Source organism: Streptomonospora sediminis (genome assembly GCF_054778995.1).
Window position 1 is genome coordinate 1 of the sequence record NZ_BAAGYZ010000059.1, and the last position, 44227, is coordinate 44227.

A 44227-nucleotide genomic window follows, 5' to 3' on the forward strand; every position below is an offset into this window, starting at 1 on the left:
CTGCGCCGGAGCGGACCCGGCGCCGCCCGGGGCGGCGGACGGCTCGGCGGCGGTGCTGAGCGCGGTGCTGCTCGGGTGCGGCGTGCCGTGGCGGGCCGCGGCCCGGTCCTCGTCGGTGCTATAGGCGGCGGTGCCGACCATGCCGGTGGGGGTGCACGCCACCACTGCGATGCTCAGCGCCAGCGCGGCGCCGCCGCACCACCCGGGCTTGCCGACGGCCCGGCAACGGCGATCGGTGGTGCATCCGTTCCGCGATTCCCCCATGACAAATAGCTATCATGTGAACACGGAGTGCCACATGGAGGCACAAACCTCGGCGCGCCGCATCAACGGAAAAGTCCGACACCGGCAGCGCACACCGCCTTGCCCCGCAGCGGGCAGGCCGTACCGGAGCCGGTCCGGCCGCAGCCGCACCCTCAGTAGCCGAACCGCGGTCGACTGGCAAAGGTCAGCGCCGATACCGTCCGCCGCGCGCCCGGCACCAACCCGCCGCGCCACGCGGAATCGGCGCGCACCCGCACCGGGCCGGAGTCGAACCGCATCGGGTTTCCCGAGACGGTGTGGGCCGCCGACAGTTGCGCGGTGCCCGCGGCGTCCAACGGCAGTTCCCCGTCGTGGCCGGCAAAGGCCGCCAGCGCCCGGAACTGGCCTGCGGGGTCGGCCGTGAAGTCCTCGTAGCGCACCCGCCGGGTGGGCACGCCCAGTCGGGTCAGCCGCGCCAGGATCTCGTTCTGCGCCGTCCACTGCACCGCTGCGCGGCCGGCCGAGTAGCGCGCCATCTCCTGTTCGGGACTGGTCGCGGTGGCGTCGGGCCGCAGCACCCGTTTCCGCCAGGCGTGGGCAACCGCCCGGGGATCGCGCAGTACGTGGATCAGGTGCAGGCGGCGCCCGTAGCGGTGGCGCAGGCACGCCGCCAGCGAGGCGTGCTTGCTGGAATCGACGATCACCCGGCAGTTGCTCACGTGGGCGGCTGCGGCGTAGAGCCGGTCGTAGAAGCCGGTGTAGCGCGCCAGCCGACCGGCCAGGGCGGCCGGCGGCCGACCGCCGAGCAGGGCGGGCACGAAGCGGGTGCGGTCGACCGACCGCTGCAGCCCGAGGACATCGCGGGGTTCGACCCGGTCCCAACCGCCGAACGCGGCTGCGCCCACGGCCGCCCAGAACGCGCACTCGCGGAACGGTGCCCCGCAACCGCAGGCCTCGCCGTCGACCAAGGCCCGGCGCCACATGTGCACCACCTCGCCGAGTGAACACACCCCGGGCAATTCGCCCAGCAGGCGCTCGATCAGGGTGGACCCGGACCGGCCCATGCCGCCGACGAATAGCAGTTGGAAATCGTCCACAGGCGCACCCTAGTACGGTGCGCATTCAGTCGGTCGCACTGCGCAAGGACCGTGCCCCGGACCACTGCCTGCGCCTGCCGGCCGCCGCTGTTCGAAATGGCGGCGGCCGGCTTCGGCCTGATTTGCGCGGGCCCTCGGCGCAGGTGTGCATCCGGCGGTGCCGGGCGGTCGCCGTGGTCGCGGCGGCCCGCTCCGGGTTGGCGCATACGGACCGTGCTCACTCGGCCCGGACGATCATCCCTGCGCCGACCGTGGTGTTGCTGCCTTCTTCGATCAGGATGAACCCGCCGGTCAGCCGGTTGTTCTTGTACTCATCGGCGAACAGCGGCTGCGTGGCGCGCAGGCTGACCCGGCCGATCTCGTTCAGGGAGAGATCGTCGGCGTCCTCGTCGCGGTGCAGCGTGTTGACGTCCAGCCGGTAGCGCACGTCGCGCACCACGACCTTGGCAGTGCGGGTGGTGTGCTTGATGATCAGCCGCGAACGGGGCGTGAGCTTGCGGCTCTCGGCCATCCAGCAGACCATCGCGTCGATGTCCTGGGAGGCATCGGGCTGGTTGTTGGGCCGGCACAGCATGTCGCCGCGCGAGATGTCGATGTCGTCCTCAAGGAGCATGGTCACCGACATGGGCGGGAACGCTTCGTCCAGCTCGCCGTCAGGGGTAAGGATCTTTGCGATGCGGCTGGTCAGCCCGGACGGCAGGTGCATGATCTCGTCGCCGGCCTTGAACACCCCGCCGGCGATCGTGCCCGCGTAGCCCCGGTAGTCGTGCAGTTCGGGGTCGGCGGCGCGCTGCGGCCGGATCACGTACTGCACCGGGAACCGCGCGTCGATCAGGTTGCGGTCGGAGGCGATGTGCACGTGCTCCAGGTGGTGCAGCAGCGACGGCCCGTCGTACCACTGCATGTTGATGGAGCGGTCGACCACGTTGTCGCCGTTGAGCGCCGACATCGGGATGAAGGTGAGGTCGTTGACGTCCAGCTTCGTGGCGAATGCCGTGAACTCCTGCTTGATCTCCTCGAACCGCTCCTGGGAGTAGTCGACGAGGTCCATCTTGTTGATGGCCACCACGACGTGCGGCACCTGCAGCAAGGTGGTCAGGAAGGCGTGGCGGCGGCTCTGCTCCTGCAGGCCCTTGCGCGCGTCGACCAGGATGACCGCCAGGTCGGAGGTCGACGCCCCGGTGACCATGTTGCGGGTGTACTGGATGTGGCCGGGAGTGTCGGCGATGATGAAGGTGCGCCGCGGTGTCGCGAAGTAGCGGTAGGCGACGTCGATGGTGATGCCCTGCTCGCGCTCGGCGCGCAGGCCGTCCGTGAGCAGCGCCAGGTTGGTGTGCTCTTCGCCGCGTCCGCGGCTTGTGCGCTCCACGGCGTCGAGCTGGTCCTCGAAGATCGACTTGGAGTCGAACAGGAGGCGGCCGATCAACGTGGATTTGCCGTCGTCGACCGAACCGGCTGTGGCGAACCGCAGAATGTCAGTACTCATATGCACGCGTTCCAAAAGGGTGGGGAGGGGCGCCGGAATCTAGAAGTAGCCCTCGCGCTTGCGGTCTTCCATGGCCGCCTCGCTGGAGCGATCGTCGGCGCGGGTCTGCCCGCGCTCGGTGATCCGGGTGGCGGCGATCTCCGCCATGATCTCCTCCAGGCCCTCGGCAGAGGAGCGCACGGCACCGGTGCAGGTCATGTCGCCGACCGTGCGGTAGCGGACCGTGGCCTCGAACAGTTCCTCGTCCTCACCGCGGGTGATGAACGGGTTGTCGGAGAGCAGGATGCCGTCGCGCTCGAAGACCGTACGCGTGTGCGGGTAGTAGATGGGCGGCAGCTCAAGGTTCTCGCGCGAGATGTAGCCCCAGATGTCCAGCTCGGTCCAGTTGGACAGCGGGAACACCCGGATGTGCTCGCCCCTGTTGATCCGCGTGTTGTAAACGTTCCACAGCTCGGGGCGCTGGGCCTTGGGGTCCCACTGACCGAACTCGTCGCGGAAGGAGAACACGCGCTCCTTGGCGCGGGCCTTCTCTTCGTCGCGGCGGGCCCCGCCGAATGCGGCGTCGAACCCGTGCTCTTCGAGCGCCTCGAGCAGCGCCGCTGTCTGCAGCCGGTTCCGGCTGGCCCAGCGGCCCGTGGGCTCGACGACCTTGCCCGCGTCGATCTGCTCCTGCACCGAGGCGACGACGAGCCTGACGCCCGCATCCGCGACACGGCGGTCGCGGAACTCCATCACCTCGGGGAAGTTGTGCCCGGTGTCGACGTGCATCACCGGGAAGGGGACCGCGCCCGGCCAGAATGCCTTCTCGGCGAGCCGCAGCATGACGAGGGAGTCCTTACCGCCCGAGAAGAGCAGCACCGGCCGCTCGAACTCAGCGGCAACCTCGCGCATGATGTAGATCGCCTCGGCCTCCAGGAAGTCCAGCTGCGAGAGCTGGTACCTGCCGAGCGGCGCCGTATTGGCCTGAATCATGAACCCGCCTCACGCTCCTCTGACGCACCCGGGGGGTGGTTGTGCACTCATCCCGCCGCGTGTGGGTCCGCGCCGTCGCGCTCGGCGACACCGCGGATACTAGCCAACAACATATTCGACAATTCCGGTCGACAGACAAGGATATCCGGCAGTGACGGATCGGTCCTGTTATAGGACAGTTCGGCACCGTCGATGCGCGACGCGTGCAGTCCGGCCGCATGCGCCACCGCCACCGGGGCTGCGCTGTCCCACTCGTACTGGCCGCCCGCGTGCACGTAGATGTCGGCGATCCCGAGCATCACGGCGCAGATCTTGGCGCCGGCCGATCCCATCGGCACGATTTCCGCGCCGAGCTGGGTGGCCAGGCGCTGCACGAACTCCGGCGGCCGGGTGCGGCTGCTGGTAATGCGCAGCCGCTGCTCGGTGGGGCGCTCGTCGGGCAGCCACGGGGGGTCGACGGTCGAGACGGTGCTGCCCTGTGCGGGCAGTGCCACCGCACCGGCGACGAGTTCGCCGTTCTCCCAGAGCGCCACGTGCACGGCCCAGTCGGTGCGGCCGGACTCGGAAAACTCCCGGGTGCCGTCGAGCGGGTCGATGATCCATACCCGCCGGGCGTTCAGCCGCGCCTTGTCGTCGACTCCCTCCTCGGAGAGGACGGCATCGCTGGGGCGCAGTCGGCCCAAGCTGGAGAAGAGGAACTCATGCGACGCGCGGTCGCCGAGTGTGCGCAGGACCTCGGGCTCGTCAAAGCCCTGCCGGGCCCGCAGCCGGAGCAACTGCTGCCCCGCTTCGGTCGCCAGGTCTCGCGCCACTTCATGATCGTTTCGGATGCTGCTCACCGGCCTTAGTACGCTCCCGCTCCGCGGACAACTGCTGACCATGTCTTCCACAGGATCTGGACGTCCAGGGTCAACGACCAGTTTTCCACGTATCGCAGGTCCAGACGGACGGATTCCTCCCAGGAGAGATCCGACCGGCCGCTGACCTGCCACAGTCCTGTCATGCCCGGTTTGACCACCAGGCGCCGACGAACATCGCGGCCGTAGCGCGCCACCTCCTCGGGCAGCGGCGGCCGCGGTCCCACGAGTGACATATCTCCCCGCACAACGTTGATCAGTTGGGGGAGTTCGTCCAGCGAGTACCGGCGCAGCCAGCCGCCGAACGCAGTGACCCGCGGGTCGCGGCGCATCTTGAAGAGTACGCCGTCGTGCTCGTTGGCGAGGCGCAGAACCTCTTTGAGCCCCTCCGCCCCGACCACCATGGTACGGAACTTGTAGACCGTGAATTCGCCGCCGTCCTTGCCGACCCGGGTCTGGCGGAACAGCGCCGGCCCGCGGTCGAGCGCCCGGATCGCCACCGCCGGCCCCAGCAGGAAAGGCGCCAGCGCCACCAAGGCCAGCGCGGCGGCCGCTCGGTCGAACAGGCCCTTTACCACCCGCCGGGCGCCGTGGAGCTCGGGGTGTTCCACGTGCAGCAGCGGCAGCCCCGCCACCGGGCGGATGGTGGTGCGCGGGCCGGCCACGTCCATCAGCGCCGGGGCGACGGTCAGGTCGGTGCCGCTTTTCTCCAACCGCCAGGCCAGCCGGCGCAGCTCCGCACCGTCCATCTCCGGGCAGGACAGCACCGCGACCGTGTCGGCGCCGACCCGCTCGGCCGCCTCGGCCGCGGCGCCGAAACCGCCCAGCACCGGGCAGCCGTCGACGGCGCCGCGCGCCGCGCCGAGCTGCTGGACGGGCAGGCACACGCCTATGACGCGCATCCCGTGGTAGGGCTCGCGGCGGAACTGGCGGACGAGGTCGCGAGCGGCGTCCAGGTGGCCCACCGCGACAACACCGCGCATGCACCGGCCGCGGACGCGCAGCCGGTGCAGCCGCTTGCGCCAGGCGTAGCGCATGACCAGGTCGGCCAGCATGACCGCGGGCAGCGCCAGTAGGACGTAGCCGCGGGCGACGTCGACCTTGGCGGCGTAGGCCGAAACGGCGACCGCGGCGGTCAGCAGCACGCCGCTGCTGAGGACGCGGCGGAACTCCTCGGTGCCCTGCCCGATGAACCGGCGGGCATAGCCGCCCGATACCGCGACGGCCAGGATCCACAGCAGTGGCAGCGCGAGGGAGAACGCCAGATACCAGGGGCCGGCGGCAGTGGCCAGCGGGTCGGGAAAGCGGATCCGCAGCGCCGATAAGCCGGCGAGGCCGCCCGCGCCGGCGTCGATCCACAGCAGCCCGCCGATGTAGGAACGCATCCACGCCGGCCACGCGCGGACGGCCGGTGCACCGGCGGCCTGCTCCGGGATCCGTTCGGTGACGACCATAATCCCCAACCTCGGCACGGCCCCCTGTGTCCGCAACGCGGCACAGCCCGGCCGCCCCGGACGCGGCGCTATGGCGCGGCGGCACGACCGGCCGCAGACGGCGGCAAGGGGTGCGGAACGTGAACTGTCACGACAGATCATATCCATTTACGCACACGCAGTCACGGACCGTGACGAATGGCAGCAAGGAACGGCGTGCAACAGGCAGGGGGGAATCCGCATGCGCACTACGCGGCGGGCCGCCGCGGGAAGGCTCGCCCTTCAGCGGGCGCAGCCGGTTTCACACAGCCGTATGGAACGTATTCTGCGCCTTCTCCAGACCTTCGGTGAGGACCGCCTCAACGGCGTCGGCGGCGCGTTCGACCACGGCGCCGAGATCTTTGCGCTCGGCGGCGGAGAAATCCTTGAGGACATAGGCCGCCGGGTCCATCCGCCCGGGCGGGCGGCCCACACCCACGCGTACCCGCAGGTAGCCGGGGTCGGTCAGCGACTGGGTGAGCGAACGCAGCCCGTTGTGGCCGCCTGCGCCGCCGCCGCGCTTGAGCCGCAGCACGCCGAAGGGGATGTCCAACTCGTCGTGGATGACGAGGATGCGCTCCAGGGGAACCTTGTAGAAGCGGCTGAGCCCGGATACCGGGCCTCCGGAGAGGTTCATGTACGACCGCGGCTTGGCCAGGACGGCGGGGACGCCCTGGATGCGGGCCTCGGCGGTCTCGGCACGGGTCTTGTGCGCCTTGAACCGCTGCCCTGCGCGTCCGGCCAGGGTCTCGGCCACCATGAATCCGACGTTGTGCCGGTTGCCGGCGTAGCCGGGCCCGGGGTTGCCCAGGCCCACGACCAGCCAGCGTTCAGTCTCGACCGGGGCCACTTCACCGCTCCGCTCTTCGGCCGGAGCGGCCGAGCCGCCCGCGGCCGTGCCCGGGGACGCCGGTGCGCGGGGGTTCAGCACCCGTCGCAGGAGACCGCGCATGAGCCGTCCGCCGTCCGTTCCATCCGACATACGAATGCGCTCCCGGACGGGTGCCGCAAGCACCGGGGTCGCGGGAGCGGGACCGACCGGCCGGAACCGCCCGCGGTGTGCGGTGCGCAGCCCCGGCCAGTCGCCGCGCGCTTACTCCGAGGAGGACTCGCCCTTGGCGGCCTCTTCGGCGGCTTCGGCGGCCACGTCGGCCTCAGCGGTCTCCAGGGCCTCGACCTCGGCGTCACTGCGCTCGCCGGCGATGGTGAGCACGGTGGTCTCGGAGTCGGTGACCAGCGCGGTGCCCGCAGGCAGGACGAGGTCGCCGGCGGTGACCGTGCTGCCGACCTCCAGGCCCTCGACGCTGTGCTCGACGTTCTCGGGGATGTGGGTGGCCTCGGTCTCGACCTCGACGGTCACGAGCTCCTGGTAGAGCACGCCGCCGGACGCGATCTCGCCGGTAAGCACCACCGAGATCTCGACGTTGACCTTCTCGCCCTTCTTCACCACCAGCAGGTCGACGTGCTCCAGGAAGCCCTTGATGGGGTCGCGCTGGACGCTCTTGGGCAGAGCGAGGTTGTCGGAGCCGGTAAGACCGTCGACGCGCAGCAGCACGTTCGGGGTCTTCAGGGCCAGCATCAGGTCATGGCCCGGCAGGGTGATGTGGCGAGGGTCGGTGCCGTGGCCGTAGAGGACGGCCGGCACCTTACCCGCGCGGCGGACGCGCCGTGCGGCGCCCTTGCCGAATTCCGTGCGCGGCTCGGCAGCGATGCGTACCTCGGACACGACAAAACTCCTCGGGATCGTCCCCGCGAAGCCACGGGGAACACGACTTCTGTAAAAAACGGCTCCCGCGTAGACGGCGAGGTCCTCAGGGGAGCTGCGCGCGTCCGCAGGAATGGAACCACTGGAACCACACCGTGTGCAGAGCACCCGCCAAAGGCGCGAACGCTCGCCGACGGCGCCGCACCGGCCGCGGCGGCGCGGCCATAATGTCCAACGTGTCCCAGCGGGAGCTGGGGACACCCGATCCAGTCTAATGGCTGTGCCGGGGCGTTGGGACACATCACGCATCCGGCGGGCACAACGTCGGCGCCCGCCGGAGCACTGATCACCCCTCGAACAGGCTGGTGACCGAGCCGTCGCTGAAGACCTCGCTGACCGCGCGCGCCAGCAGCGGAGCGATCGACAACTGGGTGAGCTTGTCGAACTGGCGGTCCTTGGGCACCGGCAGCGAGTTGGTGATCACGACCTCGGAAATGCGCGAGTTCTGCAGCCGCTCGGCCGCGGGACCGGAGAGCACGCCGTGGGTGGCCGCGGCGATGATCTCGTGGGCCCCTTGCTCGAACAGCGCGTCGGCCGCCTTGACGATGGTGCCGGCGGTGTCGATCATGTCGTCGACCAGCACACAGGTGCGCCCGCTGACCTGGCCGACGACCTCGTGCACCTTGACCTGGTTGGCTTCGTCGGGGTCGCGCCGCTTGTGGATGATCGCCAGCGGCGCGCCCATGCGGTCGGCCCAGCGGTCGGCGGTACGCACGCGGCCCGCGTCGGGCGAGACGATGGTCGCCTCGGTCCCGCTCACCCGCGACTGGACGTAGTCGGCCAGCAGCGGCAGCGCGAACAGGTGGTCGACCGGGCCGTCGAAGAAGCCCTGGATCTGGTCGGTGTGCAGGTCGACCGACATCAGCCGGTTCGCGCCCGCAGTACGGAACAGGTCGGTCATCAGCCGCGCCGATATCGGCTCGCGGCCGCGGTGCTTCTTGTCCTGGCGGGCGTAGCCCAGGAACGGTGTCACAACGGTGATGCGCTTGGCCGAAGCCCGCTTGAGAGCGTCGATCATGATCAGCTGCTCCATGATCGACTCGTTGATCGGGTCGGAGTGGCACTGCAGCACGAACGCGTCGCACCCGCGCACAGACTCCAGGTAGCGCACAAAGATCTCGCCGTTGGCGAAGTCCTGGAACCTCGTCGGCGCGACCTCGATACCGAGCTGCTCGGCTACCTGCTCAGCCAGGTCCGGGTGTGTACGGCCCCCGAACAGCATGAGCTTCTTCTGACCCGCGGCCTTCATGCCGGTCACTTTACAGATCCCCCACAGACACTGACGCAGTCACTCTTCATCGCGGCGCTCGGCGGATCCGGCGGACCCACCGGCCCTTTCGGCCGCCTCGGCGGCGGCCGTATCCGGACGCTTGCGCCGCACCCAGCCCTCGATGTTGCGCTGCTTGCCGGCCGAAACCGCCAGCGCTCCGGGCGGGACGTCTTCGCGGACCACCGTGCCTGCGCCGGTGTAAGCGCCGTCGCCCACGTGCACGGGCGCGACAAAGGTGTTGTCGCTGCCGGGGCGGGCGTGGTCGCCGATGGTGGTGCGGTTCTTGTTGACACCGTTGTAGTTGACGAACACCGAGGAGGCGCCGATGTTGACACCGACGCCGATGTCGGCGTCGCCGACGTAGGTCAGATGCGGAACCTTGGAGCCCTCGCCGACGGTGGAGTTCTTCACCTCGACGAACGTGCCGATCTTGGCCGCGGGCTCGACGACGGTTCCCGGACGCAGGTAGGCGTAGGGCCCGATGGTGGTCCTGGCGCCGATTTCGGCGTCGTCGGCCACGACGTGGCGCACGACCGCGTCGGCACCGACCCGGGTGGCGCTGAGCCGGCAGCCGGGCCCGACGACGGCGCCCTCGTCGATCAGGGTACGGCCCGCAAGCTGGGTCTGCGGCTCGACGACGGTGTCGGCGCCGATCTCGACGTCGGCGTCGACCCAGGTGGAGGCGGGGTCGACAATGGTCACGCCGGCGCGCATGTGCTCGGCCAGCAGCCGGTCGTTGAGCAGCCGCCGCGCCTCGGCGAGCTGGACGCGGTCGTTGACGCCCTGGATCTCGGTCCACTCGCCGGCCACGGACACGCCGACCGGGTGGCCGTCGCCGCGCAGGATCGCCGCGGCGTCGGTGATGTACTCCTCGCCTTTGGCGTTGTCGGTGGACAGGCGCTGCACGACCGAGGCCAGGTGCGCGCCGTCGAAGGCGTACATGCCGGAGTTGATCTCGCTGAGGGCGCGCTGTTCGGCGGTGGCGTCGGCGTGCTCGACGATCGAGTCGAACGCACCGGCGGAGTCGCGCACGACCCGGCCGTACCCGGCGGGGTCGGGGACCTCGGCGGAGAGGACGGTCACGGCGTTGCCTGCGGACTCGTGGGCCTCAACGAGGTCGGAGAGTGTGCGCCCGCGCAGCAGCGGGGTGTCGCCGTAGGCCAGCACGACCGTGCCCGACAGGGCGACGCCCTGGGCGGCCAGTTCCTCGACCGCCATGCGCACGGCGTGGCCGGTTCCGTTCTGCTGCTCCTGCACTGCGGTGGACACGGCCGGGGCGGTGTCCTTGAGGTGCTGGACCACCCGTTCGCGCGCATGGCCGACCACGACCACGGTGCGTTCCGGGTCGAGTTCGTCGGCGGCGGCCAGCACATGGCCGAGCATGCTGCGGCCGCAGATCTCGTGCAGGACCTTGGGAAGCCTGGACTTCATTCGGGTGCCCTCGCCCGCCGCGAGGACGATGACGGCAGCCGGACGGCTCACGCTCACTGGCGGAGACTCCTCATGTCGCTGGCGGATGCTGAATGGTCCCCGCGAGTCGCGGCGGGGTTCGCGGCCACGGCGCGGCGCGGGCTCCCCGGGGTTGCCCGCAGGGTCGACGCGACGTGACCGTTCGGATGACGGCGCCTGGCGGGAACGCGAACAGAGTCCACCCGGGCCGACATGGGCAGGATACATGTGGCCTTTGCGAAGCGCGGTTGCGGCCGCGCCCGGTCGCCCCGTGTACCGCCGGTTCTCCGCGGGCGTGCAACCGGCGTGTGCAGGGGGTGCGGCCGCGGGAATTCCCGGGCCGAACACCCTGATTCGCCCGGCTTAGGATGGTTCTTCCGATTCCGTGATCGGACCGCCGGATCCGTCCGGCCGCGCGTTCCGCCGCCCCCTGGCGTACCCCGGCGGCGCGACTGCCGGATGTGACATTCCCGATGGGCGTTGCAGGCGGGTACTGCGGGACCTCGTCCCGATCGGCCGCGCCGCAGCCGCCCCCAACGCACCCGCCCGCGCCGCGGCGAACCTGCGGCGCGGATCCGGCCGCGGACCCCACTGGGCTCCCGGGGAAGGATTCGAACCCTCACCTCAAGGCACCAAAAGCCTGTGTCCTGCCCTTAGACCACCCGGGAAAGAACGGTGGCGCCTCCCGCGGACGGGGGCGCGTTCCGCACGCCAACGATAGCGGCTCTGCCCGGTATCGGCACATCAGCGCTTCGTACTGGCGGCCGCACTTGGAACTTACGTGGCCGTAGGTTACGGTTGCGTAGGTACAGCTTCCGGCGATCGGCCGCGGTCGGACGGCCGGAGCGGTGCTCCATGCCGCACCCCAGCCACGCCAACGACCGAGGTGAACACATGACCGCAACACCCGAGATCGCGCCGCAACAGGCCGCCAAGCGCACACCCGAACCCGAACTCGACCCCGAGGGCCGGGGCAAGGCGGAGCGCTACACGGTCTTCGCGTTCGTTTTCGTCCCGCTGCTGGCCGTTGCGGCCGCCGTGCCGCTCGCCTGGGGGTGGGGGCTGTCCATCACCGACATCGTCATCGGCGCGGTGTTCTATCTCGTCAGCGGCCTGGGCATCACGGTCGGCTACCACCGGCACTTCACCCACGGCTCGTTCAAGGCCAGCCGCCCGCTGCGCATCGCGCTCGCGGTGGCCGGCAGCCTGGCCATCCAGGGCTCCGTCATCAAGTGGGTCGCCGACCACCGCCGGCACCACAAGTACGCCGATGCCGACGGCGACCCGCACTCGCCGTGGCGGTTCGGCGACGACTGGCGCTCGGTGGCCAAGGGCCTGTACTACGCGCACATGGCCTGGCTCTACCTCGACGAAGAGAAGACCTCGCCCAAGCGGTTCACGCCGGACCTGCTCAAGGACACCGACATCCGCCGCGTCGACCGCCTGTTCGGCCCGATCGTGCTGTTCTCCCTGCTGGGCCCCGCGCTGATCGGCGGCCTGGTCACCATGTCCTGGTGGGGCGCGCTGACCGCGTTCTTCTGGGCCGGCCTGGTGCGGGTCGCGCTGCTGCACCACGTCACCTGGTCGATCAACTCCATCTGCCACACCATCGGCGAGGAGAACTTCGAGGTCCGCGACCGCTCCCGGAACGTTTGGTGGCTGGCCATCCCGTCCTTCGGCGAGTCCTGGCACAACCTCCACCACGCCGACCCCACCTGCGCACGCCACGGTGTACTCAAGGGGCAGATCGACATTTCCGCCCGCGTCATCTGGATCTTTGAGAAACTCGGATGGGCGAGTAAAGTCCGGTGGCCCAATGCCGAACGCCTTGCCGCAAAGCGCGTGAGCGCAGAGAGCTGAAGTGAGTCTCACTATGCGAGCGGTCAGCGAAAGCGATAGCGAGCAGCCGACACGGTCGCGCCGCAGGCGCATGACCGGCAAACAGCGCCGAGAACAGCTTCTGGACATCGGCCGCGAACTCTTCGCCGAACGCGGCTTCGACGCCACCTCGGTCGAAGAGATCGCCGCCCGGGCGGGCGTGTCCAAACCCGTCGTCTACGAGCACTTCGGCGGCAAGGAGGGCGTCTACGCGGTCGTTGTCGACCGCGAGATGCAGACACTGCTGGGCATGGTCGGCGACTCGCTGACCGCCGACACCCCCCGCGGCAAGGTCGAGAACGCGGCGCTGGCGCTGCTGCGCTACGTCGAGGAATACAGCCAGGGGTTCCGCATCCTGGCACGCGACTCCCACGCGGCCTCGGGCACCGGCAGCTTCGCCAGCCTCATCAGCGACATCGCCACCCAGGTCGAGCACATCCTGGGCGAGGAGTTCCGCAGCCGGGGCTACGACCCCAAGCTCGCGCCGATGTACGCGCAGTCGCTGGTGGGCATGGTGGCGCTGACCGGCCAGTGGTGGCTGGAGGTCCGCAAACCCAAGCGCGAGGTCGTCGCCGCCCATCTGGTCAACCTGGCCTGGAACGGGCTGTCGAACCTGGAGTCCCGGCCGCAACTGGACCACGTCCAGCGCAAGCGCGGCGAGTAACCCGCGCTCCGCCGCTGCCGACCGGCGGAGCGCGGGGATTCCCGCCGATCACTGCCGCGCCGGCGGAACACCGCGCCCGAACAACACTATCTTGATATCAAGAGATAAGCTGGGCGTATGCGCGATGAGGTCGACGGCCTGGTCGAGGCGTGGCGCACCGAGCGCCCCGACCTCGACATCGAACCACTGCAGGTGCTGAGCCGGGTCTCCCGGCTCGCCCGGCACCTGGACCGCGCGCGGCGCGCCGTCTTCACCGAACACGGCCTGGAGCCCTGGGAGTTCGACGTCCTGGCCGAACTGCGGCGCTCCGGCCCGCCCTACGAACTCAGCCCCGGGCGGCTGCTGCGCGCCACCCTGGTCACCTCCGGAACCATGACCAACCGCATCGACCGGTTGGCCGCCGCCGGGCTCGTACTGCGCGGCCCCGATCCAGCCGACAAGCGCGGCGTGCTGGTGCGGCTGACCGCCGAGGGGCGCGAGCGCGTCGACACCGCACTGGCCGACCTGCTCAGCTACGAGGAGTCGCTGCTGGCCGGCGTGTCCCGCTCGGACCGCACCGCGCTGGCATCGCTGCTGAGGTCGGTGCTCTCTCCGCTCGACGAGTAAGCCGCCTCCGCCTCCGCCTGCGGCCGAGCGGCGGGCGGCGGGCCGGTTCACGCCTGCGCGGCGCTCTCGCGGCGGCGTGCAACCGGCAGCAGCCGCAGGTAGGTCAGGCACCGCCACAACCATTCCGCCGGCCCGTACCGGAAGAACCGCAGCCACAGCGGGCAGAGCACCCCCGCGGCGAGCACGTAGCCCGCGGCGATCCCCAGCTGCACCGCCGTGGAGGCGGCGTCGTTGCCGCTCACGGTGATCAGGAACAGGGCCGTGCTGCCGAGGTAGACCGTCAGGCTCATCCGGCCGATCGGCGCGAGCACCGCCAGCGCGCGTGCCGCCTTCCCACCGCGGTCCGCCAGCCACCAGATCAGCCCGAAGTACAGCAGTGCGCCTCCCACGAGCAGCACGTCGTTGCCCAGACTCATCGAGGCCTCGGCGACCGCGGGCTGGGGCTCCGGTACCCCGTCGGGGCCGAACCGCCGCGGAAAGGCCAATGTGGCTCCCCCGGCCGCCGCACCGCCCGCGGCGAACACGACCGCGCCCAGGCCGGCGAGGCGCCCGCCTCCCAGGGGGCGGCGGGCAGTGTGTGCCGCGTCGGTCGCGTCGGTCGCTTCTCCGGCCAACCGCGGCAGGCGGGCCAGCCACACGCCGACGGCGAACGCCGCCAGCGTCGACAGGCCGAACTGCGCGTCGAACGGCAGCGGCGGCAGGAACGGATGCAGCCCCGCGCTGATCGGCAGCAGCGCCGCGGCAACGGCGACCGGCCGCCACCGGGCGCCGCCGAGCAGGAACGGCAGCAAGGGCACGAGGACCAGGGCCGTCAGCGAATAAAGGGTGAGGATATCGCCGTCGAACACGTAGCGGTGCGCGAGCCCGAACACGGCGAACAGGGCCGCATAGCGCCGCACCAGCAGCCACACCGGCCGCTCGCCGCGCCGGGTCGCCGACCGCCAGGTCAACGCCGCGCCGATCCCGAACAGCAGCATCAGCAGTTCGCGGCTGCGCCCCGAAAAGAGCAACGACGCAGCGGCGTTGGCGCCCTCGGCGAACAGGCCGCCGCCCGAGCCCTCCATCGCCGCAACCGTGGTGACGAAGGAGCCCGCATTGATCAGGACCACCCCGATCATCGCCCAGCCGCGCGCGGCGTCGAGGAACGGGATGCGCGGCCGGTCAGCTGCGGCGGGCGGCGGTGCGTCGTGTGTCGGGGCGGCGGTGTCGGCCGCTGTGCCGGCGGCGAGGTTCACGTTGGTTTCCTTCCGTGTAGCCGCAGAACATAGGCAAAGGACGAGCATGTCCGTCTGCTGCCGGCCGGCGCATCGGCCGCACGGCCGGTTTGGTCCGCCGCCCCCATCGGCCGATCGGCCGAGTCGGAACAGGCGATCGGCCGTCTAGCCTTGGCGCATGCGATGGTTGGCCGCCTTCGGGACGAGAATGAACCAGGAAACCCCGGACAGGCTGCTGTTCACGGGGATGGTGGCCGGCGCCGCGCTCGTGCTCGGCTTCCTGTGGACCACCGACCTGGCGGGATGGCTGTCCGCGCCGGCGTTCCCGGACGTCGAGTGGGGAGGCCCCCCTCGCACGGTCTTTTCCCTGCTGCCGTTCGCCTCGGGCGCGATCGTGGCCGCGGCCGCAGTGGGGCTGCTGGCCCTGCGGCCGGGGAACAGGGTGACGGCTGCCTGCGCGACCGCCGCGGCGGCAGTGCCGCTGGCGGCATCGGCCGCGCTGGCGCCGCTGCCCAATGGGGAGTTCTTCGGCTACCCCTTCACGGCGTCTGAGGCGGCGGGACTGCTTCTGATCCTCTCGGTCACCGCCTTCCGCTGCCCTCCGCTGCCGGTAGCCGGGGTCGCCGGCGTCACCGCAGCGTCGTTCGTGTCGGATCGGCTGCGCGCGACCAACCTGCCCGAGGCCGCTGATGGGCAGCTGAGTGCAACGGTCCTGGGGGTGGTGGCAGGGCTCGCAGCAGGGTTCTACCTGCGGTGGCGCGCGGAGCAGCGCCGGTCCCACGTGGCGCGGGCACGCCAGGAGGAACGCCTCGCGGTTGCGCGCGACCTGCACGACGAGGTCGCACACCAGATCACCGGGATCGTGGTGCAGGTCCAAGCGCTCCAGCACATCTCCGATTCGGCACCCGGCCGCGCTCAGAGTGCGCTGCCCGAGATCGAGCGGTCGGCGGCGCAGGCACTCGCATCGATGCGGCGCCTCGTCTCCGCGCTGCGCGTGCCCGACGCGGCCGCCCCGGTCGACGGGAACGACGCCGCCACTGCGCTGCAGAACCTGCAACAGACCTCAGCGCCGGGGCGGCCGCGCGTCGACGTGGTCCTGGCTGGCCCGGTGGCCGACCTGCCCACCGACGTCGGTGCCGCGCTGGTGCGCATCTCCCAGGAGGCGGTGACCAACGCGGTGCGCCACGCGCGCGATGCCACCCGGATCGCCGTGGATGTGGCAGCGGGGCCCGGGCAGGTCAGCCTGGAAGTGCGCGACAATGGCCGGGGCGGCGCGTCGTCGTTCCGCGGCGGCGGCGGACACGGCCTGGTCGGCATGGCCGAGCGGGCCCGGTTGGTCGGCGGCGAGGCCACAGCGGGGCCCGCACGCGAAGGCGCCGGCTGGCGGGTACGCGCGGAGCTGCCCGTGCCTGGCACCCACTTGGCGGGAACCCGAGAGTGACGATCCGAGTACTGCTGGCCGACGACCAGAGCATGGTCCGCACCGGCTTCCGGCTGATGCTGGACGCCGAGCCCGACATCGAGGTGGTCGCCGAGGCAGGCGACGGGATCACGGCGCTGCAACTGGCCCGCGAGCTGCGTCCCGACGTCAGCCTGCTGGACATCCGGATGCCCGGCCTGGACGGTCTGGAGGTCACCGCCCGGCTGGCGGGCGGGCAGGTGCCCGACCCGCTGCGCGTCGTGGTGGTGACAACGTTCGACCTGGACGAGTACGTGCACGCCGCGCTCGGCAACGGCGCGGTCGGATTCATCCTCAAGGACGCGGGAGCCGCGCTGCTCATCGAGGCGGTGCGGGCGGCGGCCCGCGGCGACGCGATGGTGTCGCCGCAGGTGACCGTGCGGTTGCTGAGGCACTTTGCCGACGGTGCCCGCCACCGGCCCCAGGACCCGCGCCGCCACGACCTCACCGGGCGCGAGACCGACATAGTCCGCGCGGTCGCACTGGGCCTGACCAACGCCGAGGTGGCCGAGCGGCTGTACGTCTCGCTCAGCACGGTCAAGACCCACCTGGGCAGTGTCCAGACCAAGCTCCAGGCCCGCAACCGCGTGGAGATCGCTGCGTGGGCCTACACCAACGGCCTGATGGCCGCGGAGCAGTAGCGGGCGCACTAGTGCTCTGATCGGTTGGTTCGTTCTGGCGGGCGGCGCGCCGACCCTGCGGAAATGCCCAGATTTCAAGGCTGAGACGGGCATTCCAGCATGATCGTCGCCGGAAATTAGTCGCCGATTTTCTCGGATTCGGTGAGCCAGAGTTCTTCCAGCTCCTCCTTTTCGGCCTGCAGGGTCTTCAGTTCGGAGTCGAGGTCGGCCAGGCGGGCGTAGTCGTCGGCGGCCTGGGCCATCTGCTCGTGGAGTTCGCCCTCGCGGGTGGTGATGCGGTCCAGGCGGCGGTCGATCCGCTGGATCTCCTTCTGCACGCTGCGGCGTTCGGCCGCCGACAGCGACGGGGCCGCGGCCTGCGGTTCGGCGCCGGCGCCCGCACCGGTACCCGAGGCGGCCGGAGCCCCGGGGCGGTGGCCGGGGACCGCCGCGGTGTTCTCGGTCTGCTGGGCGCGGCGCTGCAGGTATTCGTCGACCCCGCCCGGCAGGAACAGCAGGTCGGCGTCGCCCATCAGCGCCAGCACGCGGTCGGTGACGCGCTCCAGGAAGTAGCGGTCGTGGCTGACCACCACCAGCGACCCCGGCCAGCCGTCGAGCAGGTCTTCGAGCTCGGTGAGGGTCTCGATGTCGAGGTCGTTGGTGGGCTCGTCGAGCAGCAGCACGTTGGGTTCGTTCATCAGCAGCCGCAGGAGCTGCAGGCGCCGCCGTTCGCCGCCGGAGAGTTCGCCGATGGGGGTCCACTGGCGTTCGCCGCGGAACCCGAACCGTTCCAGCATCTGGCCGGCGGTGAACTCGCGGCCGCCGATGCTGATGTGCCGGCGGACTTCCTCGATGGCCTGCAGCGGCCGCAGCTCAGGCGCCAGTTCGGCCAGGCTCTGCGACAGGTGGGCGAGGTTGACGGTCTTGCCGTGGCGCACCCGGCCGCCGTCGGGTTCGCGTTCGCGGGCCATCGCCCGCAGCAGGGTGGTCTTGCCGGAGCCGTTCACGCCGACGAGCCCGACCCGGTCGCCCGGACCGAGTTGCCAGGTGAGCCGGTCGAGAAGCGTGGTGTCGTCGGCGGTGAGCGTGAGGTCTTCGGCGTCGATGACCGTTTTGCCCAGGCGGGTGCTTGCGAAGCGCACGAGTTCCACGGTGTCGCGGACCGGGGGTTCGCCGGAGATGAGTTCGTTGGCGGCGTCGATGCGGAACTTGGGCTTGGAGGTGCGCGCGGGCGGGCCGCGGCGCAACCAGGCCAGTTCCTTGCGCATGAGGTTCTGCCGCCGTTCCTCGGCGGCGGCGGCCAGGCGTTCGCGTTCGGCCTTGGCCAGCACGTAGGCGGCGTAACCGCCCTCGTAGCGTTCGACGCGGCCGTCGACGACCTCCCAGGTGCGGTTGGTGACGGCGTCGAGGAACCAGCGGTCGTGGGTGACGATCGTGAGCGCCTCGCGGCGGCCGCGCAGGTGCGCTGCCAGCCAGGCGATGGCCTCGATGTCGAGGTGGTTGGTGGGCTCGTCGAGGACGATGAGGTCGTGGGACTCGATGAGCAGCTGCGCCAGGGTGGCGCGCCTGCGTTCGCCACCGGAGAGGTTGGCCATGGGCGCGCCGAGGTCCCACCCGCTGAGCAGGCCGCGCAGCACGTCGCGCACGCGGGCGTCGCCGGCCCACTCGTGTTCGGCGAGGTCGCCCAGCACGAACTCGCCCACCGTGGAGTCGGGGAAGGTATCGCGCTGCTGCAGGAAGCCGATGCGCAGGCCGCGGCTGTGCACCACCCGCCCGGAGTCGGGCGCGGTGCGGCCGGAAAGCACGGAGACGAGCGTGGACTTGCCGCCGCCGTTGCGCCCGACCACGCCGATGCGGTCGCCGTCGTCGACACCGAGGGAGACCTTGTCGAGCAGCACGAGGGGCCCGTAGGACAGGGACACGTCTTGCAGGTTCACGAGATTCGTCATCGTGCTTCCCATTGTGGTGGCCCGTGCGGACCCCTGCGAACACCGTCCACAGGCGCCGGCGCCGCGGGCCCGCCGGGGCGGCCGTCCTGGGCCGCCCGGCAGCGGGCCGGAAACGGGAACCGGAACCGCCGGTCAGGCGGTGAAGAAGTCGCGGGCCTGCTTGGCGATGCCCTCGGTGTCCAGGCCGTGCGCCCGGTCGTGGTCGGCCGGGGTGCCGTAACCGCGCACCTCTGTGTCGCGCCGCACACCCAGGGAGCGCTGGCGGTGCCTGCGGTCCCCCAGCGCCGCGGCGACCTCGTGCGCCGATGTGCCCGCAAGGTAGGGCTCGACGACGAGCACGTCGGCCTGCCCGGCGCGGGCCGCCAACCGGTTCAGCCCTTCGCGGTCGAAGGGCCGCACCGTGGCGGTGTAGGCGACCGTCACGTCGAGGTCCGCGGTGGCGGCCAAAACGCGGTCCAGCATGGGGCCGACCGCGACCACGACTCCGCTGGACCGGCCCGAACCCGATCGGACGGTGAGCAGTCCGGGGCCCGTGGGCCGCGCGGCGGCGTTGCCGCGCTCGCTCAGCCGCACATAGACGCGGTCGTCGCCGCGCATGGCCGACTCCAGCAGCGGGACGACCTCGGCCGCGTGGCCTGGCACGTGCACCGTCCAGTCCGGCAGCGTGTCCAGCAGCGCGACGTCGCCCGGTGCCATGTGGGTGCGGCCGTAGCCCGAGCCGTCGTAGGAGGCCCCGGAACTGACGAGTACCGCTCCGGTGCCCTGGTGACCCAGGTCCAGCTTGACCTGCTCGAACGGGCGCTCGATCAGGAACGGCGCAAAGGTGTGCGCGACGGGGCGCATACCCGTGAGCGCCAACCCGCCCGCGACGCCGACGACCAGCTGCTCGCGGATGCCCACGTTGATGACCCGGTCGGGGTGGCGCTGGGCGGCCGCGACGAACCGGTCGGCGGAGATGTCGGCCAGCACGACCGCAAGGCGCGGGTCGGTGTCCAGCGCGGCGGCGACGGTGTCGGTGAAGGTGTCGCGCATCGGCTGTTCGGCGACGGCGGTCGCCGGCTCGGGAGGTGCGGTGGTCATGGCGGTCATCCCTTCGGGCGGACGCGGGCGACCACGGCGAGCGGTCGGCCGCTGTGCGGGGCGGTGAGTGCGTCGTAGAGGGCGGGCTGGTCGCGGCCCTGTTCGGATCGGGCGGTCCATCCCTCGCCGCTGAAGCGCGTGCCGATGCCGCCGGGCCATCCGTGGGTCGAGGAGCCGTTGTCGATGACGACGGCGGTCAGGTTGTCCAGCCCGAGGCGGCCGGCGGCGGCGATGGCCTCGTGGTTGCTGCCCTCGTCGAGTTCGCCGTCGCCGACGAGCACGAACACGCGCGGGCGGGTGCGGCCCTGGGCGCGCAGCCCCAGGGCCATGCCCACGCCCAGCCCCAGGCCGTGGCCGAGCGAGCCGCTGCCCACCTCGGCGCCGGGAATCAGCGTCCGGTCGGGGTGCAGCCCGAGCGGGGAGTCGAACTCGGTCCAGCTGCGCAGGGTGGCCAGGTCGATGAAGCCCTTGGCGGCGAGCACCGCGTAGAACGTCATCGGACCGTGGCCCTTGGACAGCAGGAACCGGTCGCGGTCGGGGTCGTCGGCGGTCTCCGGGGAGACGTTGAGGATGCGGTCGTAGAGCACCCACAGGACTTCGCGGGTGGACTCGGCCGCAATCTGGTGCTTTTCGTCGCCGGTCATCAGCCCGATCAGCGCGGGCAGGTCGGCGTATCTGGTCAGTGCAGGTGCCGTTGACATGACGCCAGTCTCGGACCTCAACTTAACTTGAAGTCAAGGCCCTGCCGGAGCACGCCGCAACCCCGGAGAATGCGCTCAGGCACGGTGTTCGGCGGGCGCGGACATCCGGCACGGATGTACGGCGCTGCGTTCACCGGGCACCGGCGTCCAGTGTCCGGTGTCCGGTGTCCGCTGGTCGTGCGGCATGGTGCGACCGCCGCCGGGCGCGGCCGGGCCTCCTCACCGGTACGGCCCGCCGCCGCACCCGGCCGGCGCCGCTCCTACAGCACCGCCGCCCCCGGCACGTCGCCGTGGGTGGCGACCGTGTGGACGCAGTCCGGCGCCTCGCGCACCGCGGCGGCGATCCGGCCGGCGTGCTCGGGCGACTCGGCCAGGAACGCGCATGTGGGGCCGGAGCCCGACACGAAGGCGCCCAGCGCCCCCGCCGCCCGCCCGGCCTCCAACGTGCCGGCCAGCGCCGGCCGCAGCTCCAGAGCGGCGGGCTCCAGGTCGTTGCCCAACGCGGCACCGACGGCGCGGGCGTCGCCCGCTGCCAGCGCCGCCATCAACTCGGGATCGCCCTGGGGAGGCGGCGCAGCGGGGTACAGGCGGTCGTAGGCGGCGAACACCTCCGGGGTGGACAGGCCGCCGGCTGACAGCGCGAAGACCCAGTGCAGCCGCGCGGCGCACTCGGCCGGCGCCAGCACCTCGCCGCGGCCGGTGCCCACCGCCGTACCGCCCAGCAGCGGGAAGGCGACGTCGCTACCCAGCCGGGCCGCCGGTTCCAACAGCTGTTCGCGGCTGAGCCCGCCGCCCCAGAAGGCGTTGCAGGCCACCAGCGCCGCCGCGGCGTCGGCGCTGCCCCCCGCCATCCCGCCCGCGACGGGAATGGCTTTGCGCAGACGCAGATGCACCGGATCGGTTGCACCGATTTCGCGGGCGAGCATGTCGGCCGCGCGCCAGGCCAGGTTGCCCGCATCCAGAGGAACCCGCACCAGGTGGGAGGCCAGACCGCCGCCGCTCGCGTCCTCGGCGCTGAGCCCCGCGGCGGCGCTGTCAGGCCCCCCTGTTGCGCGCGTTGGCGCGCCGGTCACGGTAACCTCGTCGAACAGCGCTACAGCGTGGAAGACATTGACCAGATCGTGGTATCCATCTCCGCGCGCCGGCCCCACCGCCAGCTTGAGGTTCACCTTTGCGGGGACCCGAACGGTCACGGCGGTAGTAGTGGTCACGAGTCCTAGATCGTAAAGGAACCCCCACCCCAGTGAAGCCCCGTTCTGCGAGACCGGGCGCCCGCGCCCCCGGCGGGACCGGCTGACTCGGTGGGCGGCTCCTTGGCGGTCCCCCATCCGCCCCGCATTCCCGGCTGTCCGCATCCGGGCACCGTGGCCTGCACGGGTGGGTATCAGGGCACAATCACCGCTACCTTGGGGCGAGGCGGAGTTAGGACACCGTCGGGGAGGGTCGCTTGCCGTCGGATGGGCTCCCGAAGAACCTGGAACCGTTGGCTGCCGGAGATCCGGCGACCATCGGTCCTTATGTGCTGGCCGGTCGCCTGGGCAGCGGAGGAATGGGGACGGTTTACCTGGGCCGTACCCCCGAGAAGGGCGCCCAAGTCGCCATCAAGGTGATCCGGCCGGAACTCGCCTTTGACGAGCCCACGCGGGCCCGCTTTCGCGACGAGATGGAAAACGCCCGCAGGGTCGCCTCGTTCTGCACCGCCAAGGTCCTCGACCACGGCACCTTCGAGGGCCGCCCCTACATGGTCACCGAGTACATCGCGGGCACGGCCCTGGCCGAACACATCTCCGAACACGGCGCGCTGGACTCCAGCACCCTGCACGGCTTCGCCCTGGGCGTCGCCGCGGCGCTGGCGGCCATCCACCGCACCGGGCTCGTGCACCGCGACCTCAAGCCGGCCAACGTGCTGCTGTCGCTATCGGGGCCGCGGGTGATCGACTTCGGTATCGCGCGGGCAATGAACACCGCCACCAACCACACCCAGACCGGCATCGTCATGGGCAGCCCCGGTTGGATGGCGCCCGAGCAGCTCCTGGAAGAGAAGGTCACCACCTCCGCCGACATCTTTGCCTGGGGGTGCCTGGTCGCGTTCGCCGGCAGCGGGGTCCACCCCTTCGGCAACGGCGACGCCATGACCCTGGGCAAGCGGGTGCTGTTCGCCGAACCGCAGATCGGCAGCCTCGACAGCCCGTTGGACCGGTTGGTCGCCCAGGCGCTGGCCAAGGAGCCCGAACGCCGCCCCAAGGCCCAGGACCTGCTGCTGGAACTGGCCGGCGGCGAAGAAGCCGCCCCTGGCGGCGACGACGCCAACGAGATGGTCAGCCACGCGCTGCACAACTCCTGGCACCCCAACCTGCCGCCGATGGCGCCGATGCCCCAGCCCGGGCCGCCGCCCAACCCGCACCAGGCGGGCGCCGGCATGCCCCACTCGGCACCGCCGCACCCGGGCCCGCCGCCCGGGCCGGGCGGGCCGCCTCCTGGCCCCTACCCCGGACCGCCCCAACCGCCTCCCATGCCCGCGCAGCCGGCGCACCAGAGCCAGCCCATGCAGCGCCCGGGCGGTATGCCCCCGGGCCCGCAGGGGCAGCCTCAGGGCGGCCAGGCCGCGCAGAGCGCGCCGGCACCGCCTCAGGGGCCGCAGGGTCCGCACGGCCAGGGCGGGCCGCACGGTCCGCCGCCGCACGGACCGGGTCCGCACGGTCCCGGTCCGCAGGGCCACCAGACCGGCCAGTTCCCAACCGCATCGCCGCACCAGACCGGCCCGATACCGCAGGTACCGCCGCCCGGCCAAGACCAGGGCCAGGGCACGCGTCCGCGCGCCCAGCCCTACGTGCCGCCCGCGTCGCTACCGCCGCACCGGCCGATGCAGCCGGGCAAGCGGCGGATACGGTGGGTGGTCATCACCGCCGTGGCCGCGGTCGTCCTTGTCCTGCTGCTATTCACCACGCTCACCCTGCTGGGCCAGCAGAACCTGTTCTGGCCGGGCACCGGCGGCTCGGACAAATCCAGCGGCAGCGAGTCTGACGGCGGCGGCGATGGCGAGCAGGACGCCGGAGCGGGTGCGGCGCCGGACGCCGGGCCCCAGGATTCCGGCGGCGCCGCGGCGTCCAACACCGCCAGCGACGGCCGCATGGTGTTCAAGGTGCGCGAGTACGAGTGCACGGCGCAGGTCGAAGGCCGTTCGAGGGCCACCAACGGCACCTACTGCGTCTTCGCGGTGACCGTGCAGAACACCAGCGCCGATCGGGTCACCCTCGAACACGCCCAGCAGCGGCTGGCGCGCGGCGAGCAGGAGTTCCTGTCGGCGTCGAAGCCCTCGGTCACCGAGAACCAGGCGTCGCTGTGGCAGCCGATTCCCGGCGGGGGCCAGGCCGAGGGCAAGCTGGTGTTCATCGTGCTGGACGAGTCCGAGGTCGACTCCGGCGCGCTGCACCTCAGCAGCGGCGACATCGACTCGCCCGCCGAGATCGATGTCGCCGACGTCTCCAAGAGCGTCTGACGGCGCCCCGCTGAGCGGCCGGGCCGCCCGGCCCGGCATGCCGCGGCGCCGGCGCCGACCCGCTCCGCCCGGTGCGGCAGCGGGGCTCCGGGACGGTTCAGCCCTGCGGGCCGTCTGCGGGATCCCCAGCGGGGGGCGCGCCGCCGCCCGGCCGGTCTCCGGGCGCCTCAGCCGCGGGATCCGCGGCGGGACCGGCGCGATCGGCTGCGTCGGCGTGCGCCGCGATCCGGGCGAACGCGCCGATGTCCAGCGACTCCCCGCGGGCGCCCGGATCGATCCCGGCGGCCCGCAGCACCCGCTCGGCCGCGGGCGCCGAACCCGCCCAGCCGGCCAGCGCCGCACGCAGGGTCTTGCGCCGCTGCGCAAAAGCCGCGTCGACGACCGCGAACACGGTGCGGCGGTCGGGCGTGGCCTCTGCTCCGCCGCCTGCGCCGGGCTCCCCCGCCGCGCTGGGCGGCGCACTCCTGCGGCGCAGCGCCACGAGCCCGGAGTCGACATTGGGCGACGGCCAGAACACGCTGCGGCCGACACTGCCGGCTCGGCGCACTTCGGCGTACCAGGCCGCCTTGGCCGAAGGCGACCCGTAGGTGCGGCTGCCGGGCCCGGCCGCGAGCCGGTCGGCGACCTCCGCCTGCACCATCACCAGGCAGCGGTCCAGGCTGGGCAGCAGTTCCAGCAGATGCAGCAGCACAGGGACCGCGACGTTGTAGGGCAGGTTGGCGACCAGCGCAGTCGGCGCGGGGCCGGGGATCTCGGTGACACGCATGGCATCGGCGGTGAGCACCCGCAGCCGGTCGGCATGGTCGGGGGCGAACTCCGCCGCGGTCTGCGGAAGCGCGTCGGCCAGGCGGGGGTCGACCTCGACCGCGGTGACGGCGCGGCTGTGCGGAAGCAGTGCCAGTGTCAGCGAACCGAGCCCGGGCCCGACCTCCAGCACCACGTCGTCGGCGCCGACGCCGGAGGTGCGCACGATACGGCGCACGGTGCCCGCGTCGATGACGAAGTTCTGCCCGAGGGTCTTGGTCGGCCGGATGCCGGTGCGTTCGGCGAGCCGCCGCACATCACCGGTGGTGAGCAGGCGCGCGCCGCCGGCGGAAGGGGAGGTTGCCGTGTCGGAGTCGGCATCGGAATCGGTCACTGCCACATTGTGCCAGCACACCGGTGCACCGCGGCGGGCCCGTGGCGCAGCGGAGCCCGCGGCGGGGCCGTAGCGCCGACCGCTGCGGGCCGGCGGCTCAGGTTCGCTGTGCGGCCTTGTCCGCGGCCGGGTGGCGGGTGATCTGCGCAGGAAAGCGGCACCGAGGGCGGCGGTTGGTCCCGGTGGGTGCAGGTGTGTCCGTTATGTCGGATTGCGGGGCTGTAGTCGGCGATGACCCTGCGGAAATGCCCATCTCAGCCGTATTTTTTGAGCATTTCCGCATGATCACTTCGGTGCGCCGGGTGGCCCGCCGCCTGCGGGCGGGAACGGTGATCGCCCGCCCCGCCTCCTGCGGCCGTTGCTGCCGCTTTCCAAGTTCAGACCGCCTGTGGCCGACAGCGGGCAAGGCCGCTCAGCGGACCCGTGTCGGTCGGGCCGGTCCAGGCCACCCATGAGACGACCGCGGGAAAGGCCGCCGAGCGGACCCGTGTCCAATTGAACAGGCTAGTCGAACAGGTGCTTGCCGCATTCGGGCCATTGGCCCTGCCAGTTGCCGTTGACCATGTCGTAGAGCTTCTGCGCGCGCATGGTCTGCTCGCTGGCGCTGGCGTCGGCCGGGTTGCCCGAGCCGCCCGCCGACTCCCACGACGCCATGGAGAACTGGTAGAGCCCGTAGTAGCCCGCGGGGTTGGTCGCGGTGGGGTCGCCGCCCGATTCGCACTCGGCCAGCGCGGACCAGTTGAGGCTGGAGGCTTCGCCGGAGGTGTCGATCTCGGGTTCCTCGGGCTTGGTGCCGATCTCGGTGATGCCCTTGACCGGCTTCTTGACCACCTTCTCCTTGATGACCTTCTCGGTCTCCACGCCGCCCTTCATGATCTTGGCGGTGGTGACCTTTTTGACGCCGTCCTTGGGCTTCTTGACGACCTTCTCCTCGCCCTCGGGCAGGTCCGGGTTCTCCCGCTCCTCGACCTCGGCCTCGATCGGGACCTCTTCGGTCTGGGGCTCGCCGATGATCTGGGTGACGTTGATGATCATGCCGTCTTCGGGCTTGGTGCCGGCCTTGGGATCGACCTTGTCGTGCTCGCCCAGGGTGATCCCGTGGTCTTTGAGGACCTGCTCGACCGTTTGCGCGGTGGTGGCGGTCTCGGTCCGGACCCGGTCGCGCAGGATGACCACCCTGCGGGCGGCGGTCCCCTCGACCTCCAGGCCCGACATCGGGATCGCCTTGTCCGAGTCGACGGACAGTTTCAGCGACTCGGGGTCCCTGCCGATCTGGTTCAGGGCCTCGCCGACCGTCAGGGCGGTCACCCAGTGCTTCTTCGACTTCCCGTCGACGTTCAGTGTCAGCTCGCGGCCCGACCGCACCAGGATGTTGGCGCCCCGGCCGATTTCGGAATCCGGGGAAGGCGCGACCGCGTCGTGCTTGCTCAGCGTCACGCCGGCGGAGTCGAGCACGTCCTGGACGGTCGACCCGTAGGTGTGCACTGTCTGCTGTTCGCCGTCAACGTTGAGGGTGATGCGCTGGTCCATGGCAAAAGCGGTGCCGCCACCGACCAGGAGCAGCACCACCGCGGCGAGCACACCGACCACTGCGCCGCGGGACCGCAGCAGCGGCACGTCGGGCATCCCGAACCCCGGGAACCCGCCGGAACGCTTGCCGCCTTTGCCACCATTTCCACCCTTGCCGCCGCCCCGGCCGCCGGGCGCCGGGCCGGCGGCGGCAAAGGCGGCCGTTGCGCCGTCGACCGCCTGCTGCGGCGCGGTACCGGCAGGGCCGGCGGGCCCTGCTCCGGAGGCGTTACCGGGGCCGTACCCGGCGGCCGCCGGGTATTCCGGGTGTCCCGGGCCTTGCGGGTACGCCGGGTTGTCCGGCGTTCCGGGCGGCGGGGCGGCGCCGTGGCCGGTGCCCTGCTGTTCGGAGCGGCCCGGCTTGCTCGGCGCCCTGCGGCTGCCGCGGTGGGAACCGCGGTTCGACGGACTACGCACGTTGGTCTCGGCCTTCGCGATCGCTCACGGACGGGAGGGGATTCTCAGGCGCGCGGGCCGGAGGATGCGGGGGTCTCCGGCGGGCGGCTCGCGGCAGTCGGGGGCTGAGAGTGCCTCATCCGACCACGGCCGCGTACGGGAAAGTATCACACCCCTTGCCAAGGCGCTTTCGGTCTGACCGAATCCGGATAGCGGGGCATCGTGCCGCCGGATCTCCGCTTGCTAGCGTTGGCCCCTGTTCCCGGATCGCCGCCCCAGGAAAGGTCGCCAATGGGTCCCTTGCACGGAATCCGGGTCGTGGAGTTCGCCGGGATCGGTCCCGGGCCCATGGCCGCCATGCTGCTCGCCGACCTCGGCGCGTCGGTCGTCCGGCTGGACCGGCCCGGCGCCGCCGAAGCCGCCCGCCAGGGCAACCGTCCGCACATGAGCGCCGGTCGGCCCGTGCTGGAAGCGGACCTGAAGTCGGAGGAGGGCCTGTCCACCGCGCGGCAGGTGGTGGCCGCCGCAGACGTGCTGCTGGAGGGCTTCCGCCCGGGCGTCATGGAGCGGCGCGCGCTGGGACCCGACACCTGCCTGGAGCTCAACCCGCGGCTGGTCTACGCCCGAATGACCGGGTGGGGCCAGGACGGGCCGCTGGCCCAGGTGGCCGGCCACGACATGAACTACATATCCCTCAACGGCGCGCTGCACAGCATCGGCCGCCGCGGCGGCCCACCGGTCCCTCCGGTCAACCTGCTCGGCGATTTCGGCGGCGGCACCATGTTCGTGGTGACCGGAATCCTCAGCGCGCTGGTGGAGCGCCAGACATCGGGCCGCGGCCAGGTGGTCGACGCCGCCATGGTCGACGGCAGCGCCCTGCTGATGTCCATGGTCTACGAGGACCGCGAGCGCGGCGCGTGGACCGACGAACGCGGCACCAACTACCTCGACACCGGCGCCCCCTGGTACGACGTCTACGAGTGCGCCGACGGCCGCCACGTCTCGGTGGGCTGCATCGAGCCGCAGTTCTACGCGGCCTTCCTGGCGGGGGTCGGGCTGGCTGAAGCCGACCTGCCCGGCCAGTGGGACCGCGAGAACTGGCCCGTGCTGCGCACACGTTTCGCCGAGGTGCTGCGCACCCGCACGCGCGACGAGTGGGCCGCGGTGTTCGGGGATACCGACGCGTGCGTACAGCCGGTGCTGTCGATGGCCGAGGCCGCCGACCACCCGCACGTGCGCGCCCGAGGCTCGGTGGTGCGCAACGACGGCCGGCTGTACCCGGGCCCGGCTCCCCGTTTCGACCGCACCCCGGGCCGCGCCACCCGCGACCCGGGGTTCTGCGAACCCGGCCTCGGCGCGACCCTGGCGGAGTGGGGCCTGGACGGCCTTACCGCAGCGCCGGAGGGCGAACCGGAGTAACGGACCCGGCCACCGGCCAACCCGGCTCCCCAGCGGCCCGGGAGCCTGCTGTTATGCGGGGCGGTCCAGCCCGAAGGCGCGCCGACCGTTCGCCGCGACGGCGGTGGCCAGGTCGTCTTCGGCCATGCCCTTGGCCGCGGCAAGGGCGCGCAGCGTGTGGGGCACAAGGTAAGGAGCGTTGGGCCGGCCCCGGTAGGGCTTGGGTGTGAGGAAGGGCGCGTCGGTCTCGACGAGCACAAGTTCGGCGGGTGCCAGCGCTGCGGCCTCGCGGAGGGGTTCGGCGCTGGCGAAGGTGACGTTGCCCGCGAAGCTCATGAAGTAGCCGTTGGCGGCGCAGATCTTGGCCATCTCGGCGTCGCCGGAGAAGCAGTGGAACACCACGGTCTCGGGTGCGCCTTCCTCGGCGAGGATGGCCAGCACGTCCTCGTGGGCGTCGCGGTCGTGGATCATCAGCGCCGTGCCGTGCCGTTTGGCGATGGCGATATGGCGCCGGAACGACTCCTGCTGGGCCGCCATGCCCTCGGCACCGGTGCGGTAGTAGTCGAGGCCGGTCTCGCCGACCGCGCGGACCTGCGGCAGCGCGGCCAGCCGGTCGATCCCGGCCAGGGCGGTGTCGAGCCCGGCGAATCCTTCGGGCGGGCGGGCCTTGCCGGCCCAGTCGGTGTCGTCGGCCTCAACGCCCGCTGCGCCGTCGCCGTGCACGATGCGGGGAGCCTCGTTGGGGTGCAGCGCGGCGGCCGCCCAGACCGTGGGGTGTTCGGCGGCGATGTCGGCGGCCCACTGCGAGGACGCGAGGTCGACCCCGACCTGCATCAGCGGGGTGACGCCGACGGCCTCGGCCGCCGCGATGATCTCGGGGACATCGGGGGTCTGCATGTCCATGTGGGTGTGGCTGTCGCCCACGGCCACCCGCAGCGGCTCAGGCGCCTCGGGCGGGGTCTGGGCGTTCCGGTTCCGCACGGCGCTGCCGCTTCGCTTGCCCATCGGTCGTTTCACTCCATCGCTTGCTGGTCCGTGCCGTCGGTGCCGCGCCGGTGCCGCGGGCCGCACACGGGTGCTTGCGGGCCGGATTGGCGGGGCGGCACCGGCGGGCGCAGCGGTTGGCCACCGGGGCAGCCAACCGCTGTGCCCGCCGGCCAAGGCCGGGCACCCGTTGCCGGGCGGCGCCCGGCCGGGACCGGGCGGCCGCCGGGCGGTGCCGCCGGCCTGCCGTTACCGCGCGGCTTCCTCAAGCCGGGCCACTTCTTCGTCGGCCACGGCGGGGTCGAGCTTGGTGAACAGCGGCGTGGGGGGCGCCAGTGCGGTACCCGGCCGGATCGGCACGGATTCCCACGCGGCCTGGTCGTCGGCGTAGTCGCCGGTGATGACCGGGTACTCGCTGGGTTCGGGGTCGCCGCCGATGGTATCGGTGGCGGTGGCGATGCGCGGCATACCCGACCACACGCCGGTACCGCCCAGCATGGCGTGGACCTTGTTGGCCGACGCCGGCAGGAACGGGGTGAGCAGGGCGTTGGCATCGCGGACGAGTTGCAGCGCAACGTGCAGCACCGTATGCATCCGCTCGGTATCGGTCTTGCGCAGCGCCCAGGGTGCCTGGTCGGAGATGTACTTGTTGGCCTCGGCGACGGTGCGCATGGCCTCCTGCAGGCCCAGCTTGAAGCGGGAGTGGTTCAAGTGCTCGCCGACGGCGTCGAACGCGGCCGCGGAACCGGCCAGCACGCGGCGGTCGTCGTCGGTGAGTTCGCCGGCCTCGGGGATGGCGCCGACGTACTTGGCGGCCATGGAGATCGACCGGTTGACCAGGTTGCCCCATGCGGCGACGAGTTCGTCGTTGTTCCGCCGGACGAACTCGGCCCAGGTGAAGTCGGTGTCCTGGGTTTCGGGTCCGGCCGCGATGATGTAGTAGCGCAGCGCGTCGGCGGAGTAGCGCTCCAGGAACTCGCGGACGTAGATGGCCACGCGCCGCGACGAGGAGAACTTGCGCCCCTCCATGGTGAGGAACTCGCTGGACACGACCTCGGTGGGCAGGTTCATCGCACCCAGCCGGCCGGGTTCGCCGCCGCGGTCGCCGAGCCCGTTGTAGCCCATGAGCATGGCGGGCCAGATCTCGGCGTGGAAGACGATGTTGTCCTTGCCCATGAAGTAGTAGCCCTCGGCCTGCGAGTCCTGCCACCAGCGGCGCCAGGCATCGGGGCTACCGGTGCGCTGCGCCCATTCGACGGCCGCGGACAGGTAGCCGATGACCGCGTCGAACCACACGTACAGCCGCTTGTTGGCGTTTTCGTTCCAGCCTTCGAGCGGGATCGGCACGCCCCAGTTGAGGTCGCGGGTGACCGCCCGGGGCTGGAGGTCGTCGAGCAGGTTCAGCGAGAACTTCAGCACGTTGGGCCGCCACTGGCCGGACTTGGACTGCAGGTAGGCGCCCAGGGCCTCAGTGAACGCGGGAAGGTCCAGCATGAAGTGTTCGGTGTCGACGAACCGCGGGGTTTCGCCGTTGACCTTCGAGACCGGGTCGATGAGGTCGAGAGGGTCGAGCTGGTTGCCGCAGTTGTCGCACTGGTCGCCGCGTGCGCTTGCGTAGCCGCAGATGGGGCAGGTGCCCTCGATGTAGCGGTCGGGCAGCGTGCGGCCGGTTGAGGGCGACATGGCGCCCTTGGTGGTGTGGGTGAAGATGTAGCCGTTGTTGTAGAGCCCGGTGAACAGTTCCTGGGCGACGGCGTAGTGGTTGCCGGTGGTGGTGCGGGTGAACAGGTCGTAGGACAGCCCGAGCGCGACCAGGTCCTCGACGATGACCCGGTTGTAGCGGTCGGCGAGTTCGCGCGGGGTGGCGCCCTCTTGGTCGGCCTGGACCTGCACCGGCGTGCCGTGCTCGTCGGTGCCGCTGACCATCAGGACCTCGTGCCCGGACATTCGCTGGAACCGCGCGAAGACGTCGGAGGGGACCCCGAACCCGGAGACGTGCCCAATGTGGCGGGGGCCGTTGGCGTAGGGCCAGGCCACCGCGGTCAGGATGTGGCGTTTCGACGACATGCCCCAAGCCTAAGGGGGCCGGGGCCGCGATTCACCCCGATCGGTGCGCCTGTGGAAACCGCCGCGGCCGGAGCCGCCGCCCGGCACCCCGCTTCCCGCCGCACGTTCCCGAGGCCGCAGGGGCACCGCTCGCCCTTGCGGCCCCCGCATGCGGCGCGCCGCACAGTGCCCTGCCGGCTGCCGGCAGACCCGCGCGGCCTCGGCAGGCCGAGCCGCCACGGCGCGCAGGGGGCTCGCACGTCGGTAGTGTTGGCGCTTAGGCTCGTTTGCCGATAGTAAGCGCTCGCCCGGCCGCCGCGCCGGGCCCGCAGACGGCCCGCGGCCCATGTTCGACGAAGGCGGTGGTCACGGTGGTCGCCATGGTCTTCCGTGCCCTGGCGTCGCTCGTCGCGACAGCCCTGCTGCTGGTCGGTGCCCCGCTGTCGCCGAGCGCGGCCGCGATGCCCGCACAGGCGGCGCGGCACGCACCGCTGGCGGTCGGCGCCATGCCGCAACCGCGGCCCGAGCCCCGGCCCGACCCCGATTCCGGTTCCAGGTCCGGATCCCGATCCGATTCCGGGTCCGAAGACTCCGATCGGGACCGCACCCTACTGGCCGAACGCGACTCCGGCGCAGTGGCGGTCGCGCTGACATCGTGGAGCACCGACCACCGACCGATGGTGCGCGACCACCCCGATGCCTACACTCCCGTGCTGCCCTGGATCGCCGACCTCGGCCGCCCCTGGGCCCGGGTGGCGCCGCCCGGCTCGGAGGACATGCCCGATCTCAACGGCGCCTTCGCGCTGCCTTTCGGCCGGGCGCCGCCCTTCACCGAACACATGTGAACCCGTCCAACAGCGGCCGGGCGCGCCGCCCGCCGCCGAGTCTGCATGAATGTTCGTGAAAGGTAGTCAATTGTCCACCCAATCGGGAGCCGGGACGCGCTGGTTGCGCGGCATCGTCTCCCTCGCCATCATCATCGGCGCCTTCGGTGCCGCATGGTTCATACCGCCGAAGCTGGGGCTCGACCTCAGCGGCGGCACCCAATTCGTCCTGGAAACCCAGGAAGGCCGCGACGGCACCGAGGCCAACGCCGAAAACACCGACCAGGTCATCGAGGTGCTGCGCGAGCGCATCGACAGCCTCGGCGTCAGCGAAGCCACGATGTCGCGCTCCGGCGAGAACCGCATCATCGTCGAACTGCCCGGTGTGCAGGACCCCGCCGAGGCCGCCGACATCCTCGGCCAGACCGCGCAGCTCACCTTCCACCCGGTGCTCGGTATCCAGCCGTCGCAGGGCGGTGGCATGGGCATGCCCGGTGGCATGGGCGGCATGCCCGGCGCCGCGGGCGGCGGTGCAGGCGGCGACTCCGCCAACGCTCCGGCCGATGAGGCCCGCGCGCCCACCGACGGCCAGGGCGGCTCCGGAGACGGCGGTTCCGGCGGTTCCGGGGGCGAAGGCGGCGGCTCCGGCGAGATGACCCAGGAACAGCAGGAGCAGCTTGAGCAGCTCATGCAGGGCCAGGGCGGCGGTGCCGGCGCCGGAGGCGCTCCGCAGCAGCAGGCGGCCGACCCCGACAAGGTCGCCCGCACCCTGGCCGACGAGCAGGGCCAGCAGCTCCAGCTCGGCAAGTCCCGGATCCAGGGCGACCAGGTCGCCAGTGCCGAAGCCGTTCTCGACCCGGCCACGCAGACCCAGTGGCAGGTCAACGTCAACTTCAAGGGCAGCGGCGACGACGCCTGGGCCGACCTCACCGGCAAGGCCGCCTGTGCCGACCCCGGCCAGCCCCAGCGCAGGGTCGCCATCGTGCTGGACGACAAGGTCATCTCCTCGCCCGAGGTCACCCAGGACACCGCCTGCGACGTCGGCCAGACCGGCGGCCAGACCACCATCACCAGTAGCACGTTCAACCAGGAGAGCGCGGAAGACCTGGCCGTGCTGATCGAAGGCGGCTCGCTGCCGCTGCCGGTCACCGAGGTCCAGCGCCAGACCGTCGGCCCGACCCTGGGCGCCGACGCCATCAAGGCCAGCCTCATCGCCGGCGCTGTCGGCATCGTGCTGACCGGCATCTACATCTGCGTCGCCTACCGCCTCGTCGGCTTCCTGGCCTCGCTGGCGCTGGCCTGCTACACGCTGATCGCCTACGCGGCACTGGTGGCGCTGAGCGCGACGCTCACGCTGCCCGGCTTGGCCGGGTTCGTGCTGGCCATCGGCATGGCCATCGACGCCAACGTGCTCATTTTCGAACGAGCGCGCGAGGAGTACCAGCAGCAGGACAAGGTCTACCGGGCCAACAAGTCCGCGGGCATGGCCGACGCGGGCGATACCGAAACCGAGTCCGGGTCGGGGGGTGCGCTCTCGCGCCGCAGGCGCCGGGCGATCCCGCCGAACCTGCAGAAGGCGTTCGTCCAGGGCTCGCAGAAGGCCTGGAGTGCGGTGGTCGACACCAACATCACCACGCTCATCGCCGCGGCGCTGCTGTTCGTCTTCGCGTCGGGCACGGTGCGGGGCTTCGGTGTGACCCTGGGCCTGGGCACCATCGCCTCGATGGTGTCGGCCCTGGTGATCGCCCGAGTGCTGGTCGAATGGGCGGTGCGGCGCAAGGCCGTCCAGAAGCGCCCTGCCGTCACCGGCATCTCCAAGATCAGCACGGTGCGCACCTGGCTGATCAAGCGCAACCCCGACCTGATGTCGCGCGGCAAGCTGTGGCTGGGCATCGCGGCGATGATCGCCGTCGTGGCGGTGGCCGGCGTGCTGATCCGCACGCCCAACTTCGGCGTCGAGTTCACCGGCGGCCGGGTCATGGACTTCACGACCGAGCAGAGCATCAGCACCAGTGATGCGCGCGACGCCATCACCGAAACCGGGTTCCCCAACGCGGTCGTGCAGGAGTCCGGCGACGGCGACCTCTCCGTGCGCACCGGACCGATCAGCGACGAGGAGGCCGCCGACATCCGCGGGGCGCTGGCGTCCGAAGCCGGCGGCGCCGAGGTGATCTCCGACCAGAAGATCGGCCCCAGTATGGGCGACGAACTGCGCAACCGCGCTCTCATCGCGCTGGTGGCGGCGCTGGCGCTGCAGATGGTCTACCTGGCCTGGCGGTTCCGCTGGTCCTTCGGTGTGTCGACCATGCTGGCGCTGGCGTTCGACATCGTCCTGGTCATCGGCCTGTTCTGCTGGCTGGGCCGGCCCATCGACGGCGTGTTCCTCGCGGCCATCCTGAGTGTTATCGGATTCTCGGTGAACGACTCGGTGGTGGTGTTCGACCGGGTGCGCGACGATTGGGCCAACGACACCAAGTCGAGCTTCGCCAAGATCACCAACACGGCCATCCTGAACACCATCCCGCGAACGGTGAACACCACCATCGGCGGTGTGTTCATCCTGGCCACGCTTGCGGTCTTCGGCGGGGCGTCGCTGCGCGACTTCTCCGTGGCCATGCTGGTCGGCCTGGTATCGGGTGTGTTCTCAACGGTGTTCGTGGCGGCGCCGCTCGCGTCGTGGCTGCAGCGCTGGGACAAGACCGCACCGCCGCACGTCATCCGCGAGAAGCGCACCAAGCAGCGCAAGGAAATGCGCAACGCCCGCGAGCAGACCGACGGCGCGGTCGTCTAGCAGGCCAGTGGGCCGGCCAGGCCTGGCAAGCCTGGCCGCCGACCTCCGCCCCGCGGGGCCGGTTTTCGGACCGGGCCCGCGGGGCGCCGCTTATTCAGCGGTGTGCGGCGTCGTAGACCTCGCGCTTGGGTACCCCGAGTTCGCGGGCGACCTCGCGGACGGCGTCTTTGCGTGAGACGCCTTCGGCCTCGCGTTCGGCAACGGCCGCCGCCAGGTCCTCGGGGGTGCGGGACACGGCTGCGGGGTCGGCGCCGGCCACCACGATGGTGATCTCCCCGCGCATCTGGCCGCCGGCCCATTCGGCCAGTTCGGCCAGCGGACCGCGCCGCACCTCCTCGTAGGTCTTGGTCAGCTCCCGGCACACCGCCGCGCGCCGGTCGGGGCCGAACGCCGCTGCCATGGCCGCCAGCGTGGCGGCCAGGCGGTGCGGGCTCTCGAAGAAGACCATGGTGCGCCGTTCGGCCGCCAGCCCGCCGAAGTGGCCGGCCTGCCCCTTGCGGGGGGCGAACCCCTCGAAGCAGAACCGGTCGGTCGGCAGCCCCGACAGGACCAGCGCGGTGGTGACCGCTGTGGGCCCCGGAACCGCGGTCACCGGCACGCCGGCCTCGGCACACGCCGCCACCAGCCGGTAACCGGGGTCGGAGACGCCGGGCATGCCCGCATCGGTTACGACGAGCACGTCGCGGCCCGCCTGCAGCTCACCGAGCAGCTCCTCGGCTCTGCGGGGCTCGTTGGCGTCGAAATAGGAGACCACCCGTGCACCGGACTCGCCGCCGAGCCGCAGGTCCGCTCGGGCGGCGAACTGGCGCAGCCGCCGGGTATCCTCCGCGGCGATGATGTCCGCGCCCGCCAGGGCGCGCAGCAGCCGCGGCGGGGCGTCGTCGCGGTTGCCGATGGGCAGTCCCGCCAGAGTCAGCGTTCCCGGCTGCTGCGCGGCGCCCGGATCCTCGGCCCGTCTCGGCCCTGCGGTCACGTTGCACCCATTCTCTAGACGCTACGGTAAGGGAGTGTTCTGCGGATGACCCGGGATCGGAGAGCGGCCCCGCCCCGCGGCGGCCCGACCGGGCCCAGCGCGCAAGCCCCGGAAACGCGCACGGACGAACGGACCCGCGCCGCGCCGGAACGGCCGCACGGCCCCATCCGCAGCGGCCCCGCCGCGCGGTAAAAAAACCGACCACCCGTGCCCCAACCTTAAGAGCCGACATGACCACCACCGCACCCGAAGCCACCGTCGAACCCGATCCGAGCTGGCGGGCATCGGTCCGCTCGCGCTTGGTGCCGCCGATGCCGCAGCCGGCCTGGGCGGGGTGGGTCGGCGCGGTGGCGCTGGCCCTGTTCGCCGGCGCGCTGCGCCTGATCGGGCTGGGTCGGCCCGGCGAGATCTACTTCGACGAGACCTACTACGCCAAGAACGCCCTGTCGATGTGGGTCTTCGGCTACGAGCACGAAACGCTGGAGCGCGCCGACGCGATGCTCGCGCGGGGCAACGACAGCATTTGGAGCGGCGGCGCCGATTTCGTGGTGCACCCGCCCCTTGCCAAGTGGCTGATCGCGGGCGGCGAGCGGCTGTGGGACCTGCTGCCGGGCACCGCCGCGGTCGAGCCGGAAGGCTGGCGGCTGGCTTCGGCGGTCTTCGGTGCGCTGTCGGTGCTGCTGCTGGTGCGCATCGCCCAGCGGATGACGCGCTCGTGGCTGCTGGGTTGCGCAGCGGGGCTGATCATGGCGCTGGACGGCCTGCACTTCACGCTGAGCCGCATCGCCATGGTCGACATGTTCCTGACGTTCTTCATGCTGGCGGGTTTCGGCTGCCTGGTGATCGACCGCGACCGCAACCGCGCCCGGCTGGCGCGGACCGCCGAGCAGGGCGCCGGAGCCGCCAACTGGCTGGGGATGCGCTGGTGGCGGGTTGCCGCCGGCCTGTTCCTGGGCATGGCGGTGGGCTGCAAGTGGTCGGCGCTGTTCTACCTGGCCGCGTTCGGGCTGCTGACCGTGGCTTGGGACTACGGTGCGCGCCGCAGCACAGGCCACAACCGCGCGGCGCTGCGCTGGCTGGGATTCGACGCCGTCCCGGCGTTCTTCCAGATGGTGGGGGTTGCGGCCGCCGCCTATGTGGCCACCTGGAGCGGCTGGTTCGCCACGAGCGGCGGTTACGGCCGCCAGTGGGGCGCGCAGAACATGTCCGGGTGGCTGGAGAACGCACCCGCGCTCGTGCAGGCACCGGTCAACGCGCTGCGCAGCTTGGCCCACTACCACCAGCAGATGTACTCCTTCCACAGCGGGCTGTCGAAGGCGCACGACTACGCGTCGCACCCGTGGGAGTGGCCCATCATGCGCACCCCGGTGGCGTTCTACTACAGCGACCAGCCCGCCACCTGCGGCGCGCCCGACTGCTCCACGACGATCCTGAGCATCGGCACACCGGCGGTGTGGTGGCTGGGCATCATCGCGGTCGTGGCGATGCTGGTCTGGTGGGTGACCTACCGCGACTGGCGCGCCGGCGCGGTGCTGCTGGGTGTGGCGGCGGGGTGGCTGCCGTGGTTCGCCTACCCCGACCGCACCATGTTCGTGTTCTACGCGCTGCCGATGCTGCCGTTTGTGGTGCTGGCGATCGTGCTGGCGCTGGGGCTGGCCATGGGCGCGGGCGACAAGCAGCCGGAGTACTCGCCTTGGATCCGGGTGGTCGGCGGGGTGGCCTTCGGTGTGGTGCTGCTGCTGGTGATCGCCAACTTCGCCTATCTGTATCCGGTTCTCAGCGCCGAGACCATCCCCTACGACTCGTGGGCCGAGCGGATGTGGTTCGAGACGTGGATCTACGGCAATGGCAGCGGTGGTTAGTGCGTGTTCGGCGGCCCGATCCGCGTGCCGCGTAGCCGGGCCCGCCCGCTGCCGGCGGGCGGCCGGATTCTCCTCATTACCTTGCCGGCGGAGTGAAATCAACAGGAACGGCACCGTGGAATGACCGGTCTTTGAACACTGGTTTTCGGGCCGCCAAGACTCGGCAACGCGTGTTGGCGGCTGGTAGTCTCACTAACCGGTTGCGGTTGTAGTTTCCATGGACGGCCCAGGCGCCTCACGGAACTTCACGTGGGCGCTGGTCGTTTGGGCAAGAACTCCCGGGGGACGGGCGCTCAGCAACCCGGGGCCAGCAGGGTGCGGCCCCGAAGTAGTCCCCAAAGGGAGAGCAGATGGCTCAGGGCACCGTGAAGTGGTTCAACTCTGAGAAGGGTTTCGGTTTTATCGCCGTTGAAGGCGGTGGACCGGACGTGTTCGTTCACTACTCGGCGATCGCGGGTACCGGCTTCCGGAACCTGGAAGAGGACCAGTCGGTCGAGTTCGAGATCACCCAGGGCCCCAAGGGCCCGCAGGCGTCCAACGTGCGTGCACTCTAACGTCGCCTGAATTCGTTTCTCGGCCCTTCGTCCGGCTTATCGGGCGAAGGGCTTTCTGCTTTTCAATCCCCGTTCACGGCGTCCGCACGGGCCATCGGCCCGGTGTCCTCATGGTTCTCATGGGTCCCGCCCGCACGGTCAGCGGAGCCGGCGGGTTCCGCCGGATCCGGCAGGGCGGCGGCCGCTTCAGCGGACCCGCCGGAGTACTCCGCAGGCCCGCCGCCGCTGCCGGCGGCCGCGCCCCCGGCGGTGCCGCCCAGCGCCCGCACCTGCTCACTGAGCCGGGCCACCTGTTCGGTCAGCTCCTCCAGCCGTGTCATCACCGATTGGTGCTGGGCCAACTCCAGTTCCTGGTCCTCCTGCCAGCGCTGGGCGTTGACCTCCTGCTCCAGTGCGGTGACGATCACACCGATCACCAGGTTCAGCATGATGAACGCGGTCAGCACGATGTAGCCGATGAAGAACACCCATGCCATCGGCTCGCGCTCCAGCACCGGCTGGGCCACCTCGGGCCAGTCCTCGGTGGTCAGCAGTACGAACATGGTGTACAGGGTCGTACCCAGGTCGCCGAAGTGCTCGGGATCGATCTCGTGGAAGAGCCGCTCCCCCAGCACCGCGGCGGTGTACACGATGATCAGCAGTAGGCCGATGACGGTGCCCATGCCCGGAACCGAACGGAACAGCGCCGAGATGATCGTGCGCATCTGCGGGACCACCCGGACCAGCCGCAGGATGCGCAGAATACGCAGCATCCGCAACACGGAGAACCCCGCTGACGCCGGGACCAGCGCGATCCCGACCACCACCATGTCGAACCAGTTCCACGGGTCGCGGAAGAACGCCCTGCCGAGGGCGAGGAACTTGAGCAGCAACTCGGCGGCGAAAGCGGTGACGAACACGACCTCGGCGAGGATGAGCAGGCCGCCCGCGTGCGCGAGGGGACCGTCCACGTAGGTTTCCAGGCCCAGCGTGGCGGAGTTCAGCAGGATCAGTACGACGATCGCCGCCTGGAACCAGCGGTGGTCGACCACGCCGCGCGCCCAGCGGCGCAGGGGGGTCTCCGCCACCGGGGTTGCCGCGGCCGGCCCACCGGTCACCCGCCCACCCGACACCGCCACCTCCCTTGGCGCAGACGCTGCGCGCCGCATCCTGCGCTCCGCTGCGGACGGCTCAACTGTAGCGCCGGGGGCGTTTCGGCAGCGGACCGGTAGGCCCGGTGGGAGCGGTGCCGCGAAGGGTGGTCATCCCCAAGTCGCCGTCCGTTGTCCGGCGCCGCCGCAATACCGGCTAATCTGCTAGGAGGCCGGAGCAACCACCAATTGCCATCGGAGGATCCGGGCGTGTTCAACATCGGGTGGGGCGAGTTCATCGCCCTGGCTCTGCTCGCACTACTGATCTTCGGCCCCGACCAGTTGCCCAAGGCGGCGGGGCAGATCGGGCGGGTGCTGCGGCAGCTGCGGAACATGGCCGACAGCGCCAAGAGCGACATCCGGGAGGGCCTGGGGCCGGAGTTCAAGGACTTCGACGTGCAGGACCTGAACCCGCGGCGGTTCGTGCAGAAGCACTTCTGGGAAGCCGATGACGACGACTCCGGTACCGAGCGCCGGCCCGCCTCCCAGCTCAACGGCAAGCGCCCGCCGTTCGACAGCGAGGCCACCTGAGCGTTCGCGCGGTCCAACCGCCGGGTGCGCCGCAACACCTGCTCAGCCTGCCGCCGCGGCACCTCAGCCGAACATCATCACCAAGAACAGCCCGATCCCGCCTACTACGACCGACCCGACAATGACCGCTGGCGATCCCACCGCCGCCACCAGCACTTCGGTGAGGACCGTGCCCACGATGGCGGCCGCGGGCCACGGCCAGCGCGGCGCCGGATCCCAGCCGTTGCGCCGCTCGCGGTAGACCGCCGCCAGGGCCGCCGTTCCCAGCAGCGCCCAGAACACCAGGTGCCACCCGGCGCGGGTGGTCGCCGGGATGTAGTCGGCCGATCCGGCCGTGATCATGACGAACAGCGCCGTGCTGATTCCCAGGCGCCAATAACCCTTTCCACCGGTCTCGGGGATGACCTTGCGGCGGGCGGGGGTGTCGCGGCGGAACCGCTCTGCCGCCACCGGGGCGCCATCGCCGCCGGGCGGCTCGGAGCCGGGTCCGGTTTCGTGCGGCGGGGGCGGATCCACCGGCAGCGCGGGTTCGTCGGTATCGGGTGGCAGATGGTAGCCGCCGGGAGCGTGGTAGCCCCGCGGGTATTCCCTTCCGCCGGGGTAGCGGCCACGCTCGGACGGGTCCGGCGAGGGATCGTCCGGTCGAGAGGGCGAATCGGACACCGGTCTCGCCTGCTTTCTACTGCTGGCGCGGGTTCACGCTCGGTTGCCTACCCGTTCGGCGACGCTGTGGAACCAGTGCGGGGCCAACCGGCCCCGAACCGGTCGCCCGATGGCATGCGAACGCCGCTTCCCGCCCGGGGGCACGGGCTGGGAAACGGCGTTCTCCATCGGACGGCTACCCGATACCGGGGGCCAAGCCCCTAGAACCAGTTGAAGCCGGCAGTTGCAGCCTCTGCTGAGTCAGCGGTGGCAGCTGGAATCGAAGGCGCGAGAACCGCGGCGACAGCGAGTGCGATGACCGCGCAGGTCTTCTTTAACACAGTGCACCTTTCCATTGCATCGTTCATCCATCCCCGGACGTAAGATAAGCCACCGGCAACACTTCGCGCAAGCCCCAAACGCGGTTTTACCAGCGTTCTATCGGACATCTATCGCCATAGTGTGGAAAAACGCATAAACAATGAACTCGGCAACCGAACCCGTAGCCGCGCCCAGGGGCCGCACCGCTGCGCCCGGCAGCGCCGCGACCACCGGTTTCGTCCTACGCAAGGCTGCTGACCAGGTCAACCGCGAGTTCAGCGGGAATAACGGGCCGGTCAGCGGCGGACTACCGCACTGAGCTCCGACTCCTATGCGGGAACCCGCAGATGCAAACGCATCCGGACCCACCGGAGCCGCTTCACCTGCAAATTCTCACGCACTGCAGAATTAACTACTCGACATGACCGCCAATGGAACCCGACCTGAACTCTCCCATTGGCACCGGAGGACCATTTTGCCGTCCCGACACCAATACAATACGCAACGGTCACCGGGTAAGCCGGGACCGCCCGCGGGACGCCATACAACACTCTACGCGCACGGCCGCTCGCTCCGTGGAATACCACCGAATGTTGCCGACACCAAGTATTTTCGTCCTGATGCAGGCAATCCGTGAACAACGAGGTGGTTTCACACTGCGTGCCCGGCTCGCCACACCCGGCCGACCGGTCGCTGCGCGTCCGATGCCGACGGATCCGCGGACTCGGTGGTCCGGTCGATCGTTGCCTTCGGCAGCAATTGTAGCGGTAGATCCTGGCGAACACCGCTAATCGGGTCACATTGGTGCACATCTGGTGCCCATCACCGCACCTGCGCTGACAGCGTCGGGCGCCGGCAGGCCCGAGTGCGACGATCGCCACGCATGCCGCGTTCGGTGCCGCGACCGGCGGCGAGCGGGCCGCACCCGGACGCCCGCCCCGCGGCACGCGTCATGAGACCTGCTTCCGCAGCAGAATGCTCAGGCGGATGGCGGAGACCAGGAAGAACACCCCGCCGAGGGCGGCGTACCCGCCCACGCCGGCGATGTTGCCGCCGCCCTGCAAAGCCTGGGCCAGGAAGGACGCACCGGCCAGGACCGAGATGCCGCCACTGAGCATCTGGGGCACCTGGCCTCCGGAGCGCCGGCCGCGAATGGCGGTGACGAGCTGGGGGATCCCGGCGCCGATGGCCCATACACCCCAGACCGCGAGGGCGGCGGCGATGGACACGGTCGAGGCCGCGCCGAGGGCAACGGCGACTATGACACTGACTACGACGTTGATCCACTCCGCGGTCTTGGGCCGCTGCGGGTCGCGCTCGGTCCGGAGCTGCCACAGCACCGCCGCCGCATCGAACAGCGGGTAGACGACCAGCAGGGCCGCCAAAAGAGGCCCGGCGGTGGTCGAGGCCAGGAAGACGAGCACCGCCCAGGCCGCAGCGAAGGCGAAGCGAATGAAGTAGAGGCGGCGCAACGCCTTAGCGAACGCCGACGCGGAAGTCGTTTCGGACGTGACCATGACTTCTCTCTTTCGTGGAAACGTGTGCCGGACAGGCAGCGGTGGTGGCTGGTGGCGGCGTTGCCACCGAGCGGCCGAGCATGGGCCCGCGTGCGCTGCAGCGGGCAGGTTTGGCGCGCGGTCGCCGGATCGGCCGGCGCCGGCGCAGCCGCAATGGCGGTGCGCGGCAGCGCGGACATCGGCGTCATGCCCCCGCACACCACCCAAGGTAGAGTTACTAGTACGTCTACATGGATGACCATAGACTGATCGCAGTGCTGGCGCAAGACGGCCCGATCAAGACCGGAGCAGAAGATGCACGTCGACACCCCCGAACCCGCAACACGGTCATCGGCGTCCGGCACCCGGGCACGTATCCTCACCGCCGCGAACGAGCTGTTCTACGCTCACGGCATCCGTGCCACCAGCGCCGACCGCGTCATCGAGCGGGTCGGCATCACGAAGGTCACCTTCTATCGCCACTTCCGCACCAAGAGCGAGCTCGTGGTGGCATACCTCGATGGGCAGGCCGCCGCGGAGCGCCAGTGGATGCAGAGCGTCCGCTGCAAGAACGACCCCGTCGGGTCACTGCGCGCGCTGGCCACCGACATCGGCGCCGCGAGCTGCAGCCCGGGGTTCCGGGGGTGCGCGTTCATCAACGCTGCGGCGGAGTTCGCCGACCCCGAAGACCCGGTCCGCGCGGCCGTAACCGCACACCGCCGTTGGATGCTCGACGAATTCGCCGACATCGCGGCGGAGGCAGCGGCCGATGACGTCGAGTCCGCCGCGAAACAGCTGATGCTCCTGCGAGACGGAGCGATGGTGAACGGCTACCTCGGCGATCCATCAGCGGTCGCCGGCTCCCTCCAAGCCGCCTTCACGTCGGTCATCACGACGGCAGGACGTTCTGGAGCGAGCTGACGCGGGACAACGCCAAGCGCTGCTCGCCCGGCCGCCGCCGGCGTCCCGGTGCAGCAGGCCCCGATCCGCCGCGCGTCCGGATCTGATCACCGCCAGGGGCATGCCGCCACTGAAAGGACTGACAACGCATGGCGAACACCGCACTGCTGCTCATGGATCTCCAGCGCTCGATCGTGGCCAGGGTGGCCGACGGCGGCTCGATAGTCGATGCCCTCGAAGCATGGTCGCGCCCTTGAAGCCGTGCCGCGTGAACTGCCGCAACGCGGCGTCGCGGATGCGTGCGCGTGGGGCGCGACACCCTGCAAGCCGTCGTTCCGGAGCACCGCACGGGGGTCTGGGGGTCGCCCCCCAGAAGAAACAACGAAACGAC

At 71.0% G+C, this 44227-nt stretch carries 36 protein-coding genes and 1 tRNA gene; 14 read left to right on the forward strand and 23 right to left on the reverse strand.

Annotated features, from left to right (window positions below; genetic code table 11):
- Positions 1-416 precede the first annotated feature (416 nt).
- The 10 genes from ACYVD5_RS12410 to ACYVD5_RS12455 all read right to left on the reverse strand — a co-directional run bounded on the left by ACYVD5_RS12410 (position 417) and on the right by ACYVD5_RS12455 (position 11279).
- Positions 417-1307, reverse strand: a complete 891-nt coding sequence (locus ACYVD5_RS12410; protein ID WP_461001182.1) for a sulfotransferase — start codon at positions 1305-1307, stop codon at positions 417-419.
- A gap of 250 nt (positions 1308-1557) precedes the next feature.
- On the reverse strand, positions 1558-2826 hold the full coding sequence (cysN, locus tag ACYVD5_RS12415) for a sulfate adenylyltransferase subunit CysN (RefSeq protein ID WP_461001150.1): 1269 nt from the start codon (positions 2824-2826) through the stop codon (positions 1558-1560).
- A gap of 39 nt (positions 2827-2865) precedes the next feature.
- Positions 2866-3798 (reverse strand): sulfate adenylyltransferase subunit CysD, encoded by a 933-nt coding sequence (gene cysD, locus ACYVD5_RS12420; RefSeq protein ID WP_461001151.1) that lies wholly within the window; start codon positions 3796-3798, stop codon positions 2866-2868.
- A 47-nt stretch (positions 3799-3845) separates the two neighbouring features.
- The gene (locus ACYVD5_RS12425; protein WP_461001152.1) at positions 3846-4637 is read right to left on the reverse strand and encodes a 3'(2'),5'-bisphosphate nucleotidase CysQ; all 792 of its coding nucleotides are present in this window, start codon (positions 4635-4637) and stop codon (positions 3846-3848) included.
- Between the two features lie 5 nt (positions 4638-4642).
- Positions 4643-6109 (reverse strand): sugar transferase, encoded by a 1467-nt coding sequence (locus tag ACYVD5_RS12430; RefSeq protein ID WP_461001153.1) that lies wholly within the window; start codon positions 6107-6109, stop codon positions 4643-4645.
- Between the two features lie 280 nt (positions 6110-6389).
- Positions 6390-7109, reverse strand: coding sequence for an aminoacyl-tRNA hydrolase (gene pth / locus ACYVD5_RS12435; RefSeq protein WP_461001154.1), 720 nt, complete (start codon positions 7107-7109; stop codon positions 6390-6392).
- A 111-nt stretch (positions 7110-7220) separates the two neighbouring features.
- Complete coding sequence (locus ACYVD5_RS12440) at positions 7221-7853, reverse strand: 50S ribosomal protein L25/general stress protein Ctc (protein ID WP_461001155.1); 633 nt, start codon at positions 7851-7853, stop codon at positions 7221-7223.
- A gap of 325 nt (positions 7854-8178) precedes the next feature.
- A complete protein-coding gene (locus tag ACYVD5_RS12445) occupies positions 8179-9150 on the reverse strand; it encodes a ribose-phosphate diphosphokinase (RefSeq protein WP_461001156.1) in 972 nt (323 codons plus the stop codon).
- A gap of 30 nt (positions 9151-9180) precedes the next feature.
- Entirely contained in the window at positions 9181-10650 is a 1470-nt protein-coding gene (gene glmU / locus ACYVD5_RS12450; protein ID WP_461001157.1) for a bifunctional UDP-N-acetylglucosamine diphosphorylase/glucosamine-1-phosphate N-acetyltransferase GlmU, read from the reverse strand.
- A 557-nt stretch (positions 10651-11207) separates the two neighbouring features.
- Positions 11208-11279, reverse strand: a tRNA-Gln gene (locus ACYVD5_RS12455).
- A 226-nt stretch (positions 11280-11505) separates the two neighbouring features.
- Here ACYVD5_RS12455 and ACYVD5_RS12460 point away from each other — a divergent pair.
- The 3 genes from ACYVD5_RS12460 to ACYVD5_RS12470 all read left to right on the forward strand — a co-directional run bounded on the left by ACYVD5_RS12460 (position 11506) and on the right by ACYVD5_RS12470 (position 13759).
- On the forward strand, positions 11506-12471 hold the full coding sequence (locus tag ACYVD5_RS12460) for an acyl-CoA desaturase (protein ID WP_461001158.1): 966 nt from the start codon (positions 11506-11508) through the stop codon (positions 12469-12471).
- Positions 12472-12541: 70 nt separating this feature from the next.
- Positions 12542-13153 (forward strand): TetR/AcrR family transcriptional regulator, encoded by a 612-nt coding sequence (locus ACYVD5_RS12465; protein WP_461001183.1) that lies wholly within the window; start codon positions 12542-12544, stop codon positions 13151-13153.
- Positions 13154-13270: 117 nt separating this feature from the next.
- The gene (locus tag ACYVD5_RS12470; protein ID WP_461001159.1) at positions 13271-13759 is read left to right on the forward strand and encodes a MarR family winged helix-turn-helix transcriptional regulator; all 489 of its coding nucleotides are present in this window, start codon (positions 13271-13273) and stop codon (positions 13757-13759) included.
- 47 nt (positions 13760-13806) lie between these two features.
- Here the strand turns inward: ACYVD5_RS12470 and ACYVD5_RS12475 are convergent, their stop codons facing one another.
- Entirely contained in the window at positions 13807-14994 is a 1188-nt protein-coding gene (locus ACYVD5_RS12475) for a DUF418 domain-containing protein (protein ID WP_461001160.1), read from the reverse strand.
- Positions 14995-15151: 157 nt separating this feature from the next.
- On the opposite strand from ACYVD5_RS12475, the gene ACYVD5_RS12480 reads away from it, so the two are divergent.
- Together ACYVD5_RS12480 and ACYVD5_RS12485 are read left to right on the forward strand one after the other, a co-directional pair.
- Positions 15152-16414 (forward strand): sensor histidine kinase, encoded by a 1263-nt coding sequence (locus ACYVD5_RS12480; RefSeq protein ID WP_461001161.1) that lies wholly within the window; start codon positions 15152-15154, stop codon positions 16412-16414.
- Positions 16411-17073: a response regulator gene (locus ACYVD5_RS12485; protein ID WP_461001162.1), complete on the forward strand. Its 663-nt coding sequence runs from the start codon at positions 16411-16413 to the stop codon at positions 17071-17073. The genes ACYVD5_RS12480 and ACYVD5_RS12485 overlap by 4 nt, the downstream gene beginning before the upstream one ends.
- A gap of 116 nt (positions 17074-17189) precedes the next feature.
- Here ACYVD5_RS12485 and ACYVD5_RS12490 read toward each other — a convergent pair whose 3' ends face one another.
- From ACYVD5_RS12490 to ACYVD5_RS12505, 4 genes are all read right to left on the reverse strand, one after another.
- On the reverse strand, positions 17190-19001 hold the full coding sequence (locus ACYVD5_RS12490; RefSeq protein ID WP_461001163.1) for an ABC-F family ATP-binding cassette domain-containing protein: 1812 nt from the start codon (positions 18999-19001) through the stop codon (positions 17190-17192).
- 132 nt (positions 19002-19133) lie between these two features.
- Positions 19134-20033, reverse strand: a complete 900-nt coding sequence (locus ACYVD5_RS12495; RefSeq protein ID WP_461001184.1) for a transketolase family protein — start codon at positions 20031-20033, stop codon at positions 19134-19136.
- A gap of 53 nt (positions 20034-20086) precedes the next feature.
- Positions 20087-20782, reverse strand: a complete 696-nt coding sequence (locus ACYVD5_RS12500; protein ID WP_461001164.1) for a transketolase — start codon at positions 20780-20782, stop codon at positions 20087-20089.
- 260 nt (positions 20783-21042) lie between these two features.
- On the reverse strand, positions 21043-21993 hold the full coding sequence (locus ACYVD5_RS12505) for a 4-(cytidine 5'-diphospho)-2-C-methyl-D-erythritol kinase (protein WP_461001165.1): 951 nt from the start codon (positions 21991-21993) through the stop codon (positions 21043-21045).
- A 236-nt stretch (positions 21994-22229) separates the two neighbouring features.
- Between ACYVD5_RS12505 and ACYVD5_RS12510 the strand changes: the two genes are divergently transcribed.
- On the forward strand, positions 22230-24281 hold the full coding sequence (locus tag ACYVD5_RS12510; protein WP_461001166.1) for a serine/threonine-protein kinase: 2052 nt from the start codon (positions 22230-22232) through the stop codon (positions 24279-24281).
- Positions 24282-24378: 97 nt separating this feature from the next.
- Here the strand turns inward: ACYVD5_RS12510 and rsmA are convergent, their stop codons facing one another.
- Entirely contained in the window at positions 24379-25419 is a 1041-nt protein-coding gene (rsmA, locus tag ACYVD5_RS12515; protein ID WP_461001167.1) for a 16S rRNA (adenine(1518)-N(6)/adenine(1519)-N(6))-dimethyltransferase RsmA, read from the reverse strand.
- Between the two features lie 504 nt (positions 25420-25923).
- Complete coding sequence (locus ACYVD5_RS12520; RefSeq protein WP_461001168.1) at positions 25924-27405, reverse strand: ubiquitin-like domain-containing protein; 1482 nt, start codon at positions 27403-27405, stop codon at positions 25924-25926.
- A gap of 270 nt (positions 27406-27675) precedes the next feature.
- Between ACYVD5_RS12520 and ACYVD5_RS12525 the strand changes: the two genes are divergently transcribed.
- The gene (locus tag ACYVD5_RS12525; protein ID WP_461001169.1) at positions 27676-28803 is read left to right on the forward strand and encodes a CaiB/BaiF CoA transferase family protein; all 1128 of its coding nucleotides are present in this window, start codon (positions 27676-27678) and stop codon (positions 28801-28803) included.
- A gap of 51 nt (positions 28804-28854) precedes the next feature.
- Here the strand turns inward: ACYVD5_RS12525 and ACYVD5_RS12530 are convergent, their stop codons facing one another.
- A complete protein-coding gene (locus tag ACYVD5_RS12530) occupies positions 28855-29787 on the reverse strand; it encodes a TatD family hydrolase (RefSeq protein WP_461001170.1) in 933 nt (310 codons plus the stop codon).
- A gap of 228 nt (positions 29788-30015) precedes the next feature.
- Positions 30016-31833 carry a methionine--tRNA ligase gene (gene metG, locus ACYVD5_RS12535; protein ID WP_461001171.1) on the reverse strand — a complete coding sequence of 606 codons (1818 nt, stop codon included), beginning with the start codon at positions 31831-31833 and terminating at the stop codon, positions 30016-30018.
- A 359-nt stretch (positions 31834-32192) separates the two neighbouring features.
- On the opposite strand from metG, the gene ACYVD5_RS12540 reads away from it, so the two are divergent.
- Positions 32193-32657 carry a hypothetical protein gene (locus ACYVD5_RS12540; protein WP_461001172.1) on the forward strand — a complete coding sequence of 155 codons (465 nt, stop codon included), beginning with the start codon at positions 32193-32195 and terminating at the stop codon, positions 32655-32657.
- A gap of 70 nt (positions 32658-32727) precedes the next feature.
- Entirely contained in the window at positions 32728-35427 is a 2700-nt protein-coding gene (gene secD, locus ACYVD5_RS12545) for a protein translocase subunit SecD (RefSeq protein WP_461001173.1), read from the forward strand.
- Positions 35428-35521: 94 nt separating this feature from the next.
- Here secD and rsmI read toward each other — a convergent pair whose 3' ends face one another.
- Positions 35522-36400: a 16S rRNA (cytidine(1402)-2'-O)-methyltransferase gene (gene rsmI, locus ACYVD5_RS12550; protein ID WP_461001174.1), complete on the reverse strand. Its 879-nt coding sequence runs from the start codon at positions 36398-36400 to the stop codon at positions 35522-35524.
- Between the two features lie 230 nt (positions 36401-36630).
- Between rsmI and ACYVD5_RS12555 the strand changes: the two genes are divergently transcribed.
- Together ACYVD5_RS12555 and ACYVD5_RS12560 are read left to right on the forward strand one after the other, a co-directional pair.
- Positions 36631-38262 (forward strand): dolichyl-phosphate-mannose--protein mannosyltransferase, encoded by a 1632-nt coding sequence (locus tag ACYVD5_RS12555; protein WP_461001175.1) that lies wholly within the window; start codon positions 36631-36633, stop codon positions 38260-38262.
- A 350-nt stretch (positions 38263-38612) separates the two neighbouring features.
- On the forward strand, positions 38613-38816 hold the full coding sequence (locus tag ACYVD5_RS12560; RefSeq protein ID WP_067975405.1) for a cold-shock protein: 204 nt from the start codon (positions 38613-38615) through the stop codon (positions 38814-38816).
- Positions 38817-38878: 62 nt separating this feature from the next.
- On the opposite strand, the gene ACYVD5_RS12565 is transcribed toward ACYVD5_RS12560, so the two are convergent.
- The gene (locus ACYVD5_RS12565) at positions 38879-39883 is read right to left on the reverse strand and encodes an ion transporter (RefSeq protein ID WP_461001176.1); all 1005 of its coding nucleotides are present in this window, start codon (positions 39881-39883) and stop codon (positions 38879-38881) included.
- A 273-nt stretch (positions 39884-40156) separates the two neighbouring features.
- On the opposite strand from ACYVD5_RS12565, the gene ACYVD5_RS12570 reads away from it, so the two are divergent.
- Entirely contained in the window at positions 40157-40477 is a 321-nt protein-coding gene (locus tag ACYVD5_RS12570) for a sec-independent translocase (RefSeq protein ID WP_461001177.1), read from the forward strand.
- A gap of 63 nt (positions 40478-40540) precedes the next feature.
- On the opposite strand, the gene ACYVD5_RS12575 is transcribed toward ACYVD5_RS12570, so the two are convergent.
- Positions 40541-41140, reverse strand: coding sequence for a hypothetical protein (locus ACYVD5_RS12575; protein WP_461001178.1), 600 nt, complete (start codon positions 41138-41140; stop codon positions 40541-40543).
- Between the two features lie 460 nt (positions 41141-41600).
- Here ACYVD5_RS12575 and ACYVD5_RS12580 point away from each other — a divergent pair, with 460 nt between their 5' ends.
- Positions 41601-41759: a hypothetical protein gene (locus ACYVD5_RS12580; RefSeq protein ID WP_461001179.1), complete on the forward strand. Its 159-nt coding sequence runs from the start codon at positions 41601-41603 to the stop codon at positions 41757-41759.
- 631 nt (positions 41760-42390) lie between these two features.
- Here ACYVD5_RS12580 and ACYVD5_RS12585 read toward each other — a convergent pair.
- Positions 42391-42957 carry a hypothetical protein gene (locus ACYVD5_RS12585; RefSeq protein WP_461001180.1) on the reverse strand — a complete coding sequence of 189 codons (567 nt, stop codon included), beginning with the start codon at positions 42955-42957 and terminating at the stop codon, positions 42391-42393.
- A 294-nt stretch (positions 42958-43251) separates the two neighbouring features.
- Between ACYVD5_RS12585 and ACYVD5_RS12590 the strand changes: the two genes are divergently transcribed.
- Entirely contained in the window at positions 43252-43857 is a 606-nt protein-coding gene (locus ACYVD5_RS12590) for a TetR/AcrR family transcriptional regulator (protein ID WP_461001181.1), read from the forward strand.
- Positions 43858-44227 lie beyond the last annotated feature (370 nt).

Excerpts from the sequence above, each read along its gene's own strand:
- ACYVD5_RS12555 (WP_461001175.1), top strand. The coding sequence starts at position 36,631 with ATGACCACCACCGCACCCGAAGCCACCGTCGAACCCGATCCGAGCTGG.
- ACYVD5_RS12410 (WP_461001182.1), bottom strand. The coding sequence starts at position 1,307 with ATGGGCCGGTCCGGGTCCACCCTGATCGAGCGCCTGCTGGGCGAATTG.
- ACYVD5_RS12430 (WP_461001153.1), bottom strand. The coding sequence starts at position 6,109 with ATGGTCGTCACCGAACGGATCCCGGAGCAGGCCGCCGGTGCACCGGCC.
- cysD (WP_461001151.1), bottom strand. The coding sequence starts at position 3,798 with ATGATTCAGGCCAATACGGCGCCGCTCGGCAGGTACCAGCTCTCGCAG.
- ACYVD5_RS12585 (WP_461001180.1), bottom strand. The coding sequence starts at position 42,957 with ATGGTCACGTCCGAAACGACTTCCGCGTCGGCGTTCGCTAAGGCGTTG.
- ACYVD5_RS12495 (WP_461001184.1), bottom strand. The coding sequence starts at position 20,033 with ATGCGCGACACCTTCACCGACACCGTCGCCGCCGCGCTGGACACCGAC.
- ACYVD5_RS12470 (WP_461001159.1), top strand. The coding sequence starts at position 13,271 with ATGCGCGATGAGGTCGACGGCCTGGTCGAGGCGTGGCGCACCGAGCGC.
- ACYVD5_RS12480 (WP_461001161.1), top strand. The coding sequence starts at position 15,152 with ATGCGATGGTTGGCCGCCTTCGGGACGAGAATGAACCAGGAAACCCCG.
- ACYVD5_RS12560 (WP_067975405.1), top strand. The coding sequence starts at position 38,613 with ATGGCTCAGGGCACCGTGAAGTGGTTCAACTCTGAGAAGGGTTTCGGT.
- ACYVD5_RS12580 (WP_461001179.1), top strand. The coding sequence starts at position 41,601 with ATGAACTCGGCAACCGAACCCGTAGCCGCGCCCAGGGGCCGCACCGCT.
- ACYVD5_RS12530 (WP_461001170.1), bottom strand. The coding sequence starts at position 29,787 with ATGGGCAAGCGAAGCGGCAGCGCCGTGCGGAACCGGAACGCCCAGACC.
- pth (WP_461001154.1), bottom strand. The coding sequence starts at position 7,109 with ATGTCGGATGGAACGGACGGCGGACGGCTCATGCGCGGTCTCCTGCGA.
- cysN (WP_461001150.1), bottom strand. The coding sequence starts at position 2,826 with ATGAGTACTGACATTCTGCGGTTCGCCACAGCCGGTTCGGTCGACGAC.
- ACYVD5_RS12540 (WP_461001172.1), top strand. The coding sequence starts at position 32,193 with ATGGTCTTCCGTGCCCTGGCGTCGCTCGTCGCGACAGCCCTGCTGCTG.
- metG (WP_461001171.1), bottom strand. The coding sequence starts at position 31,833 with ATGTCGTCGAAACGCCACATCCTGACCGCGGTGGCCTGGCCCTACGCC.
- ACYVD5_RS12590 (WP_461001181.1), top strand. The coding sequence starts at position 43,252 with ATGCACGTCGACACCCCCGAACCCGCAACACGGTCATCGGCGTCCGGC.
- ACYVD5_RS12460 (WP_461001158.1), top strand. The coding sequence starts at position 11,506 with ATGACCGCAACACCCGAGATCGCGCCGCAACAGGCCGCCAAGCGCACA.
- ACYVD5_RS12500 (WP_461001164.1), bottom strand. The coding sequence starts at position 20,782 with ATGTCAACGGCACCTGCACTGACCAGATACGCCGACCTGCCCGCGCTG.
- ACYVD5_RS12465 (WP_461001183.1), top strand. The coding sequence starts at position 12,542 with ATGACCGGCAAACAGCGCCGAGAACAGCTTCTGGACATCGGCCGCGAA.
- ACYVD5_RS12490 (WP_461001163.1), bottom strand. The coding sequence starts at position 19,001 with ATGACGAATCTCGTGAACCTGCAAGACGTGTCCCTGTCCTACGGGCCC.
- ACYVD5_RS12525 (WP_461001169.1), top strand. The coding sequence starts at position 27,676 with ATGGGTCCCTTGCACGGAATCCGGGTCGTGGAGTTCGCCGGGATCGGT.